Origin of the sequence: Polaromonas sp., from assembly GCF_029945925.1 — a bacterium.
In the GTDB taxonomy this organism is placed as follows: domain Bacteria; phylum Pseudomonadota; class Gammaproteobacteria; order Burkholderiales; family Burkholderiaceae_C; genus Polaromonas.
The window spans coordinates 1-56,011 of sequence record NZ_JAQSDN010000044.1; the positions used below are offsets into that span (position 1 = coordinate 1).

Here is a 56,011-nt window from a genome sequence, read left to right on the forward strand (position 1 = left end):
TGGCGGCAACGAGAGTTTACACATGTTTCGTTATTTATGTGTCAATGTACTAGTGAACTTCCTTGGCGTGATTGATCGAGTACTTGGGAATCTCGACCGTCAGGTCGGTTTGTGCCACGATGGCCTGGCAGCTGAGGCGCGAGTTGGGCTCCAGGCCCCAGGCGCGATCCAGCAGGTCTTCCTCGCTCTCGTCCATCTCGTTGAGCGACTTCATCCCTTCGCGCACGATGACATGGCAGGTGGTGCAGGCGCAGCTCATGTCGCAGGCATGTTCGATATTGATGTTGTTGTCGAGCAGGGCCTCGCAGATGGACGTGCCGGCAGGCGCGGACACTTCGGCACCGTTGGGACAGTATTCAGGATGGGGCAGTATTTTGATGATGGGCATGGTGTGTTCGGTCCGTGGGTCAGACCGTCGCTATGTTTTTTCCGGCCAGGGCCTGGCGGATGCCCCGGTTCATGCGCTGGGCCGCAAAGTTTTCGGTCCCGCCGGCCAGGGCCTTGATGGCGGCTTCGATCTGCGCGGCGTCGCCCTGCTGCCGGATGGCCGCCAGGTCGGCCATCAGGCGATCGATCTCCACCTTTTCCTCGGGGGTCAGCAAATCGGCATCGGCACCCAGCGCACTGCGGGTCGCCAGGATCATGCGGTCGGCATCGACCTGCGCCTCGGCCAGCGCGCGCGCCTGCATGTCCTGCTGGGCCGTCGAAAAACTCTCCTGCAGCATGCGCGCAATGTCGGCGTCGGACAGGCCGTAGGACGGCTTCACGTCGATCCGCGCTTCCACGCCGCTGCCCTGCTCTTTGGCGCTGACGCTGAGCAGGCCGTCGGCGTCCACAGTGAAGGTCACCCGGATGCGCGCTGCGCCCGCGGCCATCGGCGGAATGCCGCGCAGCTCGAACCGCGCGAGGCTGCGGCAGTCGGCCACCAGGTCGCGCTCGCCCTGCACCACATGCAGGGCCAGCGCGGTCTGGCCGTCCTGGTAGGTGGTGAAGTCCTGGGCCATCGCGGTCGGGATGGTCTGGTTGCGCGGCACGATGCGTTCGACCAGGCCACCCATGGTTTCGATGCCCAGCGACAGCGGAATCACGTCGAGCAGCAGCAGGTCGCTGCCGGTGCTGTTGCCGGCCAGCTGGTTGGCCGAAATGGCCGCCCCAAGGGCCACCACTTCGTCGGGGTTCAGGTTGGTCAGGGGCTCGCGGCCAAACAGGCCGGCCACAGCGCGGCGCACCTGGGGCATGCGTGTGGACCCGCCCACCAGCACCACGCCCTGGACATCGTCCTTGCCCAGCCCGGCATCGCGCAAGGCCGTGCGCGCCACCGTCAGGGTGCGCTGGGTCAGTCCGGCCGTGGCGGCTTCAAAGTCCGCGGCTTTCATGTCAAATTGCACGTTAGCCCTTGCCAGCCGGGCGGAGAATGCTACTGAATCCGTAGCAGACAAGGCCTCCTTGCAGGCCCGGGCGGCCTGCAGCAAGGCGGCTTTGTCGCCGGGCGTGAGCGTGTCGGCGGCCAGGCCGGCCTTGACGAGCACCCAGTCGACCAGCGCGCGGTCATAGTCGTCGCCGCCGAGGGCCGAGTCGCCGCCGGTGGCGACGACCTCAAACACGCCCTGCGTCAGGCGCAGGATGGAAATGTCGAAGGTGCCGCCGCCGAGGTCATAAATCGCGTAAACCCCTTCACTGGCGTTGTCCAGACCGTAGGCAATGGCCGCCGCGGTCGGCTCGTTGATCAGGCGCAGCACGTTGAGGCCGGCCAGTTGCGCGGCATCCTTGGTGGCCTGGCGCTGGGCGTCGTCAAAATACGCCGGCACCGTGATGACCGCACCGAAAATCTCGTCGTCAAAGCTGTCTTCCGCCCGGTAACGCAGCGTCGCCAGGATCTCGGCACTGACTTCGACCGGGCTTTTTTCACCGGCCACGGTTTGCAGCGTAACCATGCCGGGCTGGTCGTTCAGCTGGTAAGGCAATTGGGCGCGGTTGCCGATGTCCTGGATGCCGCGGCCCATCAGGCGCTTGACCGAGGCGATGGTGTTTTGCGGATCCTGCACCTGCGCGGCCAGCGCGTCGAAACCGATCTGGCGGCTGGTGACGCCGTTGTCGTCCACCAGGTAACGCACCACGCTGGGCAGCAGCACGCGGCCCTGCGCATCGGGCAGGCACTCGGCCACGCCGCTGCGCACGCTGGCCACCAGCGAATGGGTGGTGCCCAGGTCAATGCCGATGGCGATGCGCCTCTGGTGCGGATCGGGGGTCTGTCCGGGTTCGGAAATTTGCAGTAAGGCCATGAATGTTTGGGGTCGCGCTGGAGGTCTGTGACAGGCTATTGTCCCAGCGAGTCGATGCGCGCATCAATCTCGCTGCCAAAGCGCTCAATAAACATAAGGCTTCTCACCTGCCGGGCGGCGGCCGGAAAGTCTTTGGCCCGGTCCAGCGAATGCTCTATTTTTGATAGCTGCTCGCGCTTGCTGTCCAAGGTCTGGGCGGCAATTTCTTCCAGACTGTCGAGTCCTTGCGCCTCTTCCAGCGCTTCACGCCACTGCATCTGCTGGATCAGGAAATCCGGGGGCATGGCGGTGTTGCTCTCGGCCTGGATGGGCGCGCCGTGCAGCTCGCAGAGGTAGATCGCACGTTTGAGCGGGTTCTTCAGCCGCTGGTAGGCCTCATTGATGCGCACCGACCACTGCATGGCCAGGCGTTGGGCGGCAGCGCCCTGAGCCGCAAACCTGTCGGGATGCGCCTCGCGCTGCAGCTCTTTCCAGCGCGCGTCGAGCACGGCACTGTCCTGTGCGAACTGCACTGGCACGTCAAAAAGTTCGAAATCGTTGGATTGGAGCGACGCCACTTGGAGAATCTGGTTTCGTGATGAAAAGCGTAGCGAGCGGTCGTCAGGCTAGGCGCACGGAGCACAGCAACCGGAACGTACTCAGGTACGTGAGGATTGCGAGCACCGCGCAACGACGCATGGCGCCCGCGCAGTAGCTTTACACGCGAAAGCTTTCGCCGCACCCACAGCGGTCGCGCTCATTGGGATTGATGAACTTGAAGCCTTCATTGAGACCCTCACGCACAAAGTCGAGCTGGGTGCCGTCGATGTAAGCCATGCTTTTCGGGTCCACCAGCACCTTCACGCCGTTGTCTTCAAACACCACGTCTTCAGGCGCAATCTCGTCGGCATATTCGAGCTTGTACGCCAGGCCGGAGCAGCCGGTGGTTCGTACGCCCAGGCGCACGCCCACGCCCTTGCCGCGTTTGGCCATGTAGCGGGTGACGTGACGTGCTGCGGCGTCGGTGAGGGTAACGGACATGGAAAAGCTTCGCAGGTCAATGAGGTTAGTGGGCGTGCTTCAACTTGTAGTCGCTGACGGCCGCCTTGATGGCGTCTTCGGCGAGGATGGAGCAATGGATTTTCACGGGCGGCAGGGCCAGTTCTTCGGCAATCGCGCTGTTCTTGATGCTCGCCGCTTCGTCCAGGGTCTTTCCCTTGACCCACTCGGTCACGAGTGAGCTCGACGCAATCGCCGAGCCGCAGCCGTAAGTCTTGAAACGCGCGTCTTCAATCACGCCGGTCAGCGGGTTGACCTTGATCTGCAGCTTCATGACATCGCCGCAGGCCGGTGCGCCGACCATGCCGGTGCCTACCGTGTCGTCGCCCTTTTCAAACGAGCCGACGTTGCGGGGGTTTTCATAGTGGTCCACCACTTTTTCGCTGTATGCCATTTTGTTTGCCTCTTCAAGCTGTTTGCGCTGCTTAGTGAGCAGCCCACTGGATGGTGGACAGGTCCACACCATCCTTGAACATTTCCCAGAGCGGCGACAGGTCACGCAGCTTGGCGACGTTTTCCTTGATCGTCGCGACGGCGTAATCAATCTCTTCTTCGGTGGTCCAGCGGCCTATGGTCATGCGCAGGCTGCTGTGGGCCAGCTCGTCGCTGCGGCCCAGGGCGCGCAACACATAGCTGGGCTCCAGGCTGGCCGAGGTACAGGCCGATCCGCTGGACACCGCCAGGCCCTTGATGCCCATGATCAGGGACTCGCCCTCGACATAGTTGAAGCTCATGTTGAGGTTGTGCGGCACGCGCTTGTCGGCATGGCCGTTGAGGAAAACCTCTTCCACGTCTTTCAGGCCGGCCAGCATGCGCTCGTGCAGGGCACGGATACGCTGGTTTTCGTCGTGCATTTCCGCCCTGGCAATGCGGTAGGCCTCGCCCATGCCCACGCACTGGTGTGTCGGCAAGGTACCGGACCGCATGCCGCGCTCGTGGCCGCCACCGTGCATCTGCGCCTCCAGCCGCACGCGCGGCTTGCGCCGCACATACAGTGCGCCTATGCCTTTGGGGCCGTAGGTCTTGTGCGAGGTCAGGCTCATCAGATCTACCGGCAAGGTGGCCAGGTCGATGTCCACACGGCCGGTAGCCTGCGCGGCGTCCACATGGAAAAGGATGCCTTTTTCGCGGCACAAGGCGCCAATCGCCGGGATGTCCTGGATGACACCAATCTCGTTGTTGACGAACATGACGCTGACAAGAATGGTGTCGGGGCGGATTGCCGCCTTCAGCACCTCCAGGTCGAGCAGGCCATCGGCCTGCACGTCGAGGTAGGTCACTTCAAATCCCTGGCGCTCCAGTTCGCGGCAGGTGTCGAGCACGGCCTTGTGCTCGGTCTTGACCGTGATCAGGTGTTTGCCTTTGGACTTGTAGAAATGCGCGGCACCCTTGAGCGCCAGGTTGTTGGACTCGGTCGCACCGCTGGTCCAGACGATCTCGCGCGGGTCAGCGCCGATCAGCTCGGCCACCTGCTCGCGGGCTTTTTCCACGGCGGCTTCCGCTTCCCAGCCCCAGGCATGGCTGCGCGACGCGGGGTTGCCGAAATGCTCGCGCAACCAGGGAATCATGGCGTCCACCACCCGCGGGTCACACGGGTTCGTGGCGCTGTAGTCCATGTAAATGGGGAAGTGTGGGGTTTCCATGTGGCTAGCTTTTTATTTCAGGGCTGGCTTGCAGCATCAAAAAAATGGGCGTCAGTCTCCGGCAATCGGGCCCTCACAGGCCGATAACGCCAGTAATGCTCAGGACTTCGAAAACGCGTTGCCCAGGGCAAACACCGAATTGGGCGCATTGACGCGCATTGGCTTGGCCACAGGCGCGGTGAAGATGGCTTTCTTCACCATGGGCGTATTTTCAACAACCACGCCTTTGGCCAGCTGGTCGTCAACCAGCTTTTGCAGGGTCACGGAGTCGAGAAATTCCACCATGCGGCTGTTCAGCGAGGCCCACAATTCGTGTGTCATGCAGCGGCCACCGTCACCGAGACAGTTTTCCTTGCCGCCGCACTGGGTCGAGTCGATGGGTTCGTCCACCGACACAATGATGTCGGCAACAGTGATGGCTGCCGCCTTGCGACCCAGGGTGTAACCGCCGCCGGGGCCACGGGTGGACTCGACGAGTTCATGGCGGCGCAGTTTGCCGAACAGCTGCTCAAGGTAGGACAGCGAAATCTGCTGGCGCTGGCTGATGGCTGCCAGGGTTACGGGGCCGTTGTTCTGGCGCAGGGCCAGGTCAATCATCGCGGTGACCGCAAAGCGGCCTTTGGTCGTGAGGCGCATTTTCAAGCTCCTTAAAAGTTGGCTTGACTGTCGTTTGGCTCACCCTGCCAGCTTGTGGCTTGACAGGGAACTTTTTCTCCACCCGCCCCGGCCTGTCGGCCTGATCGGCTGCAGGGCTTTTGTTGTTCTGTTTGTTCCTGACTGTTTTCGTCAAGTATAGCACAGAAACCCTACCGATTCACTCGTCACTGTACCGCTAGCGCCAGTTTGTCCAAGACAAACAGGGCAGACTTCGTGATGAAAGTCCTGCTTCTGCGCTTCGTCCTCAGCCCACCACCGGCGGCACGTTGTCCACACCCGGCGCACCAAATGCCTGCGCCTTGAGCACATGCAACTGGTCGCGGACGCTGGCCGCCCTTTCGAACTCCAGGTTTTTGGCGTGTTCGATCATCTGTTTTTCCAGCCGCTTGATTTCGCGGGCAATGTCTTTCTCGCTCATGTCCTCCACCAGGGCCTTCTGCAGCTCGAGCTTTTCCGCTTCCTTGCCGGATTTCTCGCTGTAGACGCCGTCGATCAGGTCCTTGATGCGTTTGACGATGCTGCGCGGCGTGATGCCATGTTCGAGGTTGAAAGCAATCTGTTTGTTCCGGCGGCGTTCGGTTTCATCCATCGCCTTTTTCATGGAGTCGGTGATGCGGTCCGCATACAGGATGGCCCGGCCGTTGAGGTTGCGGGCTGCCCGGCCTATGGTCTGGATCAGGCTGCGCTCGGCGCGCAGGAAACCTTCCTTGTCGGCGTCCAGGATGGCAACCAGGCTGACTTCCGGGATGTCCAGGCCTTCGCGCAGCAAATTGATGCCGACCAGCACGTCGAAGGTGCCCAGGCGCAGGTCGCGCAGGATTTCCACACGCTCGACCGTGTCCACGTCGCTGTGCAGGTAACGCACCTTGACGCCGTTGTCGGTCAGGTAATCGGTGAGCTGCTCGGCCATGCGTTTGGTCAGCGTGGTGATCAGCACCCGTTCGTTCTTGTCGACGCGAATGCGGATTTCCTGCAGCACGTCGTCCACCTGGTGCGTGGCCGGCCGCACTTCCACCTCGGGGTCCACCAGCCCGGTGGGCCGCACCACCTGCTCCACCACCTTGCCGGCATGCTGCTGCTCGTAGGCCGCCGGCGTGGCCGAGACAAAAATGGCCTGCCGCATCTTGGTCTCGAACTCCTCGAACTTCAGCGGACGGTTGTCCAGCGCGCTCGGCAGGCGAAAACCGTATTCGACCAGCGTGGTCTTGCGCGAACGGTCGCCGTTGTACATGGCGTTGAGCTGGCCGATCATCACGTGGCTCTCGTCGAGAAACATGATCGCGTCTTTCGGCAGGTAGTCGCACAGCGTCGACGGCGGCGAGCCCGGCGGCGCGCCGCTCAGGTGGCGCGTGTAGTTCTCGATGCCCTTGCAGTGGCCGATTTCGCTGAGCATCTCCAGATCGAAGCGCGTGCGCTGCTCGATGCGCTGCGCCTCGACCAGCTTGCCGTCGCCGACAAATTGCTTGACGCGCTCCGACAGTTCGAGCTTGATGGTTTCGACCGCGGCCATGACCTTGTCGCGCGGCGTCACGTAGTGGCTCTTGGGGTAGACCACAAAACGCGGCACCTTCTGGCGGATGCGCCCGGTCAGCGGGTCGAACAGCTGCAGCGACTCGATCTCGTCGTCGAACAGTTCGATGCGGATGGCCAGCTCGGAATGTTCGGCCGGAAACACGTCGATCACGTCGCCGCGCACGCGGAAGGTGCCGCGCGAAAAGTCCTGGTCGTTGCGCGCGTACTGCATCCGGATCAGGCGCGAGATCACGTCGCGCTGGTTCATCTTGTCGCCGGCGCGCGCAATGAAACGCATCTGCGTGTAATCCTCGGGTGCGCCTATGCCGTAAATCGCGCTGACCGTCGCCACAATGATGGTGTCGCGCCGCTCCAGCACACTTTTGGTCGCCGACAGGCGCATCTGCTCGATGTGTTCGTTGATCGCCGAATCTTTCTCGATGAACAGGTCGCGCTGGGGCACATAGGCCTCGGGCTGGTAGTAGTCGTAATAGCTGACGAAATACTCGACCGCATTTTTCGGGAAAAACTCGCGAAACTCGCTGTACAGCTGCGCCGCCAGCGTCTTGTTGGGCGCAAACACGATGGCCGGCCGCCCCATCCGGGCGATCACGTTGGCCATGGTGAAGGTTTTCCCGGAGCCGGTCACGCCCAGCAGGGTCTGAAACACCTCACCATCGTTGAGGCCCTCGACGAGTTGCTCAATCGCTACCGGCTGGTCGCCGGCCGGCGGGTAAGGCATGAAAAGCTCGAACGGCGAGTCCGGAAAGCGCACAAATTCGCCCGTGGCAGGCACTTCGCTGGACTCCGGCATGACTTCAATCACTTCTGGCATAAAAAACCCAATTCTGGCCCGTTAAAATCTGGGGCAACCGAACAGAATACGACATTTGGCGGGCGGGCAGGACCTCGGGGCCGACCATCTGCCGGCTGTCTGCGTCACCGCCGGTAAACCAGATGGCGTGCCGGACCGTTTAAAAAACACCAACCACCCTTGCAGAGGATTTTCATGTCGCTTTTCACCGCCGTCGAAATGGCCCCCCGTGACCCTATATTGGGCCTGAACGAGCAATTCAATGCCGATACCAACCCGAACAAGGTCAATCTCGGCGTCGGCGTTTATTACGACGATGACGGCAAGCTGCCCCTGCTGCAGTGTGTGCAGGCCGCCGAAAAGGCCATGATGGCATCGCCCAAGCCGCGCGGCTACCTGCCCATGGACGGTGTGGCCGCGTATGACGCGGCCGTCAAGGCGCTGGTGTTTGGCGCCGACAGTGAGCCTGTCAAGAGCGGCCGCGTGGCCACGGCCCAGGGCATAGGCGGCACCGGCGGCCTGAAAATAGGCGCCGACTTCCTGAAAAAGCTCAGTCCGAACGCCAAGGTCCTGATCAGCGACCCGAGCTGGGAGAACCACCGCGCCCTGTTCGCCCAGGCCGGCTTCACGGTGGAAAGTTACCCCTACTACGACGCCGCCAAACGCGGTGTCAACTTCGAGGCCATGCTGGCCGCCCTGAACGCCGCGCCTGCCGGCACCATTGTGGTTCTGCACGCCTGCTGCCACAACCCGACCGGCTACGACATCACCGGCGAGCAATGGGACCAGGTGATCGCTGCCGTCAAGGCCCGCCAGCTGACCCCTTTCCTCGACATGGCCTACCAGGGCTTCGGCCAGGGCATCCAGGAAGACGGCGCCGTCATCGGCAAGTTTGTCGCCGCCGGCCTCTCCTTCTTTGTCTCGACGTCCTTTTCCAAAAGCTTCAGCCTGTACGGCGAACGTGTCGGCGCCCTGTCGGTGCTGTGCGAGAGCAAGGACGAGGCCGAACGTGTGTTGTCGCAGCTCAAGATCGTAATCCGCACCAACTACAGCAACCCGCAGATCCACGGCGCCACCGTGGTCGCCAACGTGCTGAACAACCCCGAATTGCGCGCGCTCTGGGAAAAAGAACTGGGCGACATGCGCGTGCGCATCAAGGACATGCGCCAGAAGCTGGTGGATGGGCTGAAAGCCGCTGGCGTGAAGGAAGACATGAGCTTCATCACCAAGCAGATCGGCATGTTCAGCTACTCCGGCCTGACGAAAGACCAGATGGTGCGCCTGCGCAATGAATTCGGCGTGTACGGCACCGACACCGGCCGCATGTGTGTGGCTGCGCTGAACAGCCACAACATCGCGCACGTCTGCGCGTCCATCGCCAAGGTGATGTAAATCGGCGAGGCAGGCCTGCCGCAGCGCTTGGTGCAGGATGCCCTGCGCAATCCCTGCAACCAGGCCCTGCTGGACGGCCTGGCCGACCTGCATCTGCCCGACGCCTGGCTCGTCGGGGGGTGCCTGTTCCAGACCGTCTGGAACCTCCTGGACGGCCGTTCACCCGACGCAGGCATCCGCGACTACGATATTTTCTACTTCGACCCCAAAGACCTTTCCGATCACTCGGAGCAAGCCGTCAACCGGCAGGCACAGGCTCTTTTTTCCAGCCTGGGCGTCCAGCTCGATGTCAGGAACCAGGCGCGAGTGCACCTCTGGTACCCGACGTATTTCGGGCGGCCCTGCCCCCCGTTGCAAAACGCCTGCGAAGGCGTGGACCGCTTTCTGGTGGGCAGCACCAGCGTCGGTTTGCGCCGGGAAGCCGGCCACGTACAGATTTACGCACCTTACGGGCTGGACGACATGTACCGGGGCATCCTGAGCCCCAACCCTCGTGTGGACCACGGGCTCCTGTATGAAAACAAAGTGCTGGACTACCAGACGCGCTGGAACTGGCTTCGCAGGTCCGACCCGGCGCCACGCGCGGCAGCCTTCCCGGATTTATGATAAAAAGTGCCATCAGCCCTTATGGGACAAGCGCAGACAGCTATCTATTTCATAGCAAAAACCATGGCAGCCCTTGCCGCCCTGTATTAGCCACCGACCGTCGTCGGATCGTAGAAAAAGCGCTCTTCCACAATCTTGTCACCCTCCCAGCGCTGGTGCGCCAGTTCGTCGATGCGCAGCATCGAGCCTGACACCCGCGTGAACTCGAACACCCAGTGGATCACGACGAAGTCGCCGTCCACCAGGAAGGAGTCCACCGGCAAGGTGCGCATCGCACTGCAGGCGGCCATGACGGCCCGCTCGTAGCTGACCAGCGTATCCCGGCCACGCCGGGGCGGCTCGCTGTTTTCCTGCATGCTGGCGTGGGGCGCATAAAACTGCTCGATGGCCTCGACGTAGTGGCCCTGCTCCACCAGTGCGATGAAGTCCTGGACAGTTTGGCGGCTTGGCATGGTGTTGCTAGGTTCCTGGTTCAGCCCCAGATCACGGAGCGCATGGAGATCGAGCCGAACTGGAAACTGGTGTTGAAAAAGCGTGGCGCTTCACTGCTGTCCACCGCAGCTGCCGCATACAGCAGCGGCAGGTAATGTTCATGGGTCGGGTGCGCCATCAGCGCCAGCTGGCCCAGCTTCTGGAAGTTCTGCAGCGCGTCCAGGTTGCCCTGCTGAATGTAGCCCCCCGTGGTCTGGTCGAACTCCAGCGCCCACTCATAGGCCTGGTGGCCGGCCGCGCCGCGCTGGGCCTGGCGTAGGTTGTGCACGATGTTGCCGCTGCCCACGATCAGCACGCCACGCTCGCGCAGGCCCTTGAGCTGTCGGGCCAGCGCGTAGTGGTCGGAGGGCGGACGGCTGTAGTCCATGCTCAGCTGCAGCACCGGGATGCCGGCGTCGGGAAACATGGGCTTGAGCACCGACCAGGCACCGTGGTCCAGCCCCCAGGCGTCGAGGTCCAGCCCCAGCGGCGCCGAGCCGCGCTGCCTGACAAAACGGCTGATCTCGCGCGCGGCGGCGGGCGCGCCGGCCGCCGGGTACTGCTGGTCGAACAGCTCCTGCGGAAAACCGCCGAAATCATGGATGGTCTTGGGTTGCGCCATGCCGGTCACCCACCAGCCTTCGGTCAGCCAATGGGCCGAAATGCACAACACCAGCTGCGGCGGCGGGTACTGGCTGCCGAACGCTGCGCCCAGTGCCTGCCAGCTGCGGCGGTATTCGTTGTCGCCAATCGCGTTCATGGGGCTGCCATGGCCGACAAACAGCACCGGCATCCGATCCGATTTTTCCAGTGAAGTGAATTCGTCAAGCGCCAGGGCGCTGGTGATCTCGGTCATAAACATCCGTCAGGTACAAGCCAGGGCCGGCGGCCCTGGTGCTTTGCGTCTTTGTTGAGGCCTTTTTCGCCTGTCTTCCGGGATCATGTTCAGGCATCCGGCGGTCAGACATGTGAGATTTTCCATTGAATGGCAAAAAGAAGTGTCTTCCGGCCCTTCCGTATTGGTGTTTGCCCTCCATTTAATCGTAAGCACACCTGTTATTATTTGTTGCACTGCAGCATATCGTTGTACAAAGGTCAGACCATGCTTTATCAAGTTTATGAAAACCAGCGTTCGCTGATGGAGCCGTTTGTCGACTTCGCCCAGGCCGCCGCCAAGCTTTACAACAATCCGCTCTCGCCCTTGAGCCAGAGCCCGCTGGCGCAGCGGGCGGCTGCCGGCTACAGCCTGATTTACCGCCTCGGCAAGGACTACGAAAAACCGGCCTTCGGCCTGACCACGGTGGATGTCGACGGCGTCGGCGTGGCCGTGCATGAACGCATCGAGGTGGACAAGCCCTTTTGCGAGTTGCGCCGCTTCAAGCGGTTCACCGATGATCCAGCCACCCTGACCAAGCTCAAGGGCCAGCCTGCCGTGCTGATCGTGGCGCCGCTGTCGGGCCACTACGCCACCTTGCTGCGCGACACCGTCAAGACCATGCTCAAAGACCACAAGGTCTACATCACCGACTGGAAAAACGCCCGCACCGTGCCGCTGTCCGACGGGGCCTTCGCGCTCGACGACTACGTCAACTACGTGCAGGAATTCATCACCCACGTGCAGGGCATCTACGGCAACTGCCACGTCATCAGCGTGTGCCAGCCGACCGTGCCGGTGCTGGCCGCGATTTCGCTGATGGCCAGCCGCGGCGAAACCACACCGCTGTCGATGACCATGATGGGCGGCCCCATCGACGCGCGCAAATCGCCGACAGCCGTCAACAACCTGGCCATGAACAAGAGTTACGAATGGTTCGAGAACAACGTGATCTATCGCGTGCCAAGCAACTTCGCGGGCGCCGGGCGCCGTGTCTACCCGGGCTTCCTGCAGCACACCGGTTTTGTCGCGATGAACCCCGACCGCCACGCCACCAGCCACTATGACTACTTCAAGGACCTGATCAAGGGCGACGACGTCAGCACCGAAGCGCATGTCAAGTTTTACGACGAATACAACGCCGTGCTGGACATGGACGCCGACTACTACCTGGACACCATCAAGACGGTGTTCCAGGAGTTCAAGCTGGTCAACGGCACCTGGGATGTGATGTCCAGGCAAGGCAAGCTTGAGCGCGTGCGCCCCGAGGACATCACCACCACGGCCCACTTCACGGTGGAAGGCGAACTCGACGACATCTCCGGCTCCGGCCAGACCGAAGCGGCCCACGGCCTTTGCTACAACGTGCCCAAGGCACGCCAGAAGCACCTGGAAGTCAAGGGCGCAGGCCACTACGGCATTTTCAGCGGCCGCCGCTGGCGCGACATCGTTTATCCGCAGGTCAAGGCTTTCATTCTCGAGCACAACCAGGGGTCCACCCTTTCCGCACAGGCCAAGGCAGCTCCCAAAAAAGCAGCCAAGCCGGCCCTCAAGGTGGCGCCCAAGCCAGCCACCCGCAGCGTCGCCAAAAAGTAAGCCGCCGCAATCTTGAGCGCCGCGTCGTGAACCTGCTCGCCGAGCGGCTCAATGCCGCGCTGCCGCAAACGCAGTGCATGCGCTGCGGCTACCCTGACTGCGCGGCCTACGCGCAGGCCCTGGCCGACGGCGAGGCTGCCATCAACCAGTGCCCGCCCGGCGGCGCTGAAGGCATCGCGCGCCTGGCCCTGATCACCGGCCGGCCCGCCCTCCCCCTCAACCCCGACAACGGCAACGAAGGCCCGCGCCAGATGGCCGTCATCGACGAGGACTGGTGCATAGGCTGCACCCTGTGCCTGGAGGCCTGCCCGGTGGACGCCATCATGGGCAGCAACAAACTCATGCACACCGTGATCGAGCCTTATTGCACCGGTTGTGAGTTGTGCATTCCCGTGTGTCCGGTTGACTGCATCAGCCTGGAAAACGTCACCGGTGAGCGCACCGGCTGGGCCGCCTGGTCGGAAGCCGACGCCGGGCTGGCCCGAAAGCGCTATGAAATTAATAGCTACCGGCGCCTTCTGGACGAGGGGAAGAACCGTAAAAGGCTTGAAGATAAGGCCGAAGCCGCCCTGGCAGACTGGCCCGGGCATTCACAACACACCGACCCTGTGGTGCTGGACCAGAAACGAGCCATCATTGAAGCAGCGCTGGCACGCTCACGCGCCAGGCGCGACGCAGGGAGCAGCTAAGCCTGCGCCCTGCCCTTTCAGCCCAGCGCGTCATTGACCGAGTCGCGGAATTCGGCCAGGCTGACGGCGCTGTCAATCTCGCGCGGCAAGGCGTCGCGAATCGAGAACACCCCCAGGATTTTTCCGGCCGACGAGACAATCGGCAGATGCCGGAATCCGCGCTCCAGCAGGATCAACACGGCATCCGAAACGGTCATCTCGGGCACCACACACAGGGGGTTGTGTGTCATCACCTCGGACACCGGCGTCTTTTTGGCATTCAGGGCCTTGCTCAGCACGCGGGTCATCAGGTCACGCTCGGTCAGGATGCCCTGCATGACACCGGCAGCGTCAATGATCAGCACGCTGCCGCAGTTGGCCTTGGTCATCACACAGGCGGCCTGCCAGACGCTGGCCTGCGGCGGGCAACTCACCACATGCCGGCGCGGGATGGATTGAAACACGGTACGTTCAGACATGAGGGTCCTCCTGTCCAGTGGGGTTAGGGCCTGTTCACACTATTTATGCGAGTGCGAACGTGGTGAAAACAGCGCCAATCTAGGCGCGCGACGACCGCCAGACCGGGCGTCTGGCGTAGGAGTGCAACGCAGAGTGGCGTTGTTTTCACCCCGTTCCCTCCGGGTTGCGGCCAAAAAGGCCATGCGCAGCGTTGCAAAGCCTTGCCGGGCGCCAGCCCGGCTGCATTTTGCGCCTCGCGCATGGCCTTTTTGACTCGCAACGCATCTTGCATAAATAGTGTGAACAGGCCCTACCGCAGGGATGAATTGACCTTTTCCAGCACACGCGCCCCCGGGCACAGGGCCGCAGCGTCCAGCTTGTTCAGCGCAGTATCGCTGGTGTTGAGCGCCACATGCAGGTCGGTCGCCAGCGGGTCGACATACAGCAGCCCGGTCACGACTTCGCCACGCGCCTGGTGCGCATTCATGTAACTCAGGGCCGCATAACGATCGGTGGGGTCGTAGTCGGCGTGCAACTTGCGAAAACGCAGGCTGGAGCCGTCGTGCTGCACCACGTCGATCACTTCGCCGGGCGCATAACGGGTGGTGATTTCCTCGCGCGCGCTGATGAAGTCGATGCGGCTGACAGCTTCGTTGTGCTCGCGCACGTAGTCGTAACTTTTGGTGCTGCCGGCATGGTTGTTGAAGGCCACGCAGGGACTGATGATGTCGATGAAGGCGGCACCGCCATGACCGATGGCCCCCTTGATCAGCGGCACCAGTTGCGCCTTGTCGCCCGAAAACCCGCGTGCCACATAGGTGGCGCCCAGTTGCAGCGCGAGGGCTACCAGGTCCAGCGGGTTGTCACTGTTGACCACGCCTTTCTTGCTTTTGGAGCCCTGGTCGGCCGTCGCCGAAAACTGCCCCTTGGTCAGGCCGTACACGCCGTTGTTCTCCACCAGGTAGACCATGTTGACGCCGCGCCGCATTGCGTGGGCGAACTGGCCCAGGCCAATCGACGCCGAATCGCCGTCCCCCGAGACACCGAGGTACAGCAGGTCGCGGTTGGCCAGGTTGGCGCCGGTCAGCACCGAGGGCATGCGGCCATGCACGGTGTTGAAGCCATGGGAGGCGCCCAGGAAATAGTCCGGCGTCTTGGAGCTGCAGCCTATGCCCGAGAGTTTGGCGACGCGATGCGGCTCGATGTCGAGCTCCCAGCAGGCCTGGATGATGGCCGCCGAGATCGAATCGTGCCCGCAACCGGCGCACAGCGTGGAAATCTTGCCTTCGTAGTCACGCCGGGTGTAGCCGACCTTGTTGACGGTCAGCGAAGGATGATGCAGCCGCGGTTTGGCCAGATATGTCATGTCGCACGCTCCTTGCCTTGCGGCTGTGAGGTCTCTGCCCCGGCCTGCACCTTCTGCGAAATGGCCCCGGTGATGAAACGCGCGGTGATCGGCGTGCCGTCGTAATGCAGCACACGCACCAGGCGCGCCGGATCGATGTCAAGCTCGTTGACCAGCAGGCAATGCATTTGTGCATCGCGGTTCTGCTCGACCACAAACACCTTGTCATGCGCAGCGATGAACTGCGCGACCAGCGCAGGAAACGGAAAGGCCCGCAGGCGCAGCGCATCGATGTGGATGCCGGCCTCGGTCAACACATCGAGCGCCTCGTTCATGGCCGGGCTGGTGGAGCCGAAATAAATCACGCCCAGCCGGGTCGGATGCGTGGCGGGCCGCAGCACCGGCTGCGGCACCAGCGTGGCCGCGGTCTCGAACTTTTTCAGCAGGCGCTGCACGTTGTAGATGTAGTCCGGGCCGCGCTCGGAATACTGCGCATAGGCATTGCGCGTCGTGCCGCGCGTGAAATAGCTGCCCTTGCTGGGGTGCGTGCCCGGCAGGGTGCGCCAGGGGATACCGTCGCCATCGACGTCCTTGTAACGGCCGAAGTCCTTGCCCGCCTCCAGCTCCTCGGCCGTCATCACCTTGCCGCGGTCGTAGCTGCGGCTGTCGTCCCAGGCAAAGGGTTCGCACAGGCGCTGGTTCATGCCGATGTCCAGGTCGGTCATCACAAACACCGGCGTCTGCAGCCGGTCGGCCAAGTCCAGCGCCGCCGCGGCATGTTCAAAACATTCGTGCGGGTCTTCCGGCAGCAGCAGCACATGTTTGGTGTCGCCGTGCGAGGCGTAAGCGCAGGAGATCAGGTCGGCCTGCTGGGTGCGCGTCGGCATGCCGGTGGACGGCCCGCCGCGCTGCACATTGATGATGGTGACGGGAATCTCGGCAAAGTAGGCCAGCCCGAGGAACTCGGTCATCAGCGACACGCCCGGCCCCGAGGTGGCGGTGAAGGCGCGCGCCCCGTTCCAGCCGGCGCCCACCACCATGCCGATGGAGGCAATTTCGTCTTCGGCCTGAACCACGGCGTAGTTGTGCCGGCCGGTCTCGGGGTCCACCCGGTATTTGGCGCAATAGGACTGGAAGGCTTCGGCCACCGACGACGAGGGTGTGATCGGGTACCAGGCGGCCACGGTGGCGCCGCCATAAACGCAGCCCAGCGCCGCGGCGCTGTTGCCGTCGACAAAAATCCTGTTGCCAACCCTGTCGCGGCGCTGCACGCGTATGCCCAGCGGCGCCTGCAGGTGCTCGCCGGCGAAGTCCCGGCCCAGGTGCAGGGCCTGCACATTGGAGGCGAGCAGCTTTTCCTTGCCCTTGTACTGCTCGCCGAACAGTTTTTCGAGCACCTCGGGCTCGATCTCCAGCAGCACCGACAGCGCGCCCACATACACGATGTTCTTGAACAGCTGGCGCTGGCGCGGGTCGCTGTAGACCGCGTTGCAGATCTCGGTCAGCGGCATGCCGATGACGTGGATGTCGTCGCGGAAGCTGGACGCCGGCAGGGCCCGCGTGCTGTCGTAAAACAGGTAGCCGCCCGGTTCCAGCTCGGCCACATCCGCGTCCCAGGTCTGCGGGTTCATGGCCACCATCATGTCGACGCCGCCGCGCCGGCCCTGGTAGCCCTTGTCGCTCACACGCGCCTCGTACCAGGTCGGCAAGCCCTGGATGTTGCTGGGGAAAATATTGCGCGGGCTCACCGGCACGCCCATCCGCAAAATGGCCTTGGCAAACAGCTCGTTGGCCGAGGCCGAGCCTGAGCCGTTGACGTTGGCGAACTTGATCACAAAGTCGTTGACGGCTTCAATCTTTTTCATTGCGCAGCTCCGTTTTCTCCCTCTCCCCATGGGAGAGGGTCGGGGTGAGGGCCGCCAGGACGGCGCGATACCCTCACCCTGGCCCTCTCCCGGAGGGAGAGGGAACAAGATGTCTTTGTCATGCGACCCCCACTCGGGTGGCAGCCTTGTTGGCATCGCGGCAGGACGGCCCGGCCTGCGTGGTCTGCAGCAAAAATTTCTGCATGTCCCAGGCCCCGGTCGGGCAGCGCTCGGCACACAGGCCGCAGTGCAGGCAGACATCCTCGTCCTTGACCATCACGCGGCCAGTCTTGAGTTCGCCGGACACATAGAGGTCCTGCGCCAGGTTCAATGCCGGTGCCTTCAGCCGCGTGCGCAGGTCGGCCTCGTCGCCATTGGCGGTGAAGCTGATGCAGTCCATCGGGCAGATGTCGACACAGGCGTCGCATTCGATGCAGGCCGGCGCAGAGAAAACCGTCTGCACATCGCAGTTCAGGCAGCGCCCGGCTTCCTTGAAGGCCGTTGCGGCGTCGAAACCGAGTTCCACCTCGACACGTATGCTGGCCAGCGCAATTTCCGCCTTGGCCCAGGGCACCTTGAAACGGGCATCGTTGGAGGTGTCGTTGTCGTAACTCCACTCATGGATGCCCATCTTGGTGGACATCAAATTGGTCATCGGGTCGGGCCGGCGGCGGATGTCCTCGCCGTTCAGAAAGCGGTCGATCGACACCGCCGCCTCATGCCCGTGCGCCACCGCCGTGATGATGTTTTTCGGGCCAAAGGCCGAGTCGCCGCCGAAAAAAACATGGGGCACGGTGGACTGGAAGGTCTCCTTGCCCAGCACCGGCAGCCCCCACTTGTCGAAGGTGATGCCGCAGTCGCGCTCTATCCAGGGAAAGGCGTTTTCCTGGCCCACGGCAATCAGCACCGCGTCGCATTCGACCAGCACGTCCGGCGCGCCGGTCGGCACCAGGCTGCGCTTGCCGTTGCCGTCATACACCGCCTGGACCACTTCAAAAGTCATGCCGGCGAGCTTGCCCTGTCGGTGTTCAAAAGACTTGGGCACGTGGAAGTTGATGATGGGAATGCCCTCGTGCTGGGCGTCTTCCTTCTCCCAGGGCGACGCCTTCATTTCGTCGAAGCCGCTGCGCACAATCACCTTCACGTCGGTGCCGCCCAGGCGCCTGGCCGAACGGCAGCAGTCCATGGCCGTGTTGCCGCCGCCCAGCACAATCACGCGTTGTCCAATCGTGGTGATGTGGCCGAAGGACACCGAGGCCAGCCAGTCGATGCCGATGTGGATGTTCTCCGTGATCTCGCTGCGGCCCGGCAGGTCCAGGTCTCGCCCGCGCGGCGCGCCGCAGCCGACGAACACCGCATCGTAGTCCTGCGCCAGCAAATCTTTCATGGAGGTGATGCGCTGGCCGCTCTTGAAGTTCACGCCCAGGTCCAGGATGTAGCCGGTTTCCTCGTCGATCACCGACTCGGGCAGGCGAAAGCGCGGGATCTGGGTGCGGATGAATCCACCGGCCTTCGCTTCGCCGTCGAACACCGTGACCTCGTAACCGAGCGGCGCCAGGTCACGCGCCACCGTCAGCGAGGCCGGGCCGGCACCGATGCAGGCAATGCGCTTGCCGTTTTTGGGCGCGAGTGGGGGCATGCGCTGGCGGACATCGTTTTTCATGTCGGCGGCTACACGCTTGAGCCGGCAGATGGCCACCGGTTCCGGGTGTTCGCCATTGTTTTCCTCAACGCGGCCCCTGCGGCAGGCCGGCTCGCAGGGCCGGTCGCAGGTGCGGCCCAGAATGCCGGGAAACACATTGGACACCCAGTTGACCATGTAGGCGTCGGTGTAACGGCCCTGGCCGATCAGGCGTATGTACTCAGGAACGGGGGTGTGGGCGGGACAGGCCCATTGGCAATCGACGACCTTGTGGAAGTAGGACGGATGGGCTACGTTGGTTGGCTGCAAAACGCTGTCTCCTTCGCCCCGCTGCAACACCACCGGGTCAGGAGGCCGGACCAGTTTACGCCCGGCCCGGCTGACAGCGCTCTCGGGTGAATCCCTCAGTCCCTTCCTCAGTCCCGTTGTGGCGGCATCAGCCCGCCACCAGGTTTTTGTAGACACCGCAGCCCACAAACACATCATCCACCTGTTGCACAAAAGACATCTTGGCCTGGACCTTGCCCGTGGTCGGGTTGGTGATGCCGTACTCCACCCAACCCGGCTCGTGGCTGGCCTGGTCGATGATGGACTGGAGCAATTGCCCGCCATCGATGCCGGGGATGTCCTGCACCCGTGTGCCAATCTTGGACGGGTTGCCGCCGAAGGCCAGGTAGGTGCCCTGGCTGTCGAGCGCAAAAACATACATGTCGCGGTCGTGAAACCCCCGGGCGGGCAGGGTCAGGTCGCGCAGGAAGGCGTCGCGCGAGGTGCGCTGGCGGTGCGCCACGGCACGCGCCACAAGCGCCACCGCTTCTTCGGCCGACCCCTGCTGCAGCTTGAAAGACGCCACCGACTGCACCAGCGTGCCGGCCCGCGCCTCCAGGTTGCCCGCCTGCGTAACCGCGCGTCCCACCATCCGGGCATTGCTCTGGGTGATTTCGTCGAGCTGGTGCACGGCCGAGGTGATTTCGGTCAGCCCGGTACTCTGCTCGGCACTGGAGGCCGATATCTGCGACATGTTAGCCGCGACATCCCGGATGCCCGAGACGATTTCGGTCATGTTCGCGCCTGCCGCCCGGATTTTTTCCGCACTGGCCGCCACCTGCCCCGAGGACACCCCGATCAGCTGGCGGATTTCGCGGGCCGAATCGGCCGAACGCTGCGCCAGGGAACGTACTTCGCTGGCAACCACGGCAAACCCCCGGCCCGACTCCCCGGCGCGGGCTGCCTCCACCGCCGCATTGAGCGCCAGGATGTTGGTCTGGAACGCCAGCCCGTCAATCACCCCCACGATGTCGCCCATGCGCTTGGCGCTGCCCTGCACAGCCTCCACCGCCTCGATCGCCTGGGCCATGGTGGACGCGCCCTGGTCGGCCAGGTCCCGGACGCCGGCCGCCTGGCTGCTGGCCTGGCCGGCCGCCTGGGCATTGTTCTGTACGGTGGAAGACAGCTGGGCAACACTGGCAGCCGTCTGCTCCAGGCTGGCCGCCTGCTGCTCGGTACGGTCCGACAGCTCGCGGTTGCCGCCGGCCAGGCTCCGGCCCGAATAGGCCACAAAAGCGGCGTTACTGCGCACATTGGCCACCATGGCGGAAACCGTCGACCCGATGCTGGCCATGGCCCGGGCCAATTGGCCCAGTTCATCACGGCTGCGCGCCGTCAGCGCCACGCGCAAATCGCCCCGGACCACCTGGTCCATGGCCTGTACCACCTGCCCCAAGTCATCCACCAGGCTGCGGTAGAAGGCTGTCAGGGCATAGGCAGACAGCAGCAGGCAGGCACCGGCCAGCCAGGCCATCAGCGCTGCGCCGGCACCGCCGGGCCGGGCGATCAGGTACTGGCTCAGCACCGCAACCGGCAACGCCATCGATACGGCCGCCAGCAGCAGGCATTTGCCTGCAAGTCGCAGGCGCCGCATCAGCCACAGGCCGGGCCGCATGAAAACTCGCGTCATGGGAATCTCAATCATTGAATGGCTGGACGCGCCCGGGCGGGCGGTTCTCGAAATCGCGAAACAGCGCCATGGCCATCGCGCGCAGCGTGTCGTCATTGGTGCAATGGGCGCAGGCCAGTTGCTGCAAGGCGTAACGGTGGTCGCAGCACATCATGGCGCTGCTGATCCATTCGCCATGGCTGGCCATGCGCAGGACAAATGCCCGCAACAGGTCGGGTGGTGCACTTCCGGGGCGGCAGCCTGATGCCGGCCAGAGGAAACCGGCCGCTGCCGCGGGCAGGCTGACGCTTAGATCCTTGAATTGCATGGCAAGCTCCTGAGTGGACTTACCAGAGACTAAGGCAATGCCGGAAAAGCCAATCCCGAAAAAGAAGGCACAAGTGCGCTCATTTCAGGGCAGGCATTGGCCCCTCAGGGCCGCGCCCGCTGACCGGAAGCCTTGAGCGGCCTCCTATCGTCCCATCCGCCGGCAGCTCAGGACGCCCCGGCAAGCCGGGCAAAGGCCTGAACCACCTCGGGCGGGGCCTGCACCATTTCAATCAGCACGCCTTCGCCGGAAATGGGGAATTCCTCATTGGCCTTGGGGTGCAAGAAGCAGATATCAAACCCGGCAGCGCCCCGGCGGATGCCGCCCGGCGCAAACCGCACGCCCTGTGCCGTGAGCCAGGCCACTGCCTTGGGCAGGTCGTCGATCCACAGGCCGACATGGTTCAAGGGCGTCGTGTGCACGGCCGGTTTTTTGTCCGGATCCAGCGGCTGCATCAGGTCCACCTCGACCTTGAACGGCCCGCTGCCGATGGCGCAGATGTCTTCATCGACGTTCTCGCGCTCACTGCGGAAGGTTCCGGTGACTTCCAGGCCCAGCATCTCGACCCAGAGTTTTTGCAGGCGCTGCTTGTCGGTGCCGCCAATCGCGATTTGCTGGATACCCAGCACCTTGAATGGGCGGGACATCAGACAAACTCCACAATCGGCTGATCCACGGACAAAGACTCGCCTTTGCCGGCCAGCACCTTGCCGACGACGCCGTCGGCGGTGGCAAACAGCACGTTTTCCATCTTCATGGCCTCGATCACCGCCACGCGTTCGCCGGCCTGCACCTTCTGGCCGGGCTGTACCGCCACCTCGACCAGCAGGCCGGGCATGGGCGAGAGCACAAAGCGGCTCATGTCCGGCGGCGCCTTGTAGGGCATCAGGGCGTGCAGCTGGGCGGCACGCGGCGACAGCACCAGCGTGTCCAGCCGGGTGCCGTTGTGCGCAATGCGAATGGCCAGCGGATTGCGGCCGACACCGCGCTCGACCTGGGCGGCAAAGGGCTGGCCGTTGACGGTGCCGCGTATGCGCGCACCGCCCAAGTGCCAGCTGCTACATATTTCATAGCTGCCAGCGCCCGTCTCTATTCGGCTGGAGCCTGATTTGGCTTGGTAATCCCGCACCGTCACCGCTTCGTGGATGTTTTTTCCAGCCTCGCCCAGGCCAATGACCACAAACTCTTCAGCCACCGTCACCCCGTGCCCCGGCAACTGGCCGCTGATGCCCGCGGCGCGGCCCAGCAGGCGGCGGTTCACGTAGGCAGCCAGCGCCACCAGAAAACCGGCGTCGTCATGCGGCACGTCTTCGGCGCGGAAACCCTGGGCGTAGTTTTCGGCGATGAAGCCGGTGTTGAAGTCGCCGGCGACAAACTTCGGATGTGCCAGCAGCGCCGCCTGGAACGGGATGTTGCTGGACACGCCCCGAATCACAAAGCTGTTCAGGGCCTCGCGCATCTTGGCAATCGCGTCAAGGCGGTCGGTGCCGTGAACAATGAGCTTGGCAATCATCGAGTCGTAAAACATCGGGATCTCACCGCCGTCCTGCACGCCGGTGTCGACCCGCACGCCGTAGAAGCCACCCTCACCCCTGCCCTCTCCCAGAGGGTGAGGGGGCGATTCACTCCCTCTCCCCTTGGGAGAGGGCTGGGGTGAGGGCTCCCCCGCCGCAAACATGGTTTCCCTGGGCGGCTGGAAACGCACCAGCCGGCCGGTGGACGGCAGGAAATTGCGGAACGGGTCTTCGGCGTTGATGCGGCACTCGATGGCCCAGCCCTTGCGCTGAACATCCTTTTGCGCCAGCGGCAGCTTTTCGCCGGCCGCCACGCGAATCATCAGCTCGACCAGGTCCAGGCCGGTGATGCATTCGGTCACCGGGTGCTCGACCTGCAGGCGGGTGTTCATCTCGAGGAAGTAAAAACTCTGGTCCTTGCCGACCACAAACTCGACAGTGCCGGCCGACTCGTACCTGACGGCCTTGGCCAGCGCCACAGCCTGCTCACCCATGGCTTTTCGCGTCGCCTCGCTGATGAAGGGCGACGGCGCCTCCTCGATCACCTTCTGGTGACGGCGCTGGATCGAGCATTCGCGCTCGTTGAGGTAAATCACGTTGCCGTGGCTGTCGCCGATCAGCTGGATCTCGATGTGGCGCGGCTCCTCGACAAACTTCTCAATGAACACGCGGTCGTCGCCAAAGCTGTTGCGTGCTTCGTTGCGGCAGGAGGTAAAGCCTTCGAGCGCTTCCTTGTCGTTGAAGGCCACACGCAGGCCCTTGCCACCGCCGCCGGCACTGGCTTTGATCATCACCGGGTAACCAATGCCCTTGGCAATCTCGACCGCCTTCTCGGCGGTCTCAATCGCGTCATTGACGCCGGGAATGCAGTTGACCCCCGCCGCACCGGCCAGTTTTTTCGACTCGATCTTGTCGCCCATCGCGGCAATCGAATAATGTTTGGGGCCGATGAACACCAGACCCTCTTCTTCCACCCGCCTGGCGAAACCGGCGTTTTCGCTGAGGAAACCGTAGCCCGGGTGAATCGCCTGCGCGCCGGTCTGTTTGGCCGCCGCAATGATCCTGTCGGCCTGCAGATAGCTGTCACGGCTGGGCGCCGGCCCGATGTTGACGGCCTCGTCGGCCAGCTCGACATGGCGGGCGTCCTTGTCGGCGTCGGAATACACCGCGACGGTCTGGATGCCCATCTTGCGGGCCGTGAGGATGACGCGGCAGGCGATTTCACCCCGGTTGGCGATCAGTATTTTGTCAAACATAAGCGTTGCTCCATGACTGGTTTTCAAGCGGGGGCCGCGGAACCGGCTTTGCCGGGCCGCAGGCGCCGCCCCGGAGGGGGGATCCGGCTACACGGAGTGAGCCGAGAAGGGGGGAACTCATAATGGAATATTGCCGTGCTTGCGCCACGGGTTCTCTATCTTCTTGTCCTTGAGCATCACCAGCGAACGGCAGATGCGCTTGCGGGTTTCGTGCGGCAGGATCACGTCGTCGATGAAGCCGCGTGCGCCGGCCACAAAGGGGTTGGCAAAACGCGCCTTGTACTCGGCTTCTTTCGCGGCCAACTTGGCCGGGTCCTTGCGGTCTTCGCGGAAGATGATTTCCACCGCCCCCTTGGCGCCCATCACGGCGATCTCGGCATTCGGCCAGGCGAAGTTGACGTCGCCGCGCAGGTGTTTGGAGCTCATCACGTCGTAGGCACCGCCGTAGGCCTTGCGCGTGATCACGGTGATTTTCGGAACCGTGCATTCGGCGTAGGCGTACAGCAGCTTGGCGCCGTGTTTGATGATGCCGCCGTATTCCTGGCTGGTGCCGGGCATGAAGCCGGGCACATCCACAAAGGTGATCACCGGTATGTTGAAGGCATCGCAAAAACGCACGAAGCGCGCCGCTTTGATCGAGCTCTTGATGTCCAGGCAACCGGCCAGCACCAGCGGCTGGTTCGCCACGATGCCGACGGACTGGCCTTCCATGCGGGCAAAACCGATGATGATGTTTTTCGCGTACTCGGGCTGGAGCTCGAAAAAGTCGCCGTCGTCCACTGTCTTGGTGATCAACTCCTTCATGTCATAAGGCTTGTTCGGGTTCTCGGGCACCAGGGTGTCCAAGCTCAGGTCCATGCGGGCGGCCGGGTCGGCGCTGGGACGTATCGGCGCTTTTTCGCGGTTGTTCAGCGGCAGGTAGTTGTAGAGCCGGCGCAGCATCAGCAACGCTTCCACATCGTTTTCAAAGGCCAGGTCGGCGACGCCGCTGCGTGTGGTGTGGGTGGTGGCGCCGCCCAGTTCCTCGGCCGTCACTTCTTCGTGCGTCACGGTTTTCACGACCTCGGGGCCGGTGACAAACATGTAGCTCGAGTCCTTGACCATGAAGATGAAGTCGGTCATGGCCGGCGAATACACCGCGCCGCCGGCGCAGGGGCCCATGACCATGCTGATCTGCGGTACCACGCCCGAGGCCATCACGTTGCGCTGGAACACGTCGGCATAACCGCCCAGCGAGGCCACACCTTCCTGGATACGCGCGCCGCCGGAATCGTTGAGGCCGATCACCGGCGCACCGACCTTCATGGCCTGGTCCATCACCTTGCAAATTTTCTCGGCATGCGCTTCGCTGAGCGCGCCGCCGAACACCGTGAAGTCCTGGCTGAAGACAAACACCAGGCGGCCGTTGATCATGCCGTAGCCGGTCACCACGCCATCGCCGGGGATCTTGTTGTCAGCCATTCCGAAGTCGGTGCAGCGGTGCTCGACAAACATGTCCCATTCTTCAAACGTGCCTTCGTCGAGCAGCAGCTCCAGCCGCTCGCGCGCCGTGAGCTTGCCCTTGCCGTGCTGGGCGTCTATGCGTTTCTGCCCACCGCCCAGGCGGGCGGCGGCGCGTTTTGTTTCGAGTTGTTCAAGAATGTCTTGCATGGTTTGCTTTCTATGCCCTTTGAATCAATGTTTGAATCACTGTCTGAATGCTATTTATTTGGTAGCTGCTCGCGCCCGCCCTGATTGGGCTGAAAGCAGATTTCGTGCTGCGGTGGAGGCCGGGATGCGGCCGCTTTCGACATCGGCCACCAGGGTAGGCAGCAAGGCGCTGACCGCCGGGTCCTGCCGGAAGGCCTGCTTGAGCCCGGCGTCGATACGCTCCCACATCCACGCCAGGGACTGGTGCCGGCGGCGCTCGGCCAGCCGGCCGTTGGCGGTCTGTATGTTCCTGAACTGCGTCACCGCTGCCCAGAAAATATCAACACCCTTGTTGTGCAGCGCGCTGAGCTGGATCACCTGCGGGTGCCAGTAGGTGTCGTAGGCCGCGGCCTGCGCGTGGCCCATCGCGTTGTTGACCAGCCCGAACAGGCGCATGGCCGAAGCGATCTGCGCCTGCGCGCGCATCGCGGCATCGGCGTCGATGTCGGCCTTGTTGATGACAACCAGGTCAGCCAGCTCCATCACTCCCTTCTTGATCGCCTGCAGGTCGTCGCCGGCATTGGGCAGCTGCATCAGCACAAACATGTCGGTCATGTTGGCCACCGCGGTTTCGCTCTGGCCCACACCCACGGTTTCGACAATCACGATGTCATAACCGGCCGCTTCGCAGACCAGCATGGCTTCGCGGGTTTTTTCAGCGACACCGCCCAGGGTGCCGCTGGAGGGACTGGGCCGGATGTAGGCGCGTTCGTGCACCGAGAGCTGCTCCATGCGCGTCTTGTCGCCAAGGATGGAGCCACCCGAGACGCTCGACGAGGGGTCGATGGTGAGCACCGCCACGCGGTGACCCTGCGCAATCAGGTACAGGCCCAGCACTTCGATAAAAGTCGATTTGCCGACGCCGGGAACACCCGAAATGCCGAGCCGGAAGGCCTTGCCGGTGTGCGGCAGCAGGGCGGTCAGCAACTCGTCGCCCTGGGCACGGTGGTCGGCGCGGGTGGACTCCAGCAGGGTGATGGCTTTGGCGATGGCGCGGCGCTGCGGCAACGCCTGGGCGCCAACGACGGATTCAACCATGGCAGCGGTGTTTTGCATCAGGCTCAGAGAATCTCGAATCCGCGCCCATCAGGCAGCCGGTAACGGGAAAAGTCGCGTACGTCCAGCGTCATGATGCGGGTCACGTCAGTGTCCGTGGCGAGCCAGACCAGCGAAGCATCGGCCAGATCCATTTCCGTGCGCGGGGTTTCTGTGTATTTGCGCATCAGGTCCACCATGGGCTCCAGGGACTCCTGTGCAAATGGAAAGACCCGTATACCCATCGCCGCCACCCAGCGCAGCAAGGTGTAGCGCTGGGGCACGTCCAGCAGATAACTGGCTTCGACCACACAAGGCCAGGTGGTTGCAAGGGACCACTGCTCGTCCGCGGCCTGTTTGAAAACCGTTCGGTAATGCGCGCCCTGTGGCTGGCTCGCGCCAAACACGGCCACCAGCGGCCCGGCATCAACCAGTGCTGCCAGGGCCATGCTTGGCTTTCAGTTTTGCCTTGATCGCGGCCTTGGCGCTTTCGGTCTCGTAGGCAAGCTCGGCGCTCCCGGCACTGCCAGCACCGTAAGTCACCTGCGTTTCCTCTGCCTTCAAGGCCAGCATCAACTCGTAGGGATTGCGCCGCCCGAGCGCGCGCTCCACGGCGTCAATGACAAATTGCGATTTGGTCAAACCTTGGCGTTTGGCAGCGAGCTCAAGCTCTCTTTCGAGCAGGGGATCCATGCGAACAGAAATAGTCATATGAATTTCCTTGTATTACAAAAATACTGTAACACAACCATCACTCTCAACCCTTGGAAGGGGCCAGAGATGCCTTGATCTGTTCGAGCACATCCTTGGCGCTGGCCGGAATCGGTGTGCCTGGGCCGTAAATGCCCTTGACGCCGGCTTCATAAAGCATCTCGTAATCCTGGCGCGGAATCACGCCGCCGACAAACACGATGATGTCGTCGGCGCCCTGCTTCCTGAGTTCGGCGATGATGGCCGGCACCAGCGTCTTGTGGCCGGCCGCCAGCGTCGACACGCCTACCGCGTGTACATCGTTTTCAATCGCCTGGCGCGCGCATTCCTCGGGTGTCTGGAACAGCGGCCCCATGTCAACGTCGAAACCGAGGTCGGCAAACGCCGTGGCGACTACCTTGGCGCCGCGGTCGTGGCCGTCCTGGCCCAATTTTGAAATCATCACGCGCGGGCGCCGGCCCTGGGCTTCGGCAAAGGCATTGATTTCAGACTTGAGGTTTTCCCAGCCTTCGGCCGAGTCATAAGCTGCTGCGTACACACCGGTCACCTTTTGTGTATCGGCGCGGTGGCGCCCGTAAACTTTTTCGAGCGCATCGCTGACCTCGCCCACCGTGGCGCGCAGGCGCATGGCCTGGATGCATAAATCGAGCAGGTTGCCGTCGCCCTTTTCAGCGGCGGCCGTCAGGGCATCCAGCGCGGCCTGCACCGCAGCGCCATCGCGGCTGGCGCGTATGGCTTTCAGTCGGGTGATCTGGCCGTCACGCACCGCGACGTTGTCGATGTCACGGGTTTCGATGGCATCCTCGGTCTTGAGCTTGTACTTGTTGACACCGACGATGACGTCCTTGCCGCTGTCGATGCGCGCCTGCTTTTCGGCCGCAGCCGCTTCGATCTTGAGCTTGGCCCAGCCGCTGTCCACGGCTTTGGTCATGCCGCCCATGGCATCGACCTCTTCAATGATGGCCCAAGCGGCGTCGGCCATGTCCTGGGTCAGCTTTTCCATCATGTAGCTGCCGGCCCAGGGGTCGATCACGTTCGGAATGTGGGTTTCTTCCTGGATGATGAGCTGGGTGTTGCGCGCGATGCGCGACGAAAACTCCGTGGGCAGGGCAATCGCTTCGTCAAAACTGTTGGTGTGCAGGCTCTGCGTGCCGCCGAACACCGCGGCCATGGCCTCGATGGTGGTGCGCACCACGTTGTTGTAGGGGTCCTGCTCGGTCAGGCTCCAGCCGCTGGTCTGGCAGTGCGTGCGCAGCATCAGGCTCTTGGGGCTTTTGGCGTTGAACGCCTTCATGATGCGGCACCAGAGCAGGCGCGCGGCGCGCATCTTGGCCACTTCAAGGTAGAAGTTCATGCCGATGGCCCAGAAAAAGCTCAGGCGCCCGGCAAAACCATCGACGTCCAAACCCTTGGCGATCGCCGTCTTCACATACTCCTTGCCGTCGGCCAGCGTGAACGCCAATTCCAGCGCCTGGTTGGCCCCGGCTTCCTGCATGTGGTAACCGGAGATGCTGATCGAGTTGAACTTCGGCATGTGTTTCGCCGTGTACTCGATGATGTCGCCGATGATGCGTATGCTGGGCGCCGGCGGATAGATGTAGGTGTTGCGCACCATGAACTCTTTGAGGATGTCGTTCTGGATGGTGCCGCTGAGCTGGTCCTGCGCCACGCCCTGCTCTTCGGCAGCGACCACATAACCGGCCAGCACCGGCAACACCGCGCCGTTCATGGTCATGGACACCGACACCTGGTCCAGCGGGATCTGGTCGAACAGGATTTTCATGTCCTCGACACTGTCGATCGCCACGCCGGCCTTGCCGACGTCGCCGGTGACGCGCGGGTGGTCGCTGTCGTAGCCGCGGTGCGTGGCCAGGTCGAACGCGACCGAGACACCCTGCCCGCCGGCTGCCAGGGCCTTGCGGTAGAAGGCATTCGATTCTTCTGCTGTTGAAAACCCGGCGTACTGGCGGATGGTCCAGGGCCGCACCGCATACATGGTGGCCTGCGGGCCGCGGATAAAGGGCTCAAAACCCGGCAGGGTGTCGGTGTAAGGCAGGTCCTTGATGTCATCGGCCGTGTACAACGGTTTGACGGTGATGCCGTCGGGGGTCTGCCAGTTCAGCGCGTTGACGTCGCCGCCGGGCGCCGATTTGGCCGCCGCTTTGGCCCAGGCCTCCAGGCTGACAGAGGCAAATTCAGGGCTGGAGGAAGGTTTGGGGGTGCTCATGGCGCGTGCTTCGATGGGGTTGGGCAGGCAAGCTGTCGATGCGGCGAGTTTACATTATTTATAATTATTGATGCAAAATTTAGTTTCGGATAAGATCGCGCTGTCCGGCCCTTCGGCTGCAATCGACACCCTTACAAGACCATGGCCGCTGTTTCACTGACCCCCCGCGCACTTTACGAAGAGGTGGCGGAGCTTTTGCGCCAGCGCATTTTCAGCCGCGAACTGGCGCCCGGCAGCTGGATCGACGAGCTCAAGCTGGCCGAGGAATACGGCATCAGCCGCACGCCGCTGCGCGAAGCCCTCAAGGTGCTGGCCACCGAAGGACTCGTGACCATGAAAGTGAGGCGCGGCGCCTACGTGACCGAGGTGTCCGAACGCGACCTGGCCGATGTCTATCACCTGCTGTCCCTGCTGGAAAGCGATGCCGCGGGCGTGGTGGCGACCCAGGCCACCGAGGCCCAGCTGCAGGAGCTGCAAACCCTGCACCGCGAACTCGAAAAAGCCGTGGCCAACCGCGAGCGGTTTTTCCAGATCAACGAAACCTTCCACATGCGGCTGCTGGAAATCGCCAACAACCGTTGGCGCGACCAGATGGTGGCGGATCTGCGCAAGGTCATGAAGCTCAACCGCCACAACTCATTGCTCAAAAGCGGCCGTATCGAAGAGTCATTGGCCGAACACCGCGCCATCATGGCGGCGCTGGCCGCACGCGATGCCGATGCCACCGTGCAGCGCATGCGCGAACACTTCAGGAACGGGTTGGAAGCGGCGGCTTGACAGGCTGTTTGATCGGCCGCGTGACCACAAACACCCCCGGCAGGATCAGCAGCGCACCCACCGCATGGTGCCAGCCCGGCGGCTCTCCGAGCAGCCAGGCAGCCCCCGCCGCGTAGAGCGGGCCCAGGTACAGCGCCACCGCCACCCGGCTGGCCCCGAGGATTTTCTGCGCCCAGCCGTAGATCCAGTAGGCACCCACGCCCGGAATCAGCGAAGCCATCACCACCAGCAGCAAGGCCTGGCCGCCCAGGGTGTCGGCACCGGGCCGCGTTGCCTCCCACACGGCCGGAGGCAGCAGCACCAAGGTGCCGCCGATACAGATCGCGGCCAGCCGTGCCGTCGCACTCAGGGAACTGGGCCACCTTTTCTGCAGCAGCGCATAGGCGGCCCAGGACACCGTGGCCGCCAGAATCCAGGCGTCCCCTGCCACAAAAGACACGTCGGCCAGGGCCGTCCAGCGCCCCTTGACGACCACGTGAACGACACCTGTCAGCGCCAGCAGCACACCGGCCGCCTGCCGCGCGCCGAAACCCTCGCCCAGCCACCACATCGCCCCCAGGGCGATCAGCACCGGCGAGGCCGAATAAATCAGCGCAATGTTCATGGCCCCGGTGGAGCGCGCCCCTTCATACACCCAGGCACCGCAAATCAGCATGCCCAGGGTGCCGAGCACCAGGTATTGCCGCCAGGCCCGCGTGATCGCCGCCCGTTGCTCCCACAGCTCTGCCCGGGTGATCACCACCAGGATCAGGGCAGCCAGGCCCCAGCGGCCCAAAGCCAGCATGTAGGGCCCGATGACGCCGGGCGCCTTGCGCGCCACGATGTAGTTGACGGCCCAGAGCGCCGGCACCAGCCACAGCAGCAGCAGCGCCTGGCGCGTCTCGCGCTGCGCGTCGTCAGGCATTCGCCGTTACCGCAACCTGCCATGAAGATTCACCACTTTCGCCCGCAGCACCTGGCGCATGGGCCAGCGCCATCACCTCGCGCGGGTGCAGGTTTTTCAGCTTGTGGTCGCTCCAGACCTGGCGCCAGCGGCGCGCACCCGGCAGGCCGTGGCGCAGGCCCAGCATGTGGCGGGCAATCGTCGGCCAGGGCGTGCCGTGGGCGGCGAACTCCCTGGCCATGTAGTCGGCCATCTGCGCCTCGACGGATTCACGGGTCGCCTCGCTGGGTGCCGCGCCGAAAAAGGCCTCATCCCAGGAGGCCAGCCACCAGGGGTTGTGGTAGGCCTCGCGACCGACCATCACGCCGTCGAGTTCGCGCAGTTGCGCCGCCACCTGCTCCCCGGTGGTGATGCCGCCGTTGATGACGATGGTGAGCTCGGGGAACTCGCGCTTGAGGCGGTAGACGAGTTCGTAACGCAGCGGCGGCACCTCGCGGTTTTCCTTCGGACTCAAACCCTTGAGCCAGGCATTGCGGGCATGCACGATGAAGGTCGTGCAGCCGGCTTCGCTGACCGCGCCGACAAAGTCGCGCACGAAGTCATAACTTTCACCCTTGTCGATGCCAATGCGGTGCTTGACGGTGACGGGTACCTTCACCACGTCCACCATGGACTTGACGCAGTCGGCCACCAGTTGCGGTTCGGCCATCAGGCAGGCGCCGAAGGCACCGCGCTGCACACGCTCGCTGGGGCAACCGCAATTGAGGTTGATTTCGTCGTAGCCCCATTGCTCACCGAGCCGGGCGCAGTGCGCCAGATCGGCCGGCTCGCTGCCGCCCAGCTGCAGTGCCACCGGATGCTCTTCGGCGTTGAAGCGCAGGTGCCGCGCCACGTCGCCATGCACCAGCGCGCCGGTGGTCACCATCTCGCTGTAGAGCAAGGCATGGCGTGACAGCAGGCGGTGAAAATAGCGGCAATGCCGGTCGGTCCAGTCCATCATCGGGGCCACGCTGAGGCGGTGTGCGGGAAAAGAACCGGAATTCATGGTGGAAGGAGCGGATTCAGGGGGCATGGAGGCCGTAGTTTCTCATGCGGGCCTGCCCGACGCCGCGAACGGGTGGCAAAAATGCCGCACCAGAGCGCACAGAGGGTGGGCACCAACACCGGCAGGGGCGCGCAAGCCGGATAATGGCAGCCTGGGCCGCACCTGCGCCGGCCTTCCCAACACCAAGCCATGACCAAGACCGACCTGCCCCTGCGGATGACCCGTTCCCTCAGCCCCCCGGAACAATCGCGCCCATCGCCCCTCTTCCTGCGCCCTCGCGGGACCGGCCCACGCGCCGTCGTTCTGCTGCCGCTGCTGCTGGCGCTGGCGGCCTGTACCTCGGTGCCGTTGCCGCCCTGGCCGGGGCCCGCCGGCACGGTCACGGCCCCGCCGCGGGTGGTGGCGGCACCAGCGCCCGCCCCCCTTCCCGCCGTTGTCGTCCAGCCCGTGCCCGACCGCCCGGCGATGGGCCTCCCCCCATCGACAAGCGCCGCTCCCTACGGCGCCGCCGTCGCGGCCCGCTTCCCGGCGCCATCTGTCATCTACAACACGCCCGGCCTGCAGGAAGGGCGCAGCAGCTTCACCTCGAATGCGGAAATCCAGACCTGGCTGCGTGAGCTCAGCACAGCGGCCTCGCGTTCGCCAGGCCTGAAAGCCGCCGTGCTGCCCATCGGCCAGTCGCAACGCGGCGAGACCCTGGAAGCCCTGGTGCTGACGCGGGCCGCCGGCACCGACGCTGCCGCCATCACGGCCTCGGACCGCCCCACCGTGCTGCTGGTTGGCCAGCAGCATGGCGACGAACCCGCCGGCACCGAAGCCTTGCTGGTCGTGGCCCGCGAGCTCACACAAGGCCTGCTGCGGCCGGTGCTCGATCGTGTCAATGTCATCATCGTGCCGCGCGCCAACCCGGACGGCTCAATGGACAATAAACGCGTGACCACCGGCGGTCTCGACATGAACCGCGATCACCTGCTGCTCAACACGCCGGAAGCCCAGGCCCTGGCCCGGCTCGCGCGCGACTACCACCCGACAGTGGTGGTCGATGCCCACGAATACACCGTGGTGGGCCGTTTTCTGCAGAAATTCGGCATGGTGCAGAAGTACGACGCCCTGCTGCAATACGCGACCACCGCCAACATCCCCGAGTTCCTGACCAAAGCCTCCGAAGAGTGGTTCCGCCGCCCGCTGGTCGCCGCCCTCAAGGGGCAGGGGCTCAGCACCGAGTGGTACTACACCACGTCAACGGACCTGGCGGACAAGACCATCTCGATGGGCGGCACGCAGCCCGACACCGGCCGCAACGTCAGTGGCCTGAAAAACGCGGTCAGTCTGCTGATTGAAACCCGCGGCGTGGGCCTGGGCCGGCTGCACATCCAGCGCCGTGTGCACACCCATGTCACCGCGATCTCCAGCGTGCTCGCCAGCACCGCCCAGCGGGCCAGCGAACTGGGCCAGCTGAAGCCCTATGTCGAAAAAGAGATGAGCGCCCTGGCCTGCAAGGAAGAGGCGGTCGTCGAAGCCGGCCCCACCCTCACCCAGCAGGAACTCGTCATGCTGGACCCGGTCACCGGCGCTGACAAGACCCTCAAGGTTGAGTGGAACTCGGCACTCACGCTGCGCAAGATCAAGGCGCGCGTGCGCCCCTGCGGCTACTGGCTGTCGGCAGGATCGCGAACGGCCGTGGAGCGGCTGCGCCTGCATGGCGTGCAGGTGCTGCGGGTGGCCGAGCCGGCGTCCATGCTGGGCGACCTGTATCGCGAGACAGCGCGCTCGGCCGGGGTGCGGCAGGACGTGCGCGGCAGCATTGCCGATGCCGGGCAGATCGCCAGGGTCGAGGTGGCGCTGGTGCGCGGCGTGATCGACGCGCCCTCCGGCAGTTACTACGTGCCCTTGAACCAGCCGCTGGCCAACCTCGTGATCGCCGCGCTGGAACCGGACACACAAAGCAGCTATTTTGCGAACCAGCTGCTCGACGGCCTGGCCAGCACGGCCCGCGTCATGTCCGAGCCGACGCTGCGGACCGAAGAACTGCCCTGAACTGCCGCGCCTACCGGGGCGCTGCGCCACGCGCTTTGTGCGAACTGGCCTACAGACAGCGTCCCGCTGGCGTGCACAAATGGTGAATTCACAGCCCAAGGATTCACCATGAAAACATTTGCCCTCCACCCCAAGATGCTGACCCTGACTGGCGTGTTCTACCCCACAGGTTATGCCTTCATCATGTTTCCCGAGGGCGCCCAGGCCGAGCAGGCGGGGCGTGAGCTGGAAGAAAGCGGCTTCGACAGCGAAGCCGTCATGCTGCTGGAGCCCGACACCATCCTGCGCGAGATCGGCCGGGTCGATGGCGAGTCAGATGTGATCTTGCCCTCGGTCGGCACCGAAGGCGCCACGGTCCAGAAATACGTCACCCTGGCCCGCCAGGGCCAGCACGCCCTGATGGTGCATGCGCCCTCCGAGAAGGAGACAGAACGTGTGATGACCGTGGTGAGAAAGCAGCCTTTTTCCTATGCCCAGAAGTACCACATGCTGGCGATGGAAGATCTGGAGTAAGGCCGCCCGCCCTTGATTGCTATCAAAGAGATAGCTATCAGCGCTTGCAAATAAAAGGCCAGGGCCCGTTTTTACTTAAAAATCCCCACTACCGCCATGCGCCAGGCTCTCGAACTTGGTGATGCGGTTGATGAAGGCCAGCTTGACGGTGCCGGTCGGGCCGTTACGCTGCTTGCTGATGATGACCTCGGCCACGCCGGGCTCCTTGCAGGCGTCCTTGGTGTAGTACTCATCACGGTAGATGAACATGATGATGTCGGCGTCCTGCTCGATCGCGCCGGACTCGCGCAAATCGCTCATCATGGGACGCTTGTCGGTGCGCGACTCGACGCCGCGGCTCAGCTGTGACAACGCAATCACCGGGCATTGCAGCTCCTTGGCCAGCATCTTCAGGCCGCGCGAGATTTCGCCGACGGCGGTGGCGCGGTTTTCCTCGGCCATGCCGCTGGACACACTCATGAGCTGCAGGTAGTCGACCACGATCAGGCCGAGCTTGCCGCACTGGCGGGCCAGGCGCCTGGCGTTGGCGCGCAGCTCGCTGACCGTCAGGCCCGGCGTTTCGTCGATGTGCAGCGAGATGTTGCGCAGCTTCTCGATGGCTTCGGTCAGGCGCGGCCACTCTTCGTCGGTCAGGGCGCCGGTGCGCAAATGGGTCTGGTCGATGCGGCCTATGGAGCCGACGATACGCACCGCGAGCTGGGACGCCCCCATCTCCATCGAGAACACCGCCACCGGCAGGCCTTCGTTGAGCGCCACGTGTTCGGCGATATTGATGGCCAGCGCGGTTTTACCCATGGACGGCCGCGCCGCCAGGATGACCAGGTCGCCGGCCTGGAAACCCGAGGTCATCTTGTCCAGGTCGTAAAAACCGGTGGGCACGCCGGTCACGTCGTTCGGGTTTTCCGACATCTCGGTCACGCGATCCAGCAGGCTCACCACCAGCGTGTCCATGCTCTGGAAACCCTGCTTCATGCGCGAACCCTGCTCGCCGATCTTGAAGATCTTCTGCTCGGCCTCGTCGAGGATCATGGCCACGGCCTTGCCCTGCGGGTTGAAGGCATGGGTGGCGATTTCGTCGCTGGCGGCCACCAGCTTGCGCAGGATGGAGCGCTCGCGCACGATCTCGGCATAACGGCGGATGTTGCCGGCGCTGGGCACGTACTGGGCCAGCGAGTTCAGGTAACTCAGGCCGCCGATGTCCTCGGCCTTGCCCAGGTTCTGAAGGTGTTCGTAAACCGTGATCACGTCGGCCGGCTTGGTCGCGTTGATCAGGGCGCCGACGGCGGCGTAGATCAGCTTGTGTTCGTAGCGGTAGAAATCCTCGTCGACCAGCAGGTCACCGACCCGGTCCCAGGCGCCGTTGTCCAGCAACAGGCCACCCAGCACACTCGACTCGCCCTCGATGGAGTGCGGTGGAATGCGCAGCTGGGCAATCTGCCGGTCGGCGCTGTAGCGGGGATCGGGAGCGGTGGAAAGTACGGCGGACATGGGTCTCCTTGACAGTCCTACATGCTAGCGCCAAGCGGGCCTGGCGTCACTGCAAAAAGCTGTTGATAAGTCGTGAATAACAGGGGTACAACCGTGTACAGGATGTGGATGGACGCACCATTGAAAAAGCCGCTCAGCGAGCGGCTTTTTCTAGGGGCAGCAACGCTGTTTAAGCGGATTCGCCGTACACCGTCACGGTGATGTCCACAGCCACATCGGTGTGCAGAGCCACGGTGACCGGGTGGTCGCCGACGGTCTTCAGGGGACCGTTGGGCATACGTACCTGGGACTTCAGCACGGGGAAGCCCTGCTTGGTCAGCTCGGCCGAAATGTCATGGTTGGTAACGGAGCCGAACAGACGGCCGTCCACGCCGGCTTTTTGCGTGAGCTTGACGGTGGTGCCGCTCAGCTTTTCGCCCTGGGCTTGCATTTCGGCCAGCTTGGCAGCGGCGGCTTTTTCAAGTTCGGCGCGTTTGACTTCGAATTCCTTGATCGCCATGGCGGTGGCGCGACGTGCGCGGCCGGAAGGGATCAGGAAATTGCGGGCGTAGCCGTCCTTGACCTTGACGACTTCACCCAGATTGCCCAGGTTGACGACTTTGTCGAGCAGAATGATTTGCATGGTCGTGTTCCTTACAGGCTGCGGTGCTGGTCGCTGTAAGGCAGCATCGCGAGGAAGCGAGCGCGCTTGACGGCGGTGTTGATCTGGCGCTGGAAAATCGCGCGCGTGCCGGTCAGGCGAGCGGGGATGATCTTGCCGTTTTCGGCAACGAAATCGCGCAAGGTGTCGATGTCCTTGTAGTCGATTTCTTCAACACCAGCGGCTGTGAAACGGCAAAAACGCTTGCGTTTGAACAGCAGGGATTGGGTATTGCGCTTGGGGCGCTTGTCTTTGTTGAAACGTTTTGGTCCGGGCATGATGGACTCCTTAAATGGGGTTCGGTACTGATTCGATGGCTTGAATATGGAAAACAACGCTCTTGCTACCGCGGGCATTGACCAGAAACCCGGTGAACCTGAAGGGTTTGCCTAAGGGCAGCTGGCCAGTTTGCTCAGCCAGCGTACCAAAAGCCACCGCCTTCATTGTCAATTTGACCTGCCGGGTGGAACCTGCTTCTGTCATTTCCGACTCGTGTTCGAGGACGAAATTGGCAGCAGGGATTCCAGCGGGGGTGTAGCGAAGAGGACTGGCCTCGGCGATACAAGCGGTCAATTCAACGCGGTTCACTGCAGAATCATGATCTTGCGACGATGCGCAGCAATCAGTTGTTCAACAGCATGTGTGGGCAACCCGGTGAGGGGTCAGGCCGCATACTCCTGCTGCTGGGCCTTGCGGGCTTCTTCCCTCTCGACGTTGCGCATCATGAGGGACGGACCGGTTTCGGCCTTTTTCTTGAGCACGGTCAGGTGGCGCAACACGGCGTCATTGAACTTGAACGCGTGTTCAATTTCTTCCATCACGGCCTGGCTGGCTTCGATGTTGATGCACAGGTAGTGGGCTTTGGCGAGTTTCTGGATCAGGTACACCAGCTGGCGGCGGCCCCAATCTTCAACACGATGCACTTTTCCACCGCCGGCGGTAATCATGCCCTTGTAACGTTCCAGCATGGCTGGGACTTGCTCGCTTTGATCCGGGTGGATCAGCAAGACGATCTCGTAATGACGCATAAACTCTCCTTGTGGTTTGGTTGAAGCTGCCCCAGCGTCGTTAAGGGTGCAGCAAGGCGAAGCCCATGATTATATACCACCGGAATATTGCCCCCACGGTCGCTCACTGCGTGTAGCTCCCTGCCCCCCGAGGGGGCCGCTGCGCCTGCGGGCCGGCAAAGCCGGACCCGCGGCCCCTGCTTGAAAGGGAGAGAGCCCCCACTGTCGCTCGCCGCGCGTCGGTCCCCCTGCCCCCCCCCGAGGGGGCCGCTGCGCCTGCGGCCCGGCGGAGCCGGTTCCGCGGCCCCTGCTTGGCTGGAGAGCCCTCGCGAACGTTCACGTCATATCCGATCGTCCTGAGCTTGACGAAGGGTCGAAGGCTCCCCGAGGGGGGGCTTGTCTCTGGACGGCCTGGCGCAAACACTCGCCCAATAGAAAAGCCCGGCAACTCGCGTTGCCGGGCTTCTTGGCTGAAGCTGACCGGAGGTTCCGGTCAGTTCAGGACTCAGCGCACGGGATCGGCGCGCAGGGTTGGGTAACGCACATGCTCAACCAGCTCCTGGACCTTTCGGCTAGGCGCAGGGGTGACCAGGCTGACCAGGATGATCACGGCAAAACCGATAGGCACACCGAAGACACCGGCCGAGATCGGCTGGATCTCCCACCAGAGCTGAACCGGTGAAGTGATGCCAAACAGGCCGCGCATCCAGGGCTGGGTGGTGATCATGTAGAAGAACGTGGTTCCCAGGCCGGCGATCATGCCCAGAGAGGCAGCAATACCGGTGGCACGTTTCCAGAAGATCCCCAGCGTCAGGGCCGGGAAGAACGCAGCCGCAGCGAACGAGAACGCCGCGGAGACCAGGAACAGAATGTCGGCCGGTTTCTGGGACGCCACGTAAGCGGCGCACAGAGCCACCACCAGCAGCAGGACCTTGGAGATGGTCACGCGGCGTGCGGTCGATGCGTTCGGGTCGATCATTTTGTAGTACAGGTCATGGCTCAGCGCATTGGCAATCGTCAGCAGCAGGCCGTCAGCAGTTGACAACGCCGCAGCCAGACCACCGGCAGCCACCAGGCCGGACACCACGTAAGGCAGGCCGCCAATCGCGGGCGCGGCCAGCACGATGATGTCACCACCGATGGACATTTCGTTGAGCTGCAAAATGCCGTCCTTGTTGATGTCCACCACCGACAGCAGCGTCGGATCGACCTTGTTCCAGGCAGAAATCCATTCCGGAAGCTGGTTGAACGGCGTGCCGACCACCAGGGTGAAGACCTCGTATTTCACCAACACAGCCAGGGCCGGCGCGGTGAAGTACAGCAGGAAGATGAAGAACAGCGACCAGGTGACGGACTGCCGCGCTTCCTTCACGCTGGGCACCGTGTAGTAACGCATCAGGATGTGCGGCAGCGCGGCGGTACCCACCATCAGACAGAAAATCAATGCCAGGAAGTTGCGGCGTGAAACGTCGTAGGCCTTCTGGGCAGCGGCATCGCCATTGGGGTCACCGGCAAACTGCTGGGCGTGTGGTGGCATGCCGTTGAGCGGTCTGGACTTGGCGTCCGCCCCGGCCTTGGCAGCGGTCCACGCTTTCTTGGCTGCAGCTTCGTCTTTCGGCAAGGCAGCCAGCGCTTTTTCAGCCGCGGAAATATCCGCCAGCGCACCATTGGCGGCCTTCAGGTCTGCCACGGTTTTCTCCGCGGCGGCCTTGTCGGCAGCCAGCGCAACGGCCGGGTTCTTGAGCTTTTCAGCCAGGGCTGCCGAACGCTGCTTGTAGATATCGCGAACTTCAATTTCCTTGGCGTTGCTGGTCAGCTCTTTTTCCTTGGCGGTCACTTTTTGCAGCTGGAAGCCGTAAATCGCCTGCGGAATCGGAACGCTGGTCTGTTTGACCGACAGCCACACCACCGGGATCATGTAAGCCACGATCAAAATGATGTACTGGGCCACCTGCGTCCAGGTCACAGCACGCATGCCGCCCAGGAAGGAGCAGACCAGAATGCCGCCCAGACCCAGGAAAATCCCGAGTTCAAAGGCCACACCGGTCAACCGCGCGGTGATGATGCCGACGCCGTAAATCTGTGCCACCACGTAGGTGAAGGAGCACAGAATCGCAGCAACGATACCCAGAAAGCGTGGCAGGTTGCCGCCATAACGCTCGCCCAGGAAGTCGGGAATCGTGAACTGGCCGAACTTGCGCAGGTAGGGCGCAAGAAACAGGGCCACCAGACAGTAGCCGCCGGTCCATCCCATGATGAAGGCCAGGCCGCTGTAACCCGTCAGGTAGAGCGTTCCGGCCATACCGATGAAGGAAGCCGCAGACATCCAGTCGGCGCCGGTCGCCATGCCGTTGTACATGGCCGGGACTCGGCGCCCTGCCACATAGTATTCGGCAGCGTCGGTCGTGCGGCTCATGATGCCGATGCCGGCATACAGACCGATCGTGGCGAGCAGGAAGATCAAGCCGATCCACTGGCGGGACAAGCCCATCTGTTCAAGGATGGCCAGTACAACCACGAAGGCCAGGAAGCCGCCGGTGTACCAGATGTAGACCTTTTTCAAGCCTGCCTTGAAGGCGGCATTGGAGGCGGCGGTGTTAGTGCCGGCGTCGTTACCAAAAATTCCAGCCATGATTATTCCTCGCTTTCTTCAACACCGTGTTCGATGTCGAGTTTGCCCATGTACCAGGCGTAATACCCGATGATCGCCACGTAGATCACCAATGACCCCTGCGCTCCCATCCAGAAGCTAAAAGGCCAGCCAAAGAAAGTGAAGCTCAACTCGCGGGCGAAATAGCTCACGACGAACGTCACGACGAACCAGATCACGAGCAGGATTGCCGTGACATTCAGGTTCTTTTGCCAATAACGGCGATGGTTGTCAGTCAACTGCATAACACTTGCCTCCATCTAACAACACCCTTTCGGGCACATCACGATCACCACTTTTCCCCAAGCGTGGCCTGCAAGCCGGATCGCGTCTCTTTTATTAGCCTGGGCCCAGACCCCGGCCATCAAATAACCACTCAGCTGGTCTGCCGTCAGGAAGACTGAGCAACGCTCAGTCCCGTCTCGCGTTCCAGCTGGGCGGCCACTTTAGGCTCAAACCGTTTGAGGTGGCGAATGACCTTCACCGCCTCATCAGGGTCTTGCCTGTCTACATGAACCCGCGCAAGCTGATACCAGCCGAACGGGCTCATGGGTTGCAGTTCTGTATTTTTCTTGAGTGCCTGAACCGCTTCGTCGAAGCGGCGATCACGAATCAGCAGCAGTGCCAGGCCGTACCAGGCCCGGTCCATCTTGGGTTCGATGTCCAGCGCCCGGCGAAAGGCGGGCTCCGCGTCGGCGTGCCCGCCGATGTCTTCCAGCATGTAGGCCAGGTTGAACCAGGCCGCGGCGGTGTCGGGGAAGCGTGCCACCAACTCGCGCAGGGCTTCAATGGCGCCGTGCTTGTCCCCTACCTGCGCGAGGACATGGGCGCGGCTTGCCAGGGCATAACGGTCACCCGGCCGCAACACCAGCATCTGGTCGAATTTCTCCAGGGCCGCCGGCTGCTTGCCGAACACCAGCAGGACCAGCGCCTGCAGCTTGAGATACCAGTAAGCCAGGATCATGTTCATTTGCAAAGCTCCACACCAATTTCAAGACAAATCCGGATTTTCATCAGGGTCGAACCAATCCAGACAAACAGAAGCAACAAAAACGCCACGAGCGGAACGTGGCGGTCAATGATTTGTTTCGGGGTGATGAAGCGGGCGGCCACCACAAAGGGTTTGCCGACGATCTGCAGGATCTGGTAGAACAGGTTGCCCTCTTTTTTGGCACCTGCCAGCAAGCCAAGCACCCACTGCCCGAACAACGCGAGCAATGCGATCTCTGCTATCAATTTAAGAGTGGACACGGCAAAAAGCATAAGACCCCAAACAACAATGGCTTGATTGTTGCCGCGGGTCTTACCGACTTCTTACAAATTGCCGCGCAGAGGGGTGACCTCCGTTGAAACCCTCCCTAGGACTTTCCCTTGGTTCTGGCCGCTTGCGAACGCAGCTACAACCAAGTAGCTACAAGGAGGAGGCAGGGCCTGACTCGCGCCGTGCGTCCGCGGCGCAAGTCAGGCAACGCGGCCTGGTTGCAACACGCTTCACTTACCGTTCGGGCTGAGTCACCTGTCCTGAGCTCCGTCGAAAGGGTCGAAGCTTTGCAGCCCTTCGACAAGCTCAGGGTGAACGGAGCTTGCTGAACAACACAGGGCCTATTTGGCCAGTTGCTTCCAGGTGTCGATGACGGTGTCGGGATTGAGCGAGATTGACCCAATGCCCTGCTCCTTGAGCCACAGTGCAAAGTCCGGATGGTCGCTGGGGCCCTGGCCACAGATGCCAACGTATTTGCCCTGGCGCTTGCAGGCCGCAATCGCCTGGCTCAGCAGGGCCTTGACGGCCGGATCACGCTCGTCGAAGTCCTTGGCCAGGATGTCCAGGCCCGAGTCGCGGTCCAGGCCCAGCGTGAGCTGGGTCAGGTCGTTCGAGCCAATCGAGAAGCCGTCGAAGTACTCGAGGAACTGGTCAGCCAGCACCGCATTGCTCGGCACTTCGCACATCATGATGATGCGCAAGCCGTTCTCGCCGCGCTTGAGGCCATGTTTGGCCAGCAGTTCGGTGACCGCCTTGGCCTGGCCCAGCGTACGCACAAAGGGCACCATCACCTCCACATTGGTCAGTCCCATGTCCTTGCGCACGCGCTTGAGCGCTTCGCACTCCATGGCAAAGGCCTCGGCAAAATCAGGGCTGAGGTAACGCGCCGCACCGCGGAAACCGAGCATCGGGTTTTCCTCTTCGGGCTCGTAACGCGAACCGCCGATCAGCTTGCGGTATTCGTTGGACTTGAAGTCCGACAGGCGAACAATCACCGGTTTGGGCCAGAAGGCAGCGGCAATTGTCGCAATGCCTTCGGCCACCTTGTCGACATAAAAAGCGCGCGGCGAGGCATGACCGCGCGCCACGCTTTCCACCGCCTTCTTCAGGTCGGCATCGACCTGCGGGTAGTCGAGGATGGCTTTCGGGTGCACGCCGATGTTGTTGTTGATGACAAACTCCAGCCGTGCCAGGCCCACGCCATGGTTGGGCACCTGGCAAAAGTCAAACGCCAGCTGCGGGTTGCCCACGTTCATCATGATCTTGATGTCAATCGGCGGCATCTCGCCGCGCTGCACCTCGGTCACTTCCGTCTCCAGCAGGCCGTCGTAAATGTTGCCGGTGTCGCCTTCGGCGCAGCTCACCGTCACCAGCATGCCGTCCTTGAGCTGTTCGGTGGCGTCGCCGCAGCCAACCACGGCCGGAATGCCGAGCTCTCGGGCAATGATGGCGGCGTGGCAGGTACGCCCGCCGCGGTTCGTCACGATAGCACTCGCGCGTTTCATGACCGGCTCCCAGTTCGGGTCGGTCATGTCGGTCACCAGCACGTCGCCGGGCTGGACCTGGTCCATCTCGCTGATGTTGTGCACGATGCGGACCGGGCCGGTGCCGATTTTCTGGCCGATCGCCCTGCCCTCGGCCAGCACGGTGCCGGTGCCCTTGAGCTTGTAGCGCTGCTCGGCCTTGCCCTTGGACTGGCTTTTCACCGTCTCGGGCCGCGCCTGCAGGATGTAGAGCTGGCCGTCGGTGCCGTCCTTGCCCCATTCGATGTCCATGGGACGGCCGTAGTGGTCTTCGATGATGACCGCGTAACGCGCGAGCTGCTCGACGTCGGCGTCAGTCAGCGAGTAGCGGTTGCGCAGTTCGGCCGGCACGTCGGTGGTCTTGACCAGCTTGCCGCCGGCCTTCTTTTCCTCGGCGGTGGTGAACTCCATCTGCAGCAGCTTGCTGCCGAGGTTACGGCGGATCACGCAGCGATTGCCCGCCTTGAGCATGGGCTTGTGCACGTAGAACTCGTCGGGATTCACCGCGCCCTGCACCACCGTCTCACCCAGGCCGTAGCTGGAGGTGATGAAGACCACGTCTTCAAAGCCGCTTTCGGTGTCGATGGTGAACATCACGCCGGCCGCGCCCAAGTCGCTGCGCACCATGCGCTGCACGCCGGCCGACAGGGCCACGTCGGCATGGGCAAAACCCTGGTGCACGCGGTAGCTGATGGCGCGGTCGTTGTAGAGCGAGGCAAACACCTCTTTCATCTTGTGCAGCACGTCCTCGATGCCCACCACGTTCAGAAAGGTTTCCTGCTGGCCGGCAAACGAGGCGTCGGGCAGGTCTTCGGCGGTGGCCGACGAGCGCACCGCAAAACTGGCCTGGGCGTTGCCCGCGCTCAGGGCGGCAAAACTGCTGCGCACGGCTTTTTCCAGGTCGGGCGGGAAAGGCTGGGCTTCCACCAGCGTGCGGATCTGGGCGCCGGCGATCGCCAGGGCCCGCACGTCGTCGGTGTCCAGCTTGTCGAGGACGGCGTTGATTTTCTTGTCCAGCCCGTCGTGGGCCAGAAACACGCGAAAGGCGTGGGCGGTAGTGGCAAAGCCGGTGGGCACCTGCACCCCCTTGGGGCCGGTCGGCAACTGCGAGATCATTTCGCCGAGGCTGGCGTTTTTGCCGCCGACAGACTCGACGTCTGTCATCCTCAGGTTTTCAAACGGTACGACCAGGGCGGTCGCCTCAAAAAGCTTGGACATGAAAATACTCCGGGAGGTTTTAAAACGGGGGCATCGACCATGCGCGGCAGGCAAGCTGCTTGTTGTTTTTGGGGCTGGGCGCGGGGCATGGCGTGACAATCGGGATAATTGCCTCAATTGTAGGCGCCCGCCGCCTGCGGCGCCCGCTCCCCCCTTTCACAACCCTGACCCGCCGCCATGCCCAATCGCACCGTATTTTTCATCTCCGACGGCACCGGCATCACCGCCGAAACCTTTGGCAACGCCATCCTGGCGCAGTTTGAATTCACGGCGCGCCACGTGCGCCTGCCTTTCATCGACAGCGTGGACAAGGCACACCAGGCGGTACGCCAGATCAACCACGCCGCCGTGCTGGAGGGCAACCGGCCGATTGTCTTCACCACGCTGGTCAACATGGAGATCCTGGCCGTCATCAAGGCCCACTGCCACGGCATGCTGCTCGACATGTTCGGCACTTTTGTCGCGCCGCTGGAAACCGAGCTGGGCATCAAGTCGAACCACCGGGTGGGCCGTTTTTCGGACGCCTCCAAAAGCAAGGCCTACGACGACCGGATTGAAGCCATCAACTTCTCGCTGGCCCACGACGACGGTCAAAGCAACAAGGACCTGGCCGGTTCCGACGTGATCCTGGTGGGCGTGAGCCGCAGCGGCAAAACACCGACCTCGCTGTACCTGGCGATGCAGTACGGCCTGAAAGCCTCGAACTACCCCCTGATTCCGGAGGACTTCGAGCGCCGCCAGCTGCCACCGGCGCTGGTGCCGCATCGCAAGAAAATTTTCGGCCTGACGATCGCCCCCGAACGCCTGGCCCAGATCCGCAACGAACGCCGGCCCAACTCAAAATATGCAAGCCTGGCCAACTGCCGCGACGAAATCCACGAGGCCGAAGCCATGATGCGGCGTGAAGGCATTCGCTGGCTCTCCACCACGACCAAGTCGATTGAAGAGATTTCGACCACCATCCTGCAGGAGATCCGGCCGGAGCGGCTGGAGTACTGACCCTCGCCTATTTGCTCTTCTTTTGATAGCTGCTTGCGCCCGGCCGATAAGGGCTGGAGGTCTTTTTCTCTTATGAAACTGGGGGCGACAGCCGCATGCGCCGGCGCAGCCACCCCAGCCAGATGCCACTGATGCCAAAACCGAAAATCAGCAGCCCGCCCGCCGCCGTGGCCAGCACGCCCAGGTAACCCACGGCCGGGTTCGGTGCGCGATGCCTATTCCATTAATAGCAAATAACTATCGAATAGTTATACCTTCAAGAGTTATACTATCGTTTCTCAAGTACTTTTAACCAGCCTATAGGAAGCTATCCAGATGTCCCTGATCAACACCCAAGTCCAGCCTTTCAAAACCCAAGCTTTCCTGAATGGCAAGTTCATCGACGTTTCAGACGAATCGCTGAAGGGCAAATGGTCGGTTCTGATCTTCATGCCGGCCGCATTCACTTTCAACTGCCCCACGGAAGTCGAAGATGCCGCCGACAACTACGCCGAATTCCAGAAGGCCGGCGCCGAGGTCTACATCGTGACCACCGACACCCATTTCTCCCACAAGGTGTGGCATGAGACGTCCCCCGCCGTCGGCAAGGCCAAGTTCCCGCTGGTGGGCGACCCTACCCACACGCTGACCAAAGCCTTTGACGTGTTCATCCCCGAAGAAGGCCTGGCACTGCGCGGCACCTTCGTGATCAACCCCGATGGCGTCATCAAGACCGCTGAAGTGCATTCCAACGAAATCGCCCGCGATGTCAAGGAAACCCTGCGCAAGCTGAAAGCCGCCCAGTACACCGCAGCGCACCCCGGCCAGGTTTGCCCGGCCAAGTGGAACGAAGGCGCCAAGACCATCGCTCCTTCCATCGACCTGGTCGGCAAGATCTAAGCGCCCTGCTGCCTTCCTGACGGAGGCCCGGGCCCCGGCACACACGTGTGCCGTCCCGGGCTTTTTTGTTCCCCATCGAAATTGAAAGTGAGTCCGCCATGCTCGACGACGCCACCAAAGCCCAACTGAAAAGCTACCTCGAACGCGCCACCGCCCCCATCGAAATCGTCGCTTCACTGGACGACAGCGAGGCTTCGGGCGAAGTGCTGTCGCTGCTGAAAGACGTGGCCGAATCGTCGCCGCTGGTCACGCTGACCGAAAGCCGCGACGACCCACACCGCAAGCCCTCCTTCTCGATCAACCGCCCCGGTGAAAACCACGGCCCGCGTTTTGCTGGCCTGCCCATGGGCCATGAATTCACCTCGCTGATCCTGGCGCTGCTGCAGATCGGCGGTTACCCGCCCAAGGTCGAGCAGGAAGTGCTGGAGCAGATCCGCGCGCTGGACCGCGACCTCGACTTCGAGGTGTACGTTTCCTTGACCTGCCACAACTGCCCGGACGTGGTGCAGGCGCTGAACCTGATGGCGGTGCAGAACCCGCGCATCAAGACCACCATGATCGAAGGCGGCACCTTCCAGGACGAGATCAAGGAACGCGAGATCATGGGCGTGCCCACCGTCTTCCTGAACGGCACCATGTTCGGCAACGGCCGCATGAGCCTGGAAGAAATCCTCGCGAAAATCGACACCAGCGGCGTCGAGCGCGAAGCCAAAAAGATCGCTGAAAAAGCACCGTTCGATGTGCTGATCGTCGGCGGCGGCCCGGCCGGTGCGGCCGCTGCCGTGTACGCGGCGCGCAAGGGCATACGCACCGGCGTGGCCTCGGAACGGTTCGGCGGCCAGGTGCTCGACACCCTGGGCATCGAGAACTTCATCTCGATCAAGGAAACCGAAGGGCCGAAATTCGCCCATGCGCTGGAGGAGCACGTGCGCAACTACGACGTGGACATCATGAACCTGCAGCGCGCCAAGGCTCTGATTCCCGGCAAGGATCTGATCGAAGTGCAACTGGAAAGCGGCGCCTCGCTCAAAAGCAGGACGGTGATCATCTCGACCGGCGCGCGCTGGCGCAACATCAACGTGCCCGGCGAGCAGGCGTTCAAGAACAAGGGCGTGGCTTATTGCCCGCACTGCGACGGGCCGCTGTTCAAGGGCAAACGCGTGGGGGTCATCGGCGGCGGCAATTCCGGCGTGGAAGCGGCGATCGACCTGGCCGGCATCGTCGGCCATGTGACGCTCATCGAATACGACACCGCGCTGCGCGCCGATGCCGTGCTGCAGCGCAAGCTGATGAGCCTGGCAAACGTCGACGTGTTCACCAACGCGCAGACCACCGAGATCACCGGTGACCAGAAGGTCAACGGCCTGGTCTACAAGGACCGCGCGACCGGTGAGCTGAAAACCGTGCCGCTGGAAGGCGTGTTCATCCAGATCGGCCTGGTGCCCAACACCGACTGGCTCAAGGGTGTGGTGGATCTTTCAAAACACGGCGAGATCATCGTGGACGCCAAAGGCCAGACCTCGCTGCCCGGCGTGTTTGCCGCGGGCGACGCCACGACCGTGCCCTTCAAGCAGATCATCATTGCGGCCGGTGACGGTGCCAAGGCGGCCCTGGGCGCCTTCGACCACCTGATGAGAACCTCGGCTCCCGCGGCCTGAACAGCGCGGGGAGCGGCCCTGCCGCGCCCCGCTGCAAAGAAGAACGGCTATCACTCCCATTCGTGCTCATGACGCGCGCGAAGGGTTACGCGTTTCTTCTTGCCCAATGGCGCCGGCCTGCCGACAATCGGAACATTCAAAGCCAAAAAAAAGGATTCGACATGAAAGGCGACGCACAAGTCATCACCCACCTGCAAGCCCAGCTCAAGAACGAGCTGACCGCCATCAACCAGTACTTCGTGCACTACCGCATGTACAAGCACTGGGGCCTGGACAAGCTGGCCAAGAAGGAATACGAGGAGTCCATCGGCGAGATGAAACACGCCGACAAACTCATGGACCGCATCTTCATGCTCGACGGCCTGCCGAATCTGCAGGACCTCGGCAAGCTGATGATCGGCGAGGACGTGCCGGAAGCGCTCAGCTGCGACCTGAAGGCCGAAACCGGCGCGCAGGACACGATCAAGGACGGCATCGCGCATTGCGAAAGCGTGCGTGACTATGTCTCGCGCGATTTGCTGCAGGGCATACTCGACGACACCGAGGAACACATCGACTTCCTGGAAACCCAGATCGAGTTGGTGGCCAAGGTCGGCATCCAGAACTACCTGCAAAGCCAGATGGGCGAGCTGAGCTGAACGCTGGCGGCGCGCCTTTCAGTTGACGGGGGCGCGCAAGCGCCCCTTGTCGTTTCTGCCGGAACCCCGCCAAGTCTGAATTTCACGCGGCCGCGCCCTTTCGCGGGCCGAACCGGGCTTCATCGCCGGCGCAAACGTCTGCGCGCTGCGGCCCAAAGCAGTGAGGCTTTTATGCCTCCAGCCCAGTTCCCTGCTGCGCCAACAGCTATCAAAACAGGAGCGAATGGTGCATCGGACATGGCTTTGACGCCACCGGGCCGGCGATTTCAGCAAATATCCGGATCTTCAGTGTGATCATTATTGCGAATCATTCTCATTTCATTTACACTCAACGCTGACCTGACCAGCCAGCCAACTTGCGTCCGCCAGGACCTCTTCGAGCACAGCCAAGCCATTTCCTGAAACCCCGTCCGTTGCCGCTACAAGGCCGGACCCCCGCTTGGAGGCCATCTTGGCAAACCCTCACGCACGCCTGGCGCGCAACAAAAAATCCCGTCGCAGCCTGACCCCTGTTGTTGCGCACGTACCCGCCGCCTTCTCCCCGAAATCCGCCTCCGAGAACGCCCTGCTGCCCCTGGGCGCGCTGCTGCTGGCCGCTTCGGTCAGCGGCTGGTCACAAACCGCCCCCGCCGCCGACACGCTTTCCACCATCACCGTGAAAGAACAGGCGCAGGGCAAGACCACCCTGCGCGCGACCCAGACCAACATCGGCAAGGGTACACAGGCCCTGCGTGACATCCCGCAGTCCGTTACGGTGATGACCGAGCGCCTGATTGACGACCGCAACCTGGACGATTTCCGTGAGCTGCTGCGCACCACCGCGGGTGTGACCTTTCAGGCCGGTGAAACCGGTGAGGAAGACGTGCGGCTGCGCGGCTTTTCGCTGGGTCAGGCGGGCGACATCTACACCGACGGCATCCGTGACGGCGCACTGTATGAACGCGACACCTTCAACAATGACCGGGTCGAGGTGCTGAAAGGCTCTGCGTCGATGCTGTTCGGCAAGGGCTCCACCGGCGGCATCGTCAACCAGGTCAACAAGGAGCCCTTCCTGATGGACCAGCACGAAGCCACCTACACCCTGGGCACAGGCAACGAGCACCGGCTGACCGGCGACTTCAACCTCAAGACCGGTGAGGACAGCGCGCTGCGCTTCAATGCCATGGTTCACGAGGCGGATAACTCTGGCGCCAAGGTCAGCAAAAAAGGCATTGCGCCGACTTACCGCTGGGGCATAGGCACGCGCGACGAATTTTCCGTCGGTCTCTACCATCTGGAAGTCAAGGGCCGCCCGAACTACAACCACCCCTGGTTCACGCAGGACGGCATGATTGTTCCAACGCTGCCGGCCAAGAACTTCTACGGCCTGGCCAGCGACTACCAGGACACCTCGGCCACCTACGCCACCCTCAGCCACACCCATCGGTTTGACCACAACAGCCAGCTCAAGACGCGGCTGCGCCACGGCCGTTATGAACGAGACCTCTGGGCCAGCGTGATCCGCTTTGGTGCTGGCACGACCCTCAGCAACCTGAACCCGAACACCGTCATTGCACGCACACCCAAGGGGCGCATCGGCATCAGCGAAACCACGCAGTTGCAGAGCGACTACAACAACAGCTTCGAGTGGATGGGTAAAAAACACGACGTTATCGCCGGGGTGGACATCTACGACGAGGATGCCAGACGCGCCAACAATTTTGCCGGCACCGCCAGCAACCTGACCAGCACCGTCGGCACGCCCAACGATGGCGACTGGCGCGCGGATACCCGCGGTGCGCCACCCTTCAACACCTTCAAGGCGCGCAACCTGGGGCTGTACGTGCAGGACACCATGTCGCTGACATCGACCTTCAAGCTGGTCGGCGGCTTGCGCCATGACAACTTCAAAGCCTCCTACCGCACCAATGCGGGTGTCAGCCATGAGCAATCCGAGGGGCTGTGGAGTCCGCGCGTGGGTGCGCTGTTCCAGCCCGATGACATCTCGTCCTACTATGCTTCGCTGGGAACGTCTTACAACACCTCGGCGGACGCCTACCAGTTCACCCCCGGGGACCCGAACAGCAAGGATGCAAAGACCGGGCCGGAGAAAAGCCGGAACCTGGAGTTCGGCGGCAAGTTCGAGCTGTTTGACAAACGTGCCTCCCTGGGCCTGGCCCTGTTCCGCACCGAGAAGTACAACGAGCGCAATACCGACCCGGACACCGCTGCCCAGCAAAACATCCTGTCCGGCAAGCGTCATGCCACCGGCATGGAGTTCAACCTGGCCGGCAGCATCACGCCGAAATGGGAGATCTTCTACAACCACACCTGGATTCCGGAAGCGAAGATTGACCAGAGCAATGTGGCACGGAACGCCGCCGGAACCGGTGCGCAGGTGCAGGGCGACCGCCCCGCGCTGACACCGCGGCACAGCGCCAGCCTGTGGACCACCTACCGCATCCTGCCCCAGCTGCGCGTGGGCGGTGGCCTGAACTACCGTGGCAAGCAAAACCCGGAAGGCGCGCGCCATGTGCTGGCCGACAGCTTCACGACCGTCGATGCCATGGTCGAGTACACCCTCAACGACAAGGCCTCGCTCAAGCTCAACGTGACCAACCTGAGCAACAAGCTCTACGCGGACTCGCTGTACCGCGGTTTCTACGCGCCGGGCGCCCCGAGGGCGGTCCAGTTGACCCTGAAAACCATGTTCTAGAAACCCCACTCGCCCTGCTTCGCGCCCATGCATCTGCATCTGCATCTGAAAAACATACTGACCCCGGACGAACTCCAGACCGCCCGCCGCCTGCTGGGCAGCGACGCGCCCTGGATAGACGGGCGCAGCAGTGCGGGGGGGCAGGCGGTGTCGAAAAAACAGAACGAGCAGCTGTCCCAGGACAGCGGCAATGCCCGGCAGCTCCAGGCCATGGTCCTGGCCGCCGTGAACCGGGACCCGCTGTTTTTTTCGGCGGCCCTGCCGAAAAAAATCTTCAATCCGCTGTTCAACCGTTACAGCGGCGACGCCAATTTCTACGGTCCCCATATCGATGGCGCCGTGCTGCACTCCAAAGCGACATCGCAATGGGTGCGCAGCGATATTTCCTGCACCGTTTTCCTGTCCGATCCGGGCGACTACGACGGCGGAGAACTGCTGATCCAGCAAGTGCAGGGCGAACAAAGCGTCAAGCTGGCCGCGGGTGATCTGGTGCTTTATCCCGGCAGCACGCTCCACCAGGTCAGCCCTGTGACCCGTGGCACGCGGCTGGCCAGCTTTTTCTGGATTGAAAGCATGGTGCGCAGCACAGAGCAACGCCAGCTGCTGTTCGACATGGACATGGCGCTGCTGCAGTTGCGGCGCCAGGGCGAGGGGCCGGCTCTGGTGCAACTCACCGGCAGCTACCACAACCTGCTGCGCATGTGGGCCGACACATGAGCGCGCCCCACTCCGTGCCCCTGCCCGTGCCCCTGCCCCTGCCCGCCGTCGAGACGCTGCCGGCCGGCCTGGTGTCGCTGGACGACCATGAAGCTTTTGCGCACACGCGGCTCGACGACCAGGCCTGGGCCTATTTCAGCGGCGGCGCCGCGGACGAAGGGACGCTGCGCGCCAACCGCAGCGCCTGGGACAACCTTCGCCTGCTGCCGCGCGTGCTGCGCCCGCTGGCCGGCGGGCACACCCGCATCGAACTGCTGGGGCGCACGCTGGCCCACCCGCTGCTGGTGGCGCCGGTGGCTTACCAGCGCATGGCCCACCGCGACGGGGAAATCGCGACGGCGCACGCGGCGGCCTCCCAAGGCGCCGGGATGGTGCTGAGCACCCAGGCCAGCGTCTCTCTGGAAACCGTCGCCCGGGCTTTCGGCGCCTACGCCGAGCGCGGCCCGCTGTGGTTCCAGCTCTATCTCCAGCACGACCGGGGTTTCACGCGCGAGCTGATCCAGCGCGCCGAAAGCGCCGGTTATGAAGCGCTGGTCCTGACGGTGGATGCACCCACCAGCGGCGCACGCGACCGCGAGCGGCGTGCGGGTTTCAAATTGCCGGCCGGTATTTCCGCCGTGAATCTGGCGCAGCTGACGCCGCCCCCCGCCCACCCCGGCGCCAGCCTGTTCGACAGCCTACCCGGGCACCCACCCACCTGGGCGGACGTGCAGTGGCTGCAGGAAACCACCCGGCTGCCGGTGCTGCTCAAGGGCGTGCTGCATCCGCAGGATGCGCGCCAGGCGGCCGCGCTGCAGGTGGCGGCGCTGATTGTCTCCAACCACGGCGGGCGCACGCTGGACACCACACCGGCCACCGCCGCGGTGCTGCCGCGCATCGCCCAGGCCGTCGCGGGTGATTTGCCGCTGCTGGTCGATGGCGGCATACGCCGCGGCACGGATGTGCTCAAGGCCATCGCCCTGGGCGCGCGTGCCGTGCTGGTGGGACGGCCCTGCGTCTACGGCCTGGCCAATGCCGGCGCGCTCGGCGTCGCGCATGTGCTGCGGCTGCTGCGCGATGAGCTCGAGATTGCCATGGCACTGTGCGGTTGCGCCACCCTGGACCAGGCCTCGCCCGAGCTGTTCTTCGATCCGATGTCCTGATTTTTTCAGGGGCATCCAAGATTTATTGCAAATGCGATCGATTCGCATTTATACTTCACACATCGATTTAACCACCAGCAAGCCAATCCCATGATCGTCTGTGTCTGCCGCCGAATCTCCGACCGCGAAATCGCCCGTCATGCCCGCGCGGGCCTGGGCTTTGACGAGATCCAGTTCGAACTCGGCGTCGCCACACAGTGCGGTCAATGTGAAGGGTGTGCCCGGGACGTGGTGGCGCAATGCAGCGCCACCTGCCCCACGGCCCACATCAAGCGCGCCGACCACCCAATGGAAGGCAGCCCATGGAATCCTCTCTCACCCTCTTTGCAAGCCTCGCCGGCAGCCTGATCCTGGTGATCAGCCCGCTCTGGTGGATTTTCCGCCGTTAGTGCGCCCCTTTCTGTCCGCCTTGTTCCCGCCCACGCGTTCGTCCCTTCGCATCCACTAGACTTCCGATGAACGCTCCCGCCATTTCGGGCTCCAACGCCCCTGCACTTCCGACAAGCCCCGTGCGATTGCCGATCAGCCGCAACATCCTTATTGCCGCCAGCGTGGTCATCTTCCACGTGGCTGCACTGTGGGCGTTGCAAAACGGCCTGTTGCGCCGGGCCGTGGACCACGTGGTGCCGGCCGAACTGCTGACGCGCATCATCGAAATCGAGCCGCCCAAGGTGGCGCCACCGCCGCCCCCGCCGCCCCCCCAACCCGCGCCCAAAACGGCCAAGCTGCCGCCGCCGCCCATGCCCATGGCCGTCCGGAACCCCGCGCCGGCGCCCAATGCGCCCATCGGCGTGATCGAACCCCAGCCGCCTGCACCTGTTGTGCTGGCTCCGGTGGCGCCCGCCCCGGCGCCCCCCGCGCCGCCGGCCCCGGCGCGCCTGGTGGAAATCACCCAGGGCGAAACCGAATACATCCGGCCACCGCGTCCGGTCTACCCGGCCCTGAGCAAGCGCAGCGGCGAATCAGGCGTGGTCATCATTGCGGTTTACTACAGCAGCTCCGGCCACGCCAAACGCGCCGAAGTTTTCAAGTCCAGCGGCTTTGAACGCCTGGACCGCGCGGCACGCGATGCCGTGATGGCCTCGCAGGTCACCCCTTTCCGGCGGGCGGGCGTCAATGAAGACACCCAGTTCCTGCTCAAAGCCCCGATTAATTTTGTTCTGGAGTAACTCATGAATTCACAATTTGGCCTGATGAACGTCTGGACGCAGGGCGACTTCGTCACCAAAGCGGTGGCCCTGCTGCTGATCGGCATGTCGCTGGTGTCCTGGATCGTCATCCTCACCAAGACCCTGGACGTGCTGAAGTACAAGAAAATTGCCCGCAGCGCGGAAGACTTCTGGCACAGCGAAGACTTCGCCGCCGGCCTGGCCCGGCTGGGCAACGACCCGGCCAACCCCTTTCGCCAGCTTGCCATCGAAGGCCGCGAGGCCACCGCCCACCACCGCAACACCCGGGCGCACCTGCACGACACGCTGGACGTCAGCGACTGGGTCACGCGCAGCCTGCGCAACACCATCGACGAGTTCACCTCGCGCCTGCAGTCGGGCCTGGCCATCCTGGCCTCGGTCGGTTCCACCGCGCCCTTCATTGGCCTGTTCGGCACGGTCTGGGGCATTTACCATGCGCTGCTGGCCATAGGCTCGGCCGGCCAGGCGACCATCGACAAGGTGGCCGGTCCGATCGGCGAGTCGCTGATCATGACGGCGCTGGGCCTGGCCGTGGCCATTCCGGCCGTCCTCGGCTACAACGCGCTGGTGCGCGGCAACAAGGGTGTGCTGCACAAGCTCAACCGTTTTGCCCACGACCTGCACGCCTACTTCGTGACCGGCGCACGGGTCAGCAGCGGCAGCCCGGCCAATGTCGTGGCCATGAAAAAAGCCTGACGCAGAAGGAGCACGCAGCATGGCCTTCGGAACCCAGGACGACACCGACGAGGTGATGAACGAGATCAACATGACGCCGCTGGTCGACGTGATGCTGGTGCTCCTGATCATCTTCATCATCACCGTGCCGGTGATGAAACACGCGGTCAACATCGATTTGCCGCGCGCCACCAACGAGGCGCAAAACGTCAAGCCCGAGACGGTGCGGCTGACGGTGGACGCCGACGGCGCCTACTACCTCAACGAGGCCAGGGTCGAGGATGCGGCGCTGGCGCCCAGCTTCCAGGCGGCGGCCGCGAAGGAGCCGCAACCCGAGCTGCACATCCGCGGCGACAAGGCAGTTCGCTACGAACGTGTGGCCCAGGCCATGGCGGCGGCGCAACAGGCCGGGCTGCGCAAGATCGGCTTCATCACCGAACCCGCCCGGCCCTGACGGCCGGCGCTTGCGCCCTTCCGCATGGCAACCTGGCGCTTCACCGCGCCAGGTTTTTTTATGCGCGGCCCGTGTTTATTGATGCTCCCAACGGCGTATTTTTCCAGGAAAAATTCGGGCGGGTGCTTGACTTTTAAATGAGAATAGTTATCATTACGATAATCCATCAGGTCCACCAAGGTCAACCATCATGTCCCCTGCACAACCTGCCTCCGCCACCCTGAGCCTGCCGTCTCGCCGCCACGAGCACCCGGGAGCCGCCACCCCCGCCGCCGTGGACAGCCACGAACTGCTGCGCGGCCAGAAGGCCGTGGACATCGTGCACAACGGCTCGACCTACCGCCTGCAGGCGACGCGCCTGG

Annotated in this window: 54 protein-coding genes (1 of these 54 cut by a window edge); 19 read left to right on the plus strand and 35 right to left on the minus strand. The window is 63.1% G+C overall.

Going from position 1 to position 56,011, the window contains the following annotated elements; genetic code table 11:
• Positions 1-49: 49 nt before the first annotated feature.
• The 8 genes from fdx to uvrB form a co-directional block, all read right to left on the minus strand.
• Positions 50-388 (minus strand): ISC system 2Fe-2S type ferredoxin, encoded by a 339-nt coding sequence (fdx, locus tag PSV40_RS15125; protein WP_300539265.1) that lies wholly within the window; start codon positions 386-388, stop codon positions 50-52.
• Positions 389-407: 19 nt separating this feature from the next.
• The gene (gene hscA, locus PSV40_RS15130) at positions 408-2,282 is read right to left on the minus strand and encodes a Fe-S protein assembly chaperone HscA (protein WP_300539268.1); all 1,875 of its coding nucleotides are present in this window, start codon (positions 2,280-2,282) and stop codon (positions 408-410) included.
• 35 nt (positions 2,283-2,317) lie between these two features.
• Positions 2,318-2,839, minus strand: a complete 522-nt coding sequence (hscB, locus tag PSV40_RS15135; protein ID WP_300539270.1) for a Fe-S protein assembly co-chaperone HscB — start codon at positions 2,837-2,839, stop codon at positions 2,318-2,320.
• A 139-nt stretch (positions 2,840-2,978) separates the two neighbouring features.
• A complete protein-coding gene (gene iscA, locus PSV40_RS15140) occupies positions 2,979-3,302 on the minus strand; it encodes an iron-sulfur cluster assembly protein IscA (protein ID WP_096665502.1) in 324 nt (107 codons plus the stop codon).
• A gap of 25 nt (positions 3,303-3,327) precedes the next feature.
• Positions 3,328-3,714: a Fe-S cluster assembly scaffold IscU gene (gene iscU, locus PSV40_RS15145; protein ID WP_293592264.1), complete on the minus strand. Its 387-nt coding sequence runs from the start codon at positions 3,712-3,714 to the stop codon at positions 3,328-3,330.
• A 31-nt stretch (positions 3,715-3,745) separates the two neighbouring features.
• Complete coding sequence (locus PSV40_RS15150) at positions 3,746-4,963, minus strand: IscS subfamily cysteine desulfurase (RefSeq protein WP_300539273.1); 1,218 nt, start codon at positions 4,961-4,963, stop codon at positions 3,746-3,748.
• Between the two features lie 99 nt (positions 4,964-5,062).
• Positions 5,063-5,599, minus strand: coding sequence for a Fe-S cluster assembly transcriptional regulator IscR (iscR, locus tag PSV40_RS15155; protein ID WP_300539275.1), 537 nt, complete (start codon positions 5,597-5,599; stop codon positions 5,063-5,065).
• 265 nt (positions 5,600-5,864) lie between these two features.
• Positions 5,865-7,967, minus strand: coding sequence for an excinuclease ABC subunit UvrB (gene uvrB / locus PSV40_RS15160; RefSeq protein WP_300539278.1), 2,103 nt, complete (start codon positions 7,965-7,967; stop codon positions 5,865-5,867).
• A gap of 174 nt (positions 7,968-8,141) precedes the next feature.
• Between uvrB and PSV40_RS15165 the strand changes: the two genes are divergently transcribed.
• Both PSV40_RS15165 and PSV40_RS15170 read left to right on the plus strand, forming a co-directional pair.
• Entirely contained in the window at positions 8,142-9,338 is a 1,197-nt protein-coding gene (locus PSV40_RS15165) for an amino acid aminotransferase (RefSeq protein ID WP_300539280.1), read from the plus strand.
• A 30-nt stretch (positions 9,339-9,368) separates the two neighbouring features.
• A complete protein-coding gene (locus PSV40_RS15170; RefSeq protein WP_300539282.1) occupies positions 9,369-9,944 on the plus strand; it encodes a nucleotidyltransferase family protein in 576 nt (191 codons plus the stop codon).
• Between the two features lie 86 nt (positions 9,945-10,030).
• On the opposite strand, the gene PSV40_RS15175 is transcribed toward PSV40_RS15170, so the two are convergent.
• Together PSV40_RS15175 and ygiD are read right to left on the minus strand one after the other, a co-directional pair.
• Positions 10,031-10,396, minus strand: coding sequence for a nuclear transport factor 2 family protein (locus PSV40_RS15175; protein ID WP_300539285.1), 366 nt, complete (start codon positions 10,394-10,396; stop codon positions 10,031-10,033).
• 20 nt (positions 10,397-10,416) lie between these two features.
• Complete coding sequence (gene ygiD, locus PSV40_RS15180) at positions 10,417-11,271, minus strand: 4,5-DOPA dioxygenase extradiol (protein ID WP_300539287.1); 855 nt, start codon at positions 11,269-11,271, stop codon at positions 10,417-10,419.
• Positions 11,272-11,517: 246 nt separating this feature from the next.
• Here ygiD and phaZ point away from each other — a divergent pair, with 246 nt between their 5' ends.
• A complete protein-coding gene (gene phaZ / locus PSV40_RS15185) occupies positions 11,518-12,885 on the plus strand; it encodes a polyhydroxyalkanoate depolymerase (protein ID WP_300539290.1) in 1,368 nt (455 codons plus the stop codon).
• A gap of 26 nt (positions 12,886-12,911) precedes the next feature.
• Positions 12,912-13,574 carry an electron transport complex subunit RsxB gene (gene rsxB / locus PSV40_RS15190; RefSeq protein WP_300539292.1) on the plus strand — a complete coding sequence of 221 codons (663 nt, stop codon included), beginning with the start codon at positions 12,912-12,914 and terminating at the stop codon, positions 13,572-13,574.
• 17 nt (positions 13,575-13,591) lie between these two features.
• Here the strand turns inward: rsxB and PSV40_RS15195 are convergent, their stop codons facing one another.
• The 13 genes from PSV40_RS15195 to scpA form a co-directional block, all read right to left on the minus strand.
• A complete protein-coding gene (locus tag PSV40_RS15195) occupies positions 13,592-14,032 on the minus strand; it encodes a CBS domain-containing protein (RefSeq protein WP_300539295.1) in 441 nt (146 codons plus the stop codon).
• Positions 14,033-14,322: 290 nt separating this feature from the next.
• Positions 14,323-15,378, minus strand: coding sequence for a 2-oxoacid:ferredoxin oxidoreductase subunit beta (locus PSV40_RS15200; RefSeq protein ID WP_300539297.1), 1,056 nt, complete (start codon positions 15,376-15,378; stop codon positions 14,323-14,325).
• A complete protein-coding gene (locus tag PSV40_RS15205) occupies positions 15,375-17,222 on the minus strand; it encodes a 2-oxoacid:acceptor oxidoreductase subunit alpha (protein WP_300539300.1) in 1,848 nt (615 codons plus the stop codon). The genes PSV40_RS15200 and PSV40_RS15205 overlap by 4 nt, the downstream gene beginning before the upstream one ends.
• Before the next feature lie 118 nt (positions 17,223-17,340).
• Entirely contained in the window at positions 17,341-19,173 is a 1,833-nt protein-coding gene (locus tag PSV40_RS15210) for an FAD-dependent oxidoreductase (protein WP_300539302.1), read from the minus strand.
• A 127-nt stretch (positions 19,174-19,300) separates the two neighbouring features.
• Positions 19,301-20,821 carry a methyl-accepting chemotaxis protein gene (locus tag PSV40_RS15215; RefSeq protein ID WP_300539305.1) on the minus strand — a complete coding sequence of 507 codons (1,521 nt, stop codon included), beginning with the start codon at positions 20,819-20,821 and terminating at the stop codon, positions 19,301-19,303.
• A 7-nt stretch (positions 20,822-20,828) separates the two neighbouring features.
• Positions 20,829-21,128: a hypothetical protein gene (locus PSV40_RS15220; protein WP_300539308.1), complete on the minus strand. Its 300-nt coding sequence runs from the start codon at positions 21,126-21,128 to the stop codon at positions 20,829-20,831.
• A 167-nt stretch (positions 21,129-21,295) separates the two neighbouring features.
• Entirely contained in the window at positions 21,296-21,775 is a 480-nt protein-coding gene (locus tag PSV40_RS15225) for a VOC family protein (RefSeq protein WP_300539311.1), read from the minus strand.
• On the minus strand, positions 21,775-23,898 hold the full coding sequence (locus PSV40_RS15230; RefSeq protein ID WP_300539313.1) for an acetyl/propionyl/methylcrotonyl-CoA carboxylase subunit alpha: 2,124 nt from the start codon (positions 23,896-23,898) through the stop codon (positions 21,775-21,777). The genes PSV40_RS15225 and PSV40_RS15230 overlap by 1 nt, the downstream gene beginning before the upstream one ends.
• A gap of 117 nt (positions 23,899-24,015) precedes the next feature.
• Positions 24,016-25,548 (minus strand): acyl-CoA carboxylase subunit beta, encoded by a 1,533-nt coding sequence (locus tag PSV40_RS15235; protein WP_300539315.1) that lies wholly within the window; start codon positions 25,546-25,548, stop codon positions 24,016-24,018.
• 54 nt (positions 25,549-25,602) lie between these two features.
• The gene (gene meaB, locus PSV40_RS15240) at positions 25,603-26,643 is read right to left on the minus strand and encodes a methylmalonyl Co-A mutase-associated GTPase MeaB (RefSeq protein WP_300539318.1); all 1,041 of its coding nucleotides are present in this window, start codon (positions 26,641-26,643) and stop codon (positions 25,603-25,605) included.
• Between the two features lie 5 nt (positions 26,644-26,648).
• Entirely contained in the window at positions 26,649-27,071 is a 423-nt protein-coding gene (locus PSV40_RS15245; protein WP_300539321.1) for a hypothetical protein, read from the minus strand.
• On the minus strand, positions 27,049-27,315 hold the full coding sequence (locus tag PSV40_RS15250; protein ID WP_366915026.1) for a hypothetical protein: 267 nt from the start codon (positions 27,313-27,315) through the stop codon (positions 27,049-27,051). Before PSV40_RS15250 ends, PSV40_RS15245 begins: the two co-directional genes overlap by 23 nt.
• Positions 27,316-27,379: 64 nt before the next feature.
• The gene (gene scpA, locus PSV40_RS15255; RefSeq protein WP_300539326.1) at positions 27,380-29,560 is read right to left on the minus strand and encodes a methylmalonyl-CoA mutase; all 2,181 of its coding nucleotides are present in this window, start codon (positions 29,558-29,560) and stop codon (positions 27,380-27,382) included.
• Between the two features lie 141 nt (positions 29,561-29,701).
• Here scpA and PSV40_RS15260 point away from each other — a divergent pair, with 141 nt between their 5' ends.
• Positions 29,702-30,337, plus strand: a complete 636-nt coding sequence (locus PSV40_RS15260) for a GntR family transcriptional regulator (protein ID WP_300539329.1) — start codon at positions 29,702-29,704, stop codon at positions 30,335-30,337.
• Here PSV40_RS15260 and PSV40_RS15265 read toward each other — a convergent pair.
• Entirely contained in the window at positions 30,309-31,241 is a 933-nt protein-coding gene (locus PSV40_RS15265; protein ID WP_300539332.1) for a DMT family transporter, read from the minus strand. The genes PSV40_RS15260 and PSV40_RS15265 overlap by 29 nt on opposite strands.
• The gene (dusA, locus tag PSV40_RS15270) at positions 31,234-32,265 is read right to left on the minus strand and encodes a tRNA dihydrouridine(20/20a) synthase DusA (protein ID WP_300539334.1); all 1,032 of its coding nucleotides are present in this window, start codon (positions 32,263-32,265) and stop codon (positions 31,234-31,236) included. The genes PSV40_RS15265 and dusA overlap by 8 nt, the downstream gene beginning before the upstream one ends.
• 189 nt (positions 32,266-32,454) lie before the next feature.
• Here dusA and PSV40_RS15275 point away from each other — a divergent pair, with 189 nt between their 5' ends.
• Both PSV40_RS15275 and PSV40_RS15280 read left to right on the plus strand, forming a co-directional pair.
• Positions 32,455-34,302, plus strand: coding sequence for a M14 family metallopeptidase (locus tag PSV40_RS15275; protein ID WP_300539337.1), 1,848 nt, complete (start codon positions 32,455-32,457; stop codon positions 34,300-34,302).
• Between the two features lie 108 nt (positions 34,303-34,410).
• On the plus strand, positions 34,411-34,815 hold the full coding sequence (locus PSV40_RS15280) for an RNA-binding protein (RefSeq protein WP_300539340.1): 405 nt from the start codon (positions 34,411-34,413) through the stop codon (positions 34,813-34,815).
• A gap of 75 nt (positions 34,816-34,890) precedes the next feature.
• Here the strand turns inward: PSV40_RS15280 and dnaB are convergent, their stop codons facing one another.
• The 10 genes from dnaB to ppsA form a co-directional block, all read right to left on the minus strand.
• A complete protein-coding gene (gene dnaB, locus PSV40_RS15285; protein WP_300539343.1) occupies positions 34,891-36,303 on the minus strand; it encodes a replicative DNA helicase in 1,413 nt (470 codons plus the stop codon).
• 169 nt (positions 36,304-36,472) lie between these two features.
• On the minus strand, positions 36,473-36,925 hold the full coding sequence (gene rplI, locus PSV40_RS15290) for a 50S ribosomal protein L9 (RefSeq protein ID WP_300539346.1): 453 nt from the start codon (positions 36,923-36,925) through the stop codon (positions 36,473-36,475).
• A gap of 11 nt (positions 36,926-36,936) precedes the next feature.
• Positions 36,937-37,221, minus strand: coding sequence for a 30S ribosomal protein S18 (gene rpsR, locus PSV40_RS15295; protein ID WP_077592883.1), 285 nt, complete (start codon positions 37,219-37,221; stop codon positions 36,937-36,939).
• Positions 37,222-37,231: 10 nt separating this feature from the next.
• Entirely contained in the window at positions 37,232-37,531 is a 300-nt protein-coding gene (gene priB, locus PSV40_RS15300; protein ID WP_300539349.1) for a primosomal replication protein N, read from the minus strand.
• A 74-nt stretch (positions 37,532-37,605) separates the two neighbouring features.
• The gene (gene rpsF / locus PSV40_RS15305; RefSeq protein ID WP_300539352.1) at positions 37,606-37,971 is read right to left on the minus strand and encodes a 30S ribosomal protein S6; all 366 of its coding nucleotides are present in this window, start codon (positions 37,969-37,971) and stop codon (positions 37,606-37,608) included.
• A 484-nt stretch (positions 37,972-38,455) separates the two neighbouring features.
• Positions 38,456-40,582 (minus strand): sodium:solute symporter family protein, encoded by a 2,127-nt coding sequence (locus PSV40_RS15310; RefSeq protein ID WP_300539353.1) that lies wholly within the window; start codon positions 40,580-40,582, stop codon positions 38,456-38,458.
• Positions 40,583-40,584: 2 nt separating this feature from the next.
• The gene (locus PSV40_RS15315) at positions 40,585-40,845 is read right to left on the minus strand and encodes a DUF4212 domain-containing protein (RefSeq protein ID WP_300539356.1); all 261 of its coding nucleotides are present in this window, start codon (positions 40,843-40,845) and stop codon (positions 40,585-40,587) included.
• A gap of 146 nt (positions 40,846-40,991) precedes the next feature.
• Entirely contained in the window at positions 40,992-41,570 is a 579-nt protein-coding gene (locus PSV40_RS15320) for a tetratricopeptide repeat protein (RefSeq protein WP_300539358.1), read from the minus strand.
• Positions 41,567-41,863 carry a hypothetical protein gene (locus PSV40_RS15325; protein WP_300539361.1) on the minus strand — a complete coding sequence of 99 codons (297 nt, stop codon included), beginning with the start codon at positions 41,861-41,863 and terminating at the stop codon, positions 41,567-41,569. Before PSV40_RS15325 ends, PSV40_RS15320 begins: the two co-directional genes overlap by 4 nt.
• A 339-nt stretch (positions 41,864-42,202) precedes the next feature.
• Positions 42,203-44,602 carry a phosphoenolpyruvate synthase gene (gene ppsA, locus PSV40_RS15330; RefSeq protein WP_300539364.1) on the minus strand — a complete coding sequence of 800 codons (2,400 nt, stop codon included), beginning with the start codon at positions 44,600-44,602 and terminating at the stop codon, positions 42,203-42,205.
• Positions 44,603-44,779: 177 nt separating this feature from the next.
• On the opposite strand from ppsA, the gene PSV40_RS15335 reads away from it, so the two are divergent.
• The 12 genes from PSV40_RS15335 to PSV40_RS15390 form a co-directional block, all read left to right on the plus strand.
• Positions 44,780-45,601 carry a pyruvate, water dikinase regulatory protein gene (locus PSV40_RS15335; protein ID WP_300539367.1) on the plus strand — a complete coding sequence of 274 codons (822 nt, stop codon included), beginning with the start codon at positions 44,780-44,782 and terminating at the stop codon, positions 45,599-45,601.
• Positions 45,602-45,916: 315 nt separating this feature from the next.
• Positions 45,917-46,480, plus strand: a complete 564-nt coding sequence (gene ahpC / locus PSV40_RS15340; RefSeq protein ID WP_096696255.1) for an alkyl hydroperoxide reductase subunit C — start codon at positions 45,917-45,919, stop codon at positions 46,478-46,480.
• Positions 46,481-46,578: 98 nt separating this feature from the next.
• Entirely contained in the window at positions 46,579-48,138 is a 1,560-nt protein-coding gene (gene ahpF, locus PSV40_RS15345) for an alkyl hydroperoxide reductase subunit F (protein WP_300539371.1), read from the plus strand.
• Positions 48,139-48,299: 161 nt separating this feature from the next.
• The gene (bfr, locus tag PSV40_RS15350) at positions 48,300-48,776 is read left to right on the plus strand and encodes a bacterioferritin (protein ID WP_300539374.1); all 477 of its coding nucleotides are present in this window, start codon (positions 48,300-48,302) and stop codon (positions 48,774-48,776) included.
• A gap of 565 nt (positions 48,777-49,341) precedes the next feature.
• Positions 49,342-51,471 (plus strand): TonB-dependent siderophore receptor, encoded by a 2,130-nt coding sequence (locus PSV40_RS15355; RefSeq protein WP_300539664.1) that lies wholly within the window; start codon positions 49,342-49,344, stop codon positions 51,469-51,471.
• A 33-nt stretch (positions 51,472-51,504) separates the two neighbouring features.
• Positions 51,505-52,188 (plus strand): Fe2+-dependent dioxygenase, encoded by a 684-nt coding sequence (locus PSV40_RS15360; protein ID WP_300539666.1) that lies wholly within the window; start codon positions 51,505-51,507, stop codon positions 52,186-52,188.
• Entirely contained in the window at positions 52,185-53,330 is a 1,146-nt protein-coding gene (locus PSV40_RS15365) for an alpha-hydroxy acid oxidase (protein ID WP_300539376.1), read from the plus strand. The genes PSV40_RS15360 and PSV40_RS15365 overlap by 4 nt, the downstream gene beginning before the upstream one ends.
• A 90-nt stretch (positions 53,331-53,420) precedes the next feature.
• Positions 53,421-53,678, plus strand: a complete 258-nt coding sequence (locus PSV40_RS15370; protein ID WP_300539379.1) for a (2Fe-2S)-binding protein — start codon at positions 53,421-53,423, stop codon at positions 53,676-53,678.
• Positions 53,679-53,839: 161 nt separating this feature from the next.
• Entirely contained in the window at positions 53,840-54,499 is a 660-nt protein-coding gene (locus tag PSV40_RS15375) for an energy transducer TonB (protein ID WP_300539382.1), read from the plus strand.
• Between the two features lie 3 nt (positions 54,500-54,502).
• Positions 54,503-55,216, plus strand: a complete 714-nt coding sequence (locus PSV40_RS15380) for a MotA/TolQ/ExbB proton channel family protein (protein WP_300539385.1) — start codon at positions 54,503-54,505, stop codon at positions 55,214-55,216.
• A gap of 19 nt (positions 55,217-55,235) precedes the next feature.
• Positions 55,236-55,649 carry a biopolymer transporter ExbD gene (locus tag PSV40_RS15385; protein WP_300539387.1) on the plus strand — a complete coding sequence of 138 codons (414 nt, stop codon included), beginning with the start codon at positions 55,236-55,238 and terminating at the stop codon, positions 55,647-55,649.
• Between the two features lie 190 nt (positions 55,650-55,839).
• Positions 55,840-56,011, plus strand: partial view of a hemin uptake protein HemP gene (locus tag PSV40_RS15390; protein WP_300539389.1) — the 5' portion only. The gene runs 23 nt beyond the window's last position; only the first 172 of its 195 coding nucleotides appear in the window; it begins with the start codon at positions 55,840-55,842; its stop codon lies beyond the right edge, outside the window.

Excerpts from the sequence above, each read along its gene's own strand:
- fdx (WP_300539265.1), bottom strand. The coding sequence starts at position 388 with ATGCCCATCATCAAAATACTGCCCCATCCTGAATACTGTCCCAACGGT.
- hscA (WP_300539268.1), bottom strand. The coding sequence starts at position 2,282 with ATGGCCTTACTGCAAATTTCCGAACCCGGACAGACCCCCGATCCGCAC.
- iscA (WP_096665502.1), bottom strand. The coding sequence starts at position 3,302 with ATGTCCGTTACCCTCACCGACGCCGCAGCACGTCACGTCACCCGCTAC.
- iscU (WP_293592264.1), bottom strand. The coding sequence starts at position 3,714 with ATGGCATACAGCGAAAAAGTGGTGGACCACTATGAAAACCCCCGCAAC.
- PSV40_RS15150 (WP_300539273.1), bottom strand. The coding sequence starts at position 4,963 with ATGGAAACCCCACACTTCCCCATTTACATGGACTACAGCGCCACGAAC.
- iscR (WP_300539275.1), bottom strand. The coding sequence starts at position 5,599 with ATGCGCCTCACGACCAAAGGCCGCTTTGCGGTCACCGCGATGATTGAC.
- uvrB (WP_300539278.1), bottom strand. The coding sequence starts at position 7,967 with ATGCCAGAAGTGATTGAAGTCATGCCGGAGTCCAGCGAAGTGCCTGCC.
- PSV40_RS15165 (WP_300539280.1), top strand. The coding sequence starts at position 8,142 with ATGTCGCTTTTCACCGCCGTCGAAATGGCCCCCCGTGACCCTATATTG.
- PSV40_RS15175 (WP_300539285.1), bottom strand. The coding sequence starts at position 10,396 with ATGCCAAGCCGCCAAACTGTCCAGGACTTCATCGCACTGGTGGAGCAG.
- ygiD (WP_300539287.1), bottom strand. The coding sequence starts at position 11,271 with ATGACCGAGATCACCAGCGCCCTGGCGCTTGACGAATTCACTTCACTG.
- phaZ (WP_300539290.1), top strand. The coding sequence starts at position 11,518 with ATGCTTTATCAAGTTTATGAAAACCAGCGTTCGCTGATGGAGCCGTTT.
- PSV40_RS15195 (WP_300539295.1), bottom strand. The coding sequence starts at position 14,032 with ATGTCTGAACGTACCGTGTTTCAATCCATCCCGCGCCGGCATGTGGTG.
- PSV40_RS15200 (WP_300539297.1), bottom strand. The coding sequence starts at position 15,378 with ATGACATATCTGGCCAAACCGCGGCTGCATCATCCTTCGCTGACCGTC.
- PSV40_RS15205 (WP_300539300.1), bottom strand. The coding sequence starts at position 17,222 with ATGAAAAAGATTGAAGCCGTCAACGACTTTGTGATCAAGTTCGCCAAC.
- PSV40_RS15215 (WP_300539305.1), bottom strand. The coding sequence starts at position 20,821 with ATGACGCGAGTTTTCATGCGGCCCGGCCTGTGGCTGATGCGGCGCCTG.
- PSV40_RS15220 (WP_300539308.1), bottom strand. The coding sequence starts at position 21,128 with ATGCAATTCAAGGATCTAAGCGTCAGCCTGCCCGCGGCAGCGGCCGGT.
- PSV40_RS15225 (WP_300539311.1), bottom strand. The coding sequence starts at position 21,775 with ATGTCCCGCCCATTCAAGGTGCTGGGTATCCAGCAAATCGCGATTGGC.
- PSV40_RS15230 (WP_300539313.1), bottom strand. The coding sequence starts at position 23,898 with ATGTTTGACAAAATACTGATCGCCAACCGGGGTGAAATCGCCTGCCGC.
- PSV40_RS15235 (WP_300539315.1), bottom strand. The coding sequence starts at position 25,548 with ATGCAAGACATTCTTGAACAACTCGAAACAAAACGCGCCGCCGCCCGC.
- meaB (WP_300539318.1), bottom strand. The coding sequence starts at position 26,643 with ATGCAAAACACCGCTGCCATGGTTGAATCCGTCGTTGGCGCCCAGGCG.
- PSV40_RS15245 (WP_300539321.1), bottom strand. The coding sequence starts at position 27,071 with ATGGCCCTGGCAGCACTGGTTGATGCCGGGCCGCTGGTGGCCGTGTTT.
- PSV40_RS15250 (WP_366915026.1), bottom strand. The coding sequence starts at position 27,315 with ATGGATCCCCTGCTCGAAAGAGAGCTTGAGCTCGCTGCCAAACGCCAA.
- scpA (WP_300539326.1), bottom strand. The coding sequence starts at position 29,560 with ATGAGCACCCCCAAACCTTCCTCCAGCCCTGAATTTGCCTCTGTCAGC.
- PSV40_RS15260 (WP_300539329.1), top strand. The coding sequence starts at position 29,702 with ATGGCCGCTGTTTCACTGACCCCCCGCGCACTTTACGAAGAGGTGGCG.
- PSV40_RS15265 (WP_300539332.1), bottom strand. The coding sequence starts at position 31,241 with ATGCCTGACGACGCGCAGCGCGAGACGCGCCAGGCGCTGCTGCTGCTG.
- dusA (WP_300539334.1), bottom strand. The coding sequence starts at position 32,265 with ATGAATTCCGGTTCTTTTCCCGCACACCGCCTCAGCGTGGCCCCGATG.
- PSV40_RS15275 (WP_300539337.1), top strand. The coding sequence starts at position 32,455 with ATGACCAAGACCGACCTGCCCCTGCGGATGACCCGTTCCCTCAGCCCC.
- PSV40_RS15280 (WP_300539340.1), top strand. The coding sequence starts at position 34,411 with ATGAAAACATTTGCCCTCCACCCCAAGATGCTGACCCTGACTGGCGTG.
- dnaB (WP_300539343.1), bottom strand. The coding sequence starts at position 36,303 with ATGTCCGCCGTACTTTCCACCGCTCCCGATCCCCGCTACAGCGCCGAC.
- rplI (WP_300539346.1), bottom strand. The coding sequence starts at position 36,925 with ATGCAAATCATTCTGCTCGACAAAGTCGTCAACCTGGGCAATCTGGGT.
- rpsR (WP_077592883.1), bottom strand. The coding sequence starts at position 37,221 with ATGCCCGGACCAAAACGTTTCAACAAAGACAAGCGCCCCAAGCGCAAT.
- rpsF (WP_300539352.1), bottom strand. The coding sequence starts at position 37,971 with ATGCGTCATTACGAGATCGTCTTGCTGATCCACCCGGATCAAAGCGAG.
- PSV40_RS15310 (WP_300539353.1), bottom strand. The coding sequence starts at position 40,582 with ATGGCTGGAATTTTTGGTAACGACGCCGGCACTAACACCGCCGCCTCC.
- PSV40_RS15315 (WP_300539356.1), bottom strand. The coding sequence starts at position 40,845 with ATGCAGTTGACTGACAACCATCGCCGTTATTGGCAAAAGAACCTGAAT.
- PSV40_RS15320 (WP_300539358.1), bottom strand. The coding sequence starts at position 41,570 with ATGAACATGATCCTGGCTTACTGGTATCTCAAGCTGCAGGCGCTGGTC.
- PSV40_RS15325 (WP_300539361.1), bottom strand. The coding sequence starts at position 41,863 with ATGCTTTTTGCCGTGTCCACTCTTAAATTGATAGCAGAGATCGCATTG.
- ppsA (WP_300539364.1), bottom strand. The coding sequence starts at position 44,602 with ATGTCCAAGCTTTTTGAGGCGACCGCCCTGGTCGTACCGTTTGAAAAC.
- PSV40_RS15335 (WP_300539367.1), top strand. The coding sequence starts at position 44,780 with ATGCCCAATCGCACCGTATTTTTCATCTCCGACGGCACCGGCATCACC.
- ahpC (WP_096696255.1), top strand. The coding sequence starts at position 45,917 with ATGTCCCTGATCAACACCCAAGTCCAGCCTTTCAAAACCCAAGCTTTC.
- ahpF (WP_300539371.1), top strand. The coding sequence starts at position 46,579 with ATGCTCGACGACGCCACCAAAGCCCAACTGAAAAGCTACCTCGAACGC.
- bfr (WP_300539374.1), top strand. The coding sequence starts at position 48,300 with ATGAAAGGCGACGCACAAGTCATCACCCACCTGCAAGCCCAGCTCAAG.
- PSV40_RS15365 (WP_300539376.1), top strand. The coding sequence starts at position 52,185 with ATGAGCGCGCCCCACTCCGTGCCCCTGCCCGTGCCCCTGCCCCTGCCC.
- PSV40_RS15370 (WP_300539379.1), top strand. The coding sequence starts at position 53,421 with ATGATCGTCTGTGTCTGCCGCCGAATCTCCGACCGCGAAATCGCCCGT.
- PSV40_RS15380 (WP_300539385.1), top strand. The coding sequence starts at position 54,503 with ATGAATTCACAATTTGGCCTGATGAACGTCTGGACGCAGGGCGACTTC.
- PSV40_RS15385 (WP_300539387.1), top strand. The coding sequence starts at position 55,236 with ATGGCCTTCGGAACCCAGGACGACACCGACGAGGTGATGAACGAGATC.